Annotated in this window: 49 protein-coding genes, 1 tRNA gene, 1 pseudogene and 1 riboswitch; of the genes and pseudogenes, 36 read left to right on the top strand and 15 right to left on the bottom strand. The window is 64.5% G+C overall.

What is annotated here, in order from left to right:
* Positions 1-111 (top strand): annotated as a pseudogene (locus EH199_RS17645) (IS630 family transposase); the annotation flags it as partial.
* Positions 112-154: 43 nt separating this feature from the next.
* Here EH199_RS17645 and EH199_RS17640 read toward each other — a convergent pair.
* The 4 genes from EH199_RS17640 to EH199_RS17625 all read right to left on the bottom strand — a co-directional run bounded on the left by EH199_RS17640 (position 155) and on the right by EH199_RS17625 (position 3,091).
* A complete protein-coding gene (locus EH199_RS17640) occupies positions 155-1,282 on the bottom strand; it encodes a HigA family addiction module antitoxin (RefSeq protein ID WP_190287329.1) in 1,128 nt (375 codons plus the stop codon).
* Positions 1,279-1,584, bottom strand: a complete 306-nt coding sequence (locus tag EH199_RS17635; protein ID WP_124810525.1) for a hypothetical protein — start codon at positions 1,582-1,584, stop codon at positions 1,279-1,281. The genes EH199_RS17640 and EH199_RS17635 overlap by 4 nt, the downstream gene beginning before the upstream one ends.
* A 716-nt stretch (positions 1,585-2,300) precedes the next feature.
* Entirely contained in the window at positions 2,301-2,780 is a 480-nt protein-coding gene (gene bfr, locus EH199_RS17630) for a bacterioferritin (RefSeq protein ID WP_124810524.1), read from the bottom strand.
* A gap of 134 nt (positions 2,781-2,914) precedes the next feature.
* The gene (locus EH199_RS17625) at positions 2,915-3,091 is read right to left on the bottom strand and encodes a bacterioferritin-associated ferredoxin (RefSeq protein WP_124810523.1); all 177 of its coding nucleotides are present in this window, start codon (positions 3,089-3,091) and stop codon (positions 2,915-2,917) included.
* A gap of 142 nt (positions 3,092-3,233) precedes the next feature.
* Positions 3,234-3,341: riboswitch (SAM-I-IV-variant riboswitch) on the top strand.
* Between the two features lie 49 nt (positions 3,342-3,390).
* Here EH199_RS17625 and metA point away from each other — a divergent pair.
* The 17 genes from metA to EH199_RS17545 all read left to right on the top strand — a co-directional run bounded on the left by metA (position 3,391) and on the right by EH199_RS17545 (position 20,873).
* A complete protein-coding gene (gene metA, locus EH199_RS17620; protein WP_190287328.1) occupies positions 3,391-4,299 on the top strand; it encodes a homoserine O-succinyltransferase in 909 nt (302 codons plus the stop codon).
* Between the two features lie 180 nt (positions 4,300-4,479).
* Positions 4,480-4,683, top strand: coding sequence for a 50S ribosomal protein L35 (gene rpmI / locus EH199_RS17615; RefSeq protein WP_124810521.1), 204 nt, complete (start codon positions 4,480-4,482; stop codon positions 4,681-4,683).
* A 13-nt stretch (positions 4,684-4,696) separates the two neighbouring features.
* Positions 4,697-5,059: a 50S ribosomal protein L20 gene (gene rplT, locus EH199_RS17610; protein WP_124810520.1), complete on the top strand. Its 363-nt coding sequence runs from the start codon at positions 4,697-4,699 to the stop codon at positions 5,057-5,059.
* 203 nt (positions 5,060-5,262) lie between these two features.
* Positions 5,263-5,700, top strand: a complete 438-nt coding sequence (locus tag EH199_RS24750; protein WP_223806745.1) for a hypothetical protein — start codon at positions 5,263-5,265, stop codon at positions 5,698-5,700.
* Positions 5,684-6,097 (top strand): helix-turn-helix domain-containing protein, encoded by a 414-nt coding sequence (locus EH199_RS24745; RefSeq protein ID WP_223806744.1) that lies wholly within the window; start codon positions 5,684-5,686, stop codon positions 6,095-6,097. Before EH199_RS24750 ends, EH199_RS24745 begins: the two co-directional genes overlap by 17 nt.
* Positions 6,098-6,161: 64 nt before the next feature.
* Positions 6,162-7,262 (top strand): phenylalanine--tRNA ligase subunit alpha, encoded by a 1,101-nt coding sequence (pheS, locus tag EH199_RS17600; protein ID WP_124810519.1) that lies wholly within the window; start codon positions 6,162-6,164, stop codon positions 7,260-7,262.
* Positions 7,259-9,664, top strand: a complete 2,406-nt coding sequence (pheT, locus tag EH199_RS17595) for a phenylalanine--tRNA ligase subunit beta (RefSeq protein ID WP_124810518.1) — start codon at positions 7,259-7,261, stop codon at positions 9,662-9,664. The genes pheS and pheT overlap by 4 nt, the downstream gene beginning before the upstream one ends.
* 66 nt (positions 9,665-9,730) lie before the next feature.
* A complete protein-coding gene (locus EH199_RS17590) occupies positions 9,731-10,630 on the top strand; it encodes an aldose 1-epimerase family protein (protein WP_124810517.1) in 900 nt (299 codons plus the stop codon).
* Positions 10,627-11,013 carry a hypothetical protein gene (locus tag EH199_RS17585; protein WP_124810516.1) on the top strand — a complete coding sequence of 129 codons (387 nt, stop codon included), beginning with the start codon at positions 10,627-10,629 and terminating at the stop codon, positions 11,011-11,013. The genes EH199_RS17590 and EH199_RS17585 overlap by 4 nt, the downstream gene beginning before the upstream one ends.
* A gap of 37 nt (positions 11,014-11,050) precedes the next feature.
* Entirely contained in the window at positions 11,051-12,571 is a 1,521-nt protein-coding gene (locus tag EH199_RS17580; protein WP_124810515.1) for a peptide chain release factor 3, read from the top strand.
* An 80-nt stretch (positions 12,572-12,651) separates the two neighbouring features.
* On the top strand, positions 12,652-13,521 hold the full coding sequence (locus EH199_RS17575; protein ID WP_124810514.1) for an alpha/beta fold hydrolase: 870 nt from the start codon (positions 12,652-12,654) through the stop codon (positions 13,519-13,521).
* A 55-nt stretch (positions 13,522-13,576) separates the two neighbouring features.
* Positions 13,577-14,308 (top strand): endonuclease/exonuclease/phosphatase family protein, encoded by a 732-nt coding sequence (locus EH199_RS17570; protein WP_124810513.1) that lies wholly within the window; start codon positions 13,577-13,579, stop codon positions 14,306-14,308.
* A gap of 174 nt (positions 14,309-14,482) precedes the next feature.
* Positions 14,483-14,821 carry a P-II family nitrogen regulator gene (locus EH199_RS17565; RefSeq protein WP_124810512.1) on the top strand — a complete coding sequence of 113 codons (339 nt, stop codon included), beginning with the start codon at positions 14,483-14,485 and terminating at the stop codon, positions 14,819-14,821.
* 23 nt (positions 14,822-14,844) lie between these two features.
* Positions 14,845-16,257, top strand: a complete 1,413-nt coding sequence (locus EH199_RS17560) for an ammonium transporter (RefSeq protein WP_124810511.1) — start codon at positions 14,845-14,847, stop codon at positions 16,255-16,257.
* Positions 16,258-16,596: 339 nt separating this feature from the next.
* Positions 16,597-18,729 (top strand): bifunctional diguanylate cyclase/phosphodiesterase, encoded by a 2,133-nt coding sequence (locus EH199_RS17555; protein WP_124810510.1) that lies wholly within the window; start codon positions 16,597-16,599, stop codon positions 18,727-18,729.
* Positions 18,730-18,789: 60 nt separating this feature from the next.
* Positions 18,790-19,920, top strand: coding sequence for a histidinol-phosphate transaminase (locus EH199_RS17550; protein WP_124810509.1), 1,131 nt, complete (start codon positions 18,790-18,792; stop codon positions 19,918-19,920).
* Complete coding sequence (locus tag EH199_RS17545) at positions 19,917-20,873, top strand: prephenate/arogenate dehydrogenase family protein (RefSeq protein ID WP_124810508.1); 957 nt, start codon at positions 19,917-19,919, stop codon at positions 20,871-20,873. Before EH199_RS17550 ends, EH199_RS17545 begins: the two co-directional genes overlap by 4 nt.
* Here EH199_RS17545 and EH199_RS17540 read toward each other — a convergent pair.
* From EH199_RS17540 to ftsE, 5 genes are read right to left on the bottom strand one after another with little or no spacing between them, the layout of a single operon-like run.
* Positions 20,856-22,145 carry an NRAMP family divalent metal transporter gene (locus EH199_RS17540; RefSeq protein ID WP_124810507.1) on the bottom strand — a complete coding sequence of 430 codons (1,290 nt, stop codon included), beginning with the start codon at positions 22,143-22,145 and terminating at the stop codon, positions 20,856-20,858. The genes EH199_RS17545 and EH199_RS17540 overlap by 18 nt on opposite strands.
* Positions 22,138-22,860 (bottom strand): 1-acyl-sn-glycerol-3-phosphate acyltransferase, encoded by a 723-nt coding sequence (locus tag EH199_RS17535; RefSeq protein WP_223806743.1) that lies wholly within the window; start codon positions 22,858-22,860, stop codon positions 22,138-22,140. Before EH199_RS17535 ends, EH199_RS17540 begins: the two co-directional genes overlap by 8 nt.
* A 17-nt stretch (positions 22,861-22,877) precedes the next feature.
* The gene (locus EH199_RS17530) at positions 22,878-23,381 is read right to left on the bottom strand and encodes a YdcF family protein (protein ID WP_124810529.1); all 504 of its coding nucleotides are present in this window, start codon (positions 23,379-23,381) and stop codon (positions 22,878-22,880) included.
* A 50-nt stretch (positions 23,382-23,431) separates the two neighbouring features.
* Positions 23,432-24,370: an ABC transporter permease gene (locus EH199_RS17525; protein WP_223806742.1), complete on the bottom strand. Its 939-nt coding sequence runs from the start codon at positions 24,368-24,370 to the stop codon at positions 23,432-23,434.
* Positions 24,367-25,161: a cell division ATP-binding protein FtsE gene (ftsE, locus tag EH199_RS17520; protein ID WP_124810506.1), complete on the bottom strand. Its 795-nt coding sequence runs from the start codon at positions 25,159-25,161 to the stop codon at positions 24,367-24,369. The genes EH199_RS17525 and ftsE overlap by 4 nt, the downstream gene beginning before the upstream one ends.
* A gap of 153 nt (positions 25,162-25,314) precedes the next feature.
* Between ftsE and EH199_RS17515 the strand changes: the two genes are divergently transcribed.
* The 10 genes from EH199_RS17515 (at position 25,315) to EH199_RS17470 (ending at position 33,110) form a co-directional block, all read left to right on the top strand.
* Entirely contained in the window at positions 25,315-26,187 is an 873-nt protein-coding gene (locus EH199_RS17515) for a zinc-ribbon domain-containing protein (RefSeq protein ID WP_124810505.1), read from the top strand.
* A gap of 161 nt (positions 26,188-26,348) precedes the next feature.
* Positions 26,349-26,435: transfer RNA gene (locus tag EH199_RS17510), tRNA-Leu, on the top strand.
* A 334-nt stretch (positions 26,436-26,769) separates the two neighbouring features.
* Positions 26,770-27,207 carry an ArsI/CadI family heavy metal resistance metalloenzyme gene (locus EH199_RS17505; protein ID WP_124810527.1) on the top strand — a complete coding sequence of 146 codons (438 nt, stop codon included), beginning with the start codon at positions 26,770-26,772 and terminating at the stop codon, positions 27,205-27,207.
* Positions 27,207-27,545, top strand: a complete 339-nt coding sequence (locus EH199_RS17500; protein WP_124810504.1) for a helix-turn-helix transcriptional regulator — start codon at positions 27,207-27,209, stop codon at positions 27,543-27,545. The genes EH199_RS17505 and EH199_RS17500 overlap by 1 nt, the downstream gene beginning before the upstream one ends.
* Entirely contained in the window at positions 27,542-28,207 is a 666-nt protein-coding gene (locus tag EH199_RS17495) for an MIP/aquaporin family protein (RefSeq protein WP_190287327.1), read from the top strand. Before EH199_RS17500 ends, EH199_RS17495 begins: the two co-directional genes overlap by 4 nt.
* Entirely contained in the window at positions 28,204-28,608 is a 405-nt protein-coding gene (gene arsC, locus EH199_RS17490; RefSeq protein ID WP_124810502.1) for an arsenate reductase (glutaredoxin), read from the top strand. Before EH199_RS17495 ends, arsC begins: the two co-directional genes overlap by 4 nt.
* A gap of 337 nt (positions 28,609-28,945) precedes the next feature.
* Positions 28,946-30,205, top strand: coding sequence for a site-specific integrase (locus EH199_RS17485; protein ID WP_124810501.1), 1,260 nt, complete (start codon positions 28,946-28,948; stop codon positions 30,203-30,205).
* 95 nt (positions 30,206-30,300) lie between these two features.
* Positions 30,301-30,756 carry a hypothetical protein gene (locus EH199_RS17480; RefSeq protein WP_223806741.1) on the top strand — a complete coding sequence of 152 codons (456 nt, stop codon included), beginning with the start codon at positions 30,301-30,303 and terminating at the stop codon, positions 30,754-30,756.
* Positions 30,753-32,018: an XRE family transcriptional regulator gene (locus tag EH199_RS17475; protein ID WP_124810499.1), complete on the top strand. Its 1,266-nt coding sequence runs from the start codon at positions 30,753-30,755 to the stop codon at positions 32,016-32,018. The genes EH199_RS17480 and EH199_RS17475 overlap by 4 nt, the downstream gene beginning before the upstream one ends.
* A 9-nt stretch (positions 32,019-32,027) precedes the next feature.
* Complete coding sequence (locus EH199_RS17470) at positions 32,028-33,110, top strand: beta family protein (RefSeq protein WP_124810498.1); 1,083 nt, start codon at positions 32,028-32,030, stop codon at positions 33,108-33,110.
* Here EH199_RS17470 and EH199_RS17465 read toward each other — a convergent pair.
* From EH199_RS17465 to EH199_RS17445, 6 genes are all read right to left on the bottom strand, one after another.
* Positions 33,067-33,663, bottom strand: coding sequence for a sce7726 family protein (locus EH199_RS17465; RefSeq protein WP_148092162.1), 597 nt, complete (start codon positions 33,661-33,663; stop codon positions 33,067-33,069). The two genes, EH199_RS17470 and EH199_RS17465, sit on opposite strands and share 44 nt — an antisense overlap.
* Before the next feature lie 66 nt (positions 33,664-33,729).
* Positions 33,730-34,530, bottom strand: coding sequence for a TIGR02391 family protein (locus EH199_RS17460; protein WP_124810496.1), 801 nt, complete (start codon positions 34,528-34,530; stop codon positions 33,730-33,732).
* Complete coding sequence (locus tag EH199_RS17455; RefSeq protein ID WP_124810495.1) at positions 34,527-35,957, bottom strand: hypothetical protein; 1,431 nt, start codon at positions 35,955-35,957, stop codon at positions 34,527-34,529. The genes EH199_RS17460 and EH199_RS17455 overlap by 4 nt, the downstream gene beginning before the upstream one ends.
* 7 nt (positions 35,958-35,964) lie before the next feature.
* Positions 35,965-36,120, bottom strand: a complete 156-nt coding sequence (locus EH199_RS24460) for a hypothetical protein (protein ID WP_190287326.1) — start codon at positions 36,118-36,120, stop codon at positions 35,965-35,967.
* Positions 36,121-36,471: 351 nt separating this feature from the next.
* On the bottom strand, positions 36,472-37,893 hold the full coding sequence (locus tag EH199_RS17450) for an IS1182 family transposase (protein ID WP_124810494.1): 1,422 nt from the start codon (positions 37,891-37,893) through the stop codon (positions 36,472-36,474).
* A 166-nt stretch (positions 37,894-38,059) separates the two neighbouring features.
* Complete coding sequence (locus EH199_RS17445) at positions 38,060-38,509, bottom strand: Rrf2 family transcriptional regulator (protein WP_107396134.1); 450 nt, start codon at positions 38,507-38,509, stop codon at positions 38,060-38,062.
* A gap of 87 nt (positions 38,510-38,596) precedes the next feature.
* On the opposite strand from EH199_RS17445, the gene EH199_RS17440 reads away from it, so the two are divergent.
* From EH199_RS17440 to EH199_RS17405, 8 genes are all read left to right on the top strand, one after another.
* Entirely contained in the window at positions 38,597-39,049 is a 453-nt protein-coding gene (locus EH199_RS17440) for a group III truncated hemoglobin (protein ID WP_107396135.1), read from the top strand.
* On the top strand, positions 39,046-39,339 hold the full coding sequence (locus EH199_RS17435; RefSeq protein WP_012115018.1) for a DUF1971 domain-containing protein: 294 nt from the start codon (positions 39,046-39,048) through the stop codon (positions 39,337-39,339). Before EH199_RS17440 ends, EH199_RS17435 begins: the two co-directional genes overlap by 4 nt.
* Entirely contained in the window at positions 39,332-39,796 is a 465-nt protein-coding gene (locus EH199_RS17430; RefSeq protein WP_107396190.1) for a hypothetical protein, read from the top strand. Before EH199_RS17435 ends, EH199_RS17430 begins: the two co-directional genes overlap by 8 nt.
* Before the next feature lie 18 nt (positions 39,797-39,814).
* Positions 39,815-42,118, top strand: a complete 2,304-nt coding sequence (locus EH199_RS17425; protein ID WP_124810493.1) for a nitric-oxide reductase large subunit — start codon at positions 39,815-39,817, stop codon at positions 42,116-42,118.
* Between the two features lie 508 nt (positions 42,119-42,626).
* Positions 42,627-43,820, top strand: coding sequence for a DUF932 domain-containing protein (locus EH199_RS17420; protein ID WP_124810492.1), 1,194 nt, complete (start codon positions 42,627-42,629; stop codon positions 43,818-43,820).
* A gap of 125 nt (positions 43,821-43,945) precedes the next feature.
* Positions 43,946-46,015 (top strand): ParB/RepB/Spo0J family partition protein, encoded by a 2,070-nt coding sequence (locus tag EH199_RS17415; RefSeq protein ID WP_124810491.1) that lies wholly within the window; start codon positions 43,946-43,948, stop codon positions 46,013-46,015.
* A 66-nt stretch (positions 46,016-46,081) separates the two neighbouring features.
* A complete protein-coding gene (locus EH199_RS17410) occupies positions 46,082-46,297 on the top strand; it encodes a DUF6117 family protein (RefSeq protein WP_124810490.1) in 216 nt (71 codons plus the stop codon).
* Between the two features lie 43 nt (positions 46,298-46,340).
* The coding region (locus EH199_RS17405; RefSeq protein ID WP_190287325.1) for a strawberry notch-like NTP hydrolase domain-containing protein at positions 46,341-48,731 on the top strand (2,391 nt) is incomplete at its 3' end.

Below are 48,731 nucleotides of genomic sequence, written 5' to 3'. Positions count from 1 at the left end.
GGCGAGCGAACCGTCAATGGGCTGTGGGACCTGATCGGCAAGCTCGTCGATATCTTCCAGCCTGCCGAATGTGCCAATTACTTCAAATCTTGCGGATATGAGCCGGAATGAATGGAAACCGCTCTAAACGTTGCCACCAACACGCCCCCTTTTCTTAGAGCTGAGCCTCAGCCGCATTACCCCAACCATCGCTGACCGCTTCCTTAAGAAGATAGCGGCGAACTGGGACTTGATATTTTCTTAGGTAATCATATCTTTTCATTCTCTTTTGTAATTGCCCGATGACAAGAGCCGGATGAACCGACAAGATAGCAGCAAAGCCAACAACATCCCGCTCTGAAAAATACGGATGTTTGCGCGCATAGAATGACGCCATTTTTGCCGAGGGCACGCAGAAATCAGCGGCTGCTTCGTTTGCAATCCATTCTTCGTCACCTTCTACATACGGATAGCTTGAGTTTTCGTCGCTTAGATTATCGATCATTCCGATGGATGACTTCCCATGACCTCGGAGAATATGTTCGATCTCATGGCGTAGAACGAACCAGAAGTTGTCGATCCGGTCATAGAGCGTTGACATGCCGATAACCGGAGATGAATCATCGAGCCACGTGCAAACGCCGTCGATCTTAGCGTTTGGTAAAACTTCAACTAAGACAAAGCGTACGCCGCAGCTTGCCAGAAGACCTGGCACCGAAGCTACCGCTTCCGGATCGACCATTAGCCCACGCAACTTGGAAAGAATCGCTTCCAATTTATCCGTAGAGAAAGGTTCGACTTTCATCTGTCTTGCAAGTTGACGCACTCTGAATACCCAAGCGCGCTGATGTGGTGGGGTGACATCATAATGTGTGCGCTTGGCTGCGAAACCGACTTCCCCTATGCCATCATCATTGGCTACCTCGAAAAAACGATCCATCTGAAGCTTGAGGAGTGACGCCTCACTGTCCTGAATCCAGCCTCGGCGGATCATATCGCGCACGGGAAAACGAGCTTGAAGTTCAGCTCGGGTCTTCACAGCCGGATCTGGATCTTTGGCGTTCTGCAGATCGTAGCTTGCCTGAAGATTGAGGAAAAACTGCGGCGATGTGCCGAACGCGTCGCCGAGTAGCCGCGCCATATCCGGGGTGACACCACGCTTCCCTGACAGGAGAGGATTAAGTTGCTGCTCGGTCTGGCCCATAATGAACGCAAGATCGCGTTGAGACCAACCCCGAACCTCGAGTTCCATCTTTATGAAGACGCCGGGCGGATCAATCGTCACCTGTTTGCCCCTGCTCATGCCACCGCCCCTCGCAGCTGCTGTTCTATTGCTGTAACAACCACCGTCATGACATTGTTCTTTTCTATAATGCGGACAGCCATGGCCCATTGCGTCGGTAACACCACGAGATGATCTGCCGATTCAGGTTGCGGCTGCAAACCTAGACTTTTCCAATTATGCAGCGTGCGCACATCCGGCGCCGCCCTTATGATATGAAGGCGCTGACGCGCCGCCTGAATCACCGCAACCGGAAGGGAGGTCTCGGCCGCACCTTCCGTCTCGATCAAGGCTATGCGCTCGTCCGCGAACTCAATATCCATGAGTTCTGAGTATCGTGAAACGCGACTTAACGCAAGTCGTTAAGTCGCGTTTTGAAAGCGCGTCCGCCTTCACGTTGACGGGCAAGCCATTTCCTTTGCCCCAAAACATCTCTCGCGCCTGCCACTGAATCGGAATGGTGCGCACGAGTCGCAGGGTTTCGGGCAAGATTCGCGTGCGCGCGAGAATGCACCGAAACGGATATAGTCCGGGCATTCCGGCGACGTCAGGCGCGTTCCCGCGCCGATTGGCGCGCTTGGCCGGTGTCTCGCGCAATCGCCGCCCGCACCGGCAAGTTCCGGTTATCGTTCGACGCCGACAGTTAATATTCGGTTGACCGTCCTTCCGGTCCGTCGGCGCCTGCTAACAAGGCTCGGCCACCCGGCCCCAATCGCCCCACCGCCCCAAAACCGGCTGTTTTCCGGGCCAATTTGTGGTATGCTCCTAATTGGTGTTGTCCGGTCGACCTGTTCGGCACGGGGCATGTTCCGGGGCTGGCGGTGCGTCCGCCTTTCGCGGGCATGAGCCGGTCAGGAGCAACCGCAGGACTGAAAAGCTCCGGCCAGATGCCTCGGCGTCTGGCCGGGCGGTCCTTCCGCACCGCCCTTCCTTGCTGGCAGTTGTCTTGCTTCGTCGTTGCGAGCGCCGCGAAGCAATCCAGAGCGTCACGCGGAACCCTGGATTGCTTCGCGGCGCTCGCAATGACGCGGGTGCGGGCTCAGTCCTCGGGCGCTTCGCTGTTGAGCTGGATGTAGTTTGGCAGGCCCATGCGCGCGATCATGTCGAACTGCTTTTCCAGCGTGTCGACATGCTCCTCCTCGCTTTCGAGGATGTGCTGGAACAGATCGCGGCTGACGTAATCGCGCACGCTTTCGCAATGGGCGATCGCGTCCTTGAGCAGCGGGATCGCCTCCATTTCCAGCGCCAGATCGGCCTTGAGGATTTCCTCCACGGATTCGCCCACGCGCAGCCGGCCCAGCGCCTGGAAATTGGGCAGGCCATCGAGGAACAGGATACGGTCGGCCAGCTGGTCGGCGTGCTTCATCTCGTCGATGGATTCGTGCCGTTCGAACTGGGCGAGCTTCTTGATGCCCCAGTTGTCGAGCAGGCGGAAATGCAGCCAGTACTGGTTGATGGCGGTCAGTTCGTTGAACAGCGCCTTGTTGAGAAATTCGATGACCTTGGCGTCGCCCTTCATGGCGCGGCTCCTTCAAACGTCCGGTGTGGGCCGCAGCCTATGCGGCCCGCGCCCATCGGCCAAGCGCGAACGATTCGCGCGAGGGGCGGCGGTAAGGACAGGCGGTTGCAGGAAGCGCGATCGGGCGCCAGTGATCAGGCAAGCGCGCAGGCGCGTTCGTCGGCCACCACGTCCTCGGCATCGTCCAGGCACTGGCGGCACTGGGGCTGGCAGCCCAGCCGGGCGTAGAGCGCTTCGGCATCGCCCGAATGGCTCCGCGCGGCGCCCCGCAGGTCCTTTTCGCGAATGGCATTGCAGATGCAGACGTACATCAGGACACCCGATTCTCTCGACCGAATGATCATCTTTTAATGCGAGGTAGTCTCAATAGCAAGGGCTGCGCGTGAACATCGTCCTGGCATCGCCCTCCGGGACAGTCCCGATTGCCAAGCGCCGCGTTCCGCGATAGAGCGACTCTCGCATCAAGAGTTGGGGTGGACGCCCCGACGCCAACCTGCCGATCCGGGCAAGGTGGCGCTCCGCAAGGAGGATGTGGCCGATCCGGCAACCAAACGGACACGGACACGCGCGGCGTCTTTCCCCACGGGACGAGAAGAAAGACGCCAGGACAGTGCCGATCCGGATTGCCGACAACCTGCCCGCCCGCCGCACGCTCGAATCCGAAGGCGTGATCGTGATGGGCGAAACCGAAGCCGCGCGGCAGGATATCCGCCCGCTGCGCATCGCGCTGCTGAACCTGATGCCCGACAAGATCACCACCGAAACCCAGATCGCGCGGGTGCTGGGCGCCACGCCGCTGCAGGTGGAACTGGAACTGCTGCGCATTTCCGACCACGTCAGCAAGAACACCTCGGCCGGGCACATCGCCGAATTCTACCGCCCCTGGGCGGACGCGCGCGGGGAGCGCTTCGACGGGCTGATCGTGACCGGCGCGCCGGTGGAGCAGATCCCGTTCGAGGAAGTGACCTACTGGGACGAATTGCGGCGCATCTTCGACTGGTCGCAGGTCAACGTCCACCGCACGCTCAACGTCTGCTGGGGGGCGATGGCGGCGCTGCACCATTTCCACGGCGTGCCCAAGCACGGGCTGGCGTCCAAGGCCTCGGGCGTGTTCCGGCATGACAACCGCGCGCCGGCCAGCCCGTGGATGCGCGGGCTGCCCGATGTGTTCGACGTGCCCGTCTCGCGCTGGAGCGAAGTGCGCGCCACAGACCTGCCCGAAGGGCGCGGGCTGCGCGTGCTGGCCGATAGCGCCGAGACCGGGCTGTGCCTGATCGACGATCCGGCCCACCGCGCGCTGCACATGTTCAACCACCTAGAATACGATACGCTGACGCTGGCGGGCGAATACGCGCGCGACGAGGGCGGCTATATGCCGCAGCACTATTTCCCCGGCGACGATCCGCAGGCCGCGCCTGCCAACACCTGGCGCGGCCACGGGCACCTGCTCTACGGCAACTGGATCAACGAGACCTACCAGACCACGCCGTTCGATCTGGCCGACGTGGGCGGGCGCTGAGCAGGGGCGCCAGGAAGGGGCGCCAGGAAGGGGTAGGTGCGGCATCAAAGCCAGCGCCCGCTTGCCTTTCCGGGCGGACCTGACTATGGGCGCCTCCTTCAACCGACACACCATTCGGGATTCGCCTGGCTGAAAGGGCTGCCACGGCGAATCTGGCGCGTCGAATCCTAGGAGACGAAAATGCCCAAGCTCAAGACCAAGAGCGGCGTGAAGAAGCGGTTCAAGATCACCGCTTCCGGCAAGGTGAAGCACGGCGTTGCCGGCAAGCGCCACCGCCTGATCAGCCACAACGCCAAGTACATCCGCCAGAACCGCGGCACGGAAGTGATCTCCGACGCCGACGCGAAGGTGATCAAGAAGTGGGCGCCCTACGGGCTGAACTGAGGAGCGCTGACTTATGAGCCGTATCAAGCGTGGTGTTACCACCCGTGCCAAGCACAAGCGGATTCTGGACCAGGCCAAGGGTTACCGCGGCCGTCGCAAGAACACGATCCGCGTCGCCCGTCAGGCCGTCGAAAAGGCCGGCCAGTACGCCTATCGCGACCGCAAGGTTAAGAAGCGCACCTTCCGCGCCCTGTGGATCCAGCGCATCAACGCCGCGGTCCGCGCCGAAGGCCTCACCTATTCGCAGTTCATCCACGGCGTGAAGCTCGCCGGGATCGAACTCGATCGCAAGGCGATGGCCGATCTGGCGATGAACGAAGGCGGCGTGTTCAACGCCGTGATCGCGCAGGCCAAGGCAGCGCTTCCCGCCGCCTGAGCCGTTCGCACCGCGAACCGCATCAAAGGGCATTGGTCCGTTCTGGACCAATGCCCTTTTTGCTGGAAAATCAGAAACTACCCCCGATTCTGCTAACCTGCGTGACAATATCGCCGATCTGGAGGCTTTTGCAGCGCGCAACAAACGATTATGGCGATTTGTAACGGATTGCTACTTAGCAACGATTCCGAAGGGTCGCGCGATTGCCAGCGGATTGCCGCGTAAAGGTTCGTTTCCATCAGCCGCCCCTGGCGCTGCGCCCCTATTTCACGACGTTTTACCTCACCGAGATCGACATTCCCGAGGGGCAGCGGGTGCAGGATCACCTGCATCCCGAATGGGCCAACCTGCGGCTGTTCCAGGGTGTGACGCCCGAAGCGGAGATCGCGGGGATCAAGGGGCCGCCCGGCATTGCCGCGATCGGCACCGGGCCGACGAGCACGACCATCCGCTTCACCGCGGGCCGCTGCCGCATATGGGGCATCGGCCTGTTGCCGCTGGGCTGGGCGAAATTCGCGCGGGCGCCGGCGCATCTCTGGGCCGATCGCATCTTCGATCCCTGCGCGGAGCCTGACTTCGCCCAGTTCGGTCCGCTGATCGACGGCGTATTCGGCGCGCGCGGACATGCCGGCGCCCGATGAAGACCGGATCGTGGCCATCCATGGCGCGATCGTCGATCCGGAAACGGGCTCCGTGGCGGACGTGGCCGAAGCGACGGGCCTGGCTTCGTACACCATCGAGCGCATCTGCCGCCGCTATTTCGGCTTCGCCCCGCGCCTGCTGCTGCGGCGGCAGCGCTTCATGCGCAGTCTGTCGCAGTACATGCTCGACCCCGAACTCAAGTGGATCGGCGCAATCGACGGGCACTATCACGATCAGGCGCAGTTCGTTCGCGATTTCCGGCGGTTCATGGGGATGACGCCGCGCGCCTATGTGGCGCATCCGCGTCCGGTGCTGTCGGCCGTGATGCGCGCGCGCTTCGAGGCGGCCGGCGCGGCCGTGCAGGCGCTGCACCTGCCGGCGCGGACCGGGGACTGATGCAACGGGGGGCGCTGCGTTTCGCCCTTTGATTCCGCACCGTTTGGCGCTAGCGGCACCGGCGATGGAACAGCTTGAACAACAGCAGGCCGAAACGCTGGGCGCGATCGCGGACGCCGCAACGCCCGAAGCGGTCGAGGCGATCCGCGTAGCCGCGCTCGGCAAGCAGGGCTGGGTCAGCGCCCTGCTCAAGACGCTGGGCGGCATGTCCCCGGAACAGCGCCAGAGCGAAGGCCCGAAGATCCACGCCGCGCGCGAGGCGGTGACCGCCGCGCTGGCCGCGCGCAAGGGCGCACTTGAGGCGGCGGCGCTCGATGCGCGGCTGGCGGCCGAGACGGTGGACCTTTCGCTCCCCGCGCCCGAAGCGCCGAGGGGATCGGTCCATCCGGTCAGCCAGGTGATGGACGAGCTGGCGGAAATCTTCGCCGACATGGGCTTCGCGGTGGCGTCCGGTCCAGAGATCGAGGACGACTGGCACAACTTCACCGCGCTCAACATGCCCGAAACGCACCCGGCGCGGGCGATGCACGATACCTTCTATTTCCCCGACAAGGATGCGGAAGGGCGCGCCATGCTGCTGCGCACGCATACCTCGCCGGTGCAGATCCGCGCGATGCTGAAACAGGGCGCGCCGCTGCGCGTGATCGCGCCCGGCCGCGTCTATCGCAGCGACAGCGATGCCACGCACACGCCGATGTTTCACCAGATCGAAGGCCTGGTGATCGACAAGGGCATCCACCTTGGTCACCTGAAGTGGACGCTGGAAACCTTTCTCAAGGCGTTCTTCGAGCGCGACGACATCGTGCTGCGCCTGCGCCCGAGCTATTTCCCGTTCACCGAACCGTCGGTGGAAGTCGACGTGGGCTACACCGTGATCAACGGCAAGCGCGTGGTCGGCGGCGGCGGTGACGTCGCAAACGGCGGCTGGATGGAAGTGCTGGGCTCGGGCATGGTCAACCGCCGCGTCATCGAATTCGGCGGGCTCGATCCCGATCAATGGCAGGGCTTCGCCTTCGGCACCGGCGTCGACCGGCTGGCCATGCTGAAATACGGCATGGACGATCTGCGGGCGTTCTTCGATGGCGATGTGCGCTGGCTGCGGCACTACGGTTTCGGCGCGCTCGATGTGCCGACGCTTTCCGGCGGCGTGGGGGTGAAGGCATGAAGTTCTCGCTCTCGTGGTTGAAGGACCACCTCGATACTGGGTCCGACGCCGATGCCATCGCGCGCAAGCTGACCGCGCTGGGCCTTGAAATCGAAGGCGTGGAGGATGCCTCCGCCGCGCTGGGCGCGTTCCGCATCGCGCGCGTGCTGACGGCGGAAAAGCATCCGCAGGCGGACAAGCTGCAAGTGCTGTCGGTCGATCTGGGAGATGGCGCGCCACTCCAGGTGGTCTGCGGCGCGCCCAATGCGCGCGCGGGGCTGGTCGGTGTGCTCGGCCTGCCTGGCGCGGTCGTGCCCGCGAATGGCATGGAACTGCGCAAGTCGGCCATTCGCGGCGTCGAATCCAACGGCATGATGTGTTCCACGCGCGAGCTGGGCCTTGGCGAGGAACACGATGGCATCATCGAACTGCCGGCCGACGCGCCGGTGGGCGCGACCTTTGCCGACTACCTGGGGTCGGACCCGGTGTTTGACGTGGCGATCACGCCCAACCGGCCCGATTGCATGGGCGTTTATGGCATAGCGCGCGATCTGGCCGCGGCGGGGCTGGGCACGCTGAAGCCGGTGGATGCCGCGCCTTTCGCGGGCGCGTTCGCGTGCCCGGTGGACATCCGCATCGAGGACGCCGAAGGCTGCCCCGCGTTCTATGGCCGCGTGATCCGGGGCGTGAAGAACGGCCCTTCGCCGCAGTGGCTGCAGGACCGGCTCAAGAGCGCCGGCCAGCGCCCGATCTCGGCGCTGGTGGACGTGACCAACTACGTCATGCTCGCCTATGGCCGCCCGGCGCACGCCTATGATCTGGCGAAGCTGAACGGTGCGGTCGTGGCGCGCCGGGCCACCGATGGCGAGAAGGTCGTCGCGCTCAACGGCAAGGAATACACGCTCGATTCGACGATGACGGTGATCGCCGACGCGGCGGGCGTGCACGACGTGGCCGGCATCATGGGCGGCGAGCATTCGGGCTGCGCCGACGATACCACCGATGTCCTGCTCGAAGTCGCCTATTTCGATCCGGCGCGCATCGCCCGCACCGGGCAGGCGCTGGCGCTAACCAGTGATGCGCGCGGCCGGTTCGAACGCGGGGTGGACCCGGCGTTCCTCGATGCCGGGATCGAGCTGCTGACGCGGCTGATCCTCGACATCTGTGGTGGCGAAGCGTCCGAGGTGCTGCGCGTGGGCGCGCCGCCGCTGGCGCGCAAGACCGTGGCCTACGATCCTGCGCTGGCTGGCCGGCTGGGCGGCGTGGCGGTTGCCGAGGACGAACAGCGCCGCATTCTTGCCGCGCTGGGCTTCGAGGCGGCGGCGGGAGAAAGGTCCGGCTGGACCGTGACCGTGCCCACCTGGCGCCCCGACGTGGATGGCGCGGCCGACATCGTGGAGGAAGTGATCCGCGTGCACGGGCTGGACGCGGTGCCTTCCACGCCGCTGCCGCGCGCGGACGGCGTGGCGAAGCCCACCGCCACGCCGGCGCAGATCGTGGAACGGCGCATGCGCCGCGCCGCCGCGGCGCGCGGGCTGAACGAGGCGGTCACCTGGTCGTTCCTGCCCGAAGGCGAGGCGGAGCATTTCACCGAAGGCGATGGCGGGCTGTGGGTGCTGGCCAATCCGATTTCGGAAGACCTCAAGGCGATGCGCCCGTCGCTGCTGCCGGGCCTGCTTTCGGCGACCCGGCGCAACCTCGATCGCGGTGCGGCGTCGGTCCGCCTGTTCGAGATCGGCCGCCGCTATCTGCGCGGTGAGGCCGGGGCGAGCGACGAGAAGCTGAGCCTCGTGGTGGTGCTGGCAGGGGAAAAGACTCCGCGCGGCTGGAAGAGCGGCAAGGCGCAGGCCTTCGATGCCTTCGACGCCAAGGCCGAGGCGCTGGCGCTGCTGGCCGAAGCCGGCGCGCCGGTCGACAATCTGCAGGTGATGGGCGAGGCCGGGCCTCAGTTCCATCCGGGCCAGTCGGCCACGCTGCGATTGGGGCCGAAGACGGTGCTGGCACGCTTTGGCATGCTGCACCCGGCGACCGCCAAGGCCTTCGATCTCGACGGGCCAGTGGCCGCCGTGGAGCTGTTCCTCGATCGTATTCCCCCGAAGAAGGCCGCGCCCGGCTTCGCCCGTCCGCACTATGCGCCGCCCGCGCTGCAGGCAGTGACGCGCGATTTCGCCTTCCTGGTCGATGCCGGGGTGCCGGCGGGCGACCTCGTCCGCGCGGTGAAGGGGGCCGACAAGGCCAATATCGTCGCGGCGCGGCTGTTCGACGATTTCCGGGGCCAGGGCGTGCCCGAGGGGCAGAAGTCTCTGGCGGTGGAAGTCACGCTCCAGCCGGGCGAGAAGAGCTACGACGATGCCGCGCTCAAGGCGATTGCCGACAAGGTGGTTGCGGCGGCGGGCAAACTGGGCGGCGTGCTGCGCGGATAGGTCGACAGATCACGCGCAAGCCGCCATGCTGCACCTGCGCAGGAGGACGGCTTGCCGTGAGGGACCATGCCTGAAAATCCCGTACCCGAAGACCTCGTCACCATCGCGTCCGGCGCGCTGACCGCGCGGGTCCATCCGCTGGGCGCGGAACTGTGGTCGCTGCGCGATGCCCAGGGCCGCGAGTTCATGACCGATGCCGATCCGGCGTTCTGGACCGGTCACGCGCCGCTGCTGTTCCCGATCGTGGGGGCGCTGGCGGAGGACCGCTATCGCATCGATGGGGATACCTTCACGCTGCCGCGCCACGGCTTCGCGCGGCGGATGCCGTTCGAGCTGGCGGCGCGGGACGACGATCGCGTCACCTTTCGCCTGACCGACAGCGCGGCGACTTGCGCGGTCTATCCCTTCGCCTTCGTGCTGGAGATGGCCTTCGTGGTGGACGGCGCGACACTGCGCATGACCGCCACCGTGTCCAACCCCGGCGCCCGGCCGCTGCCGTTCGCGTTCGGGTATCACCCCGCCTTCGCCTGGCCGCTGCCCGGCGGCGCGGCGAAGGCGGCGCACCGCGTGGTGTTCGAACGGGACGAGCCGGCCGCCCTGCGCGTACTCGACGCGGCCAGCGGACTGGTCGCCCCCGAACCGCGCGCCACCCCGGTGAAGGGCCGGGAGCTGGCGCTCTCGCCCGATCTTTTCGCTGATGACGCGCTGATCTGGGACGATCTCGCCAGCCGGGCGCTGTGCTATGGCGCGGACGGTGGGTCGTGGCTGGACATCGCGTTTCCGGACACGCCGATGCTGGGGCTGTGGCAGAAGCCGGGGGCGAACTACCTGTGCATCGAACCGTGGCAGGGCCATGCCGATGCGGTGGGCTTCGCCGGCGATTTCCGCGAGCGGCCGGGCGTGGTGCTGCTGCCGCCGGGCGAGCGGCGCCATTTTCGCATGGACGTGACGGTGCGGGCGAAATGAAGGCCGCTGCCCCGCCGCGAAGCGCGATTATCGTCTGGGTTCTGCTGCTGGGCGTGCTGGCGGCGCTGCTGGTCTTTGCAGGCACCTATGGAGAGGCGAAGCGGAAGAGCGAACTACGCCACCTGCTTTTCGCCAATTCCCGGCTGACCGCTGAACAGCTTTCCCGATGCCTGATGAACCGGATGCCGCTGACGGGTAAGAGCTGGAAAGCGGTTGAAGGCATGACCGACACGATCGAGGCGTGGAATGGTGCGCGTGGGCTGCGCGTGCGGATCGTCGATGCTGCCATGCGCGGTCGCCGCGTCGAGATTTCGACCCCCGGCGGTCGTCCGTTGCGCGATCAGGAAGCCGAAGCGCTGCGCACCTGCCTTTCAGGCGGATGATGGACGCGGCCGCCTCGGGAGGCTAGGGGCGCATCCCATGTCCAATCGCCGCACCTTCGCCATCATTTCGCACCCTGACGCGGGCAAGACCACGCTGACTGAAAAGCTGCTGCTGCAAGGCGGCGCGATCCATCTCGCGGGCGAGGTCAAGGCGCGCGGGCAGGCGCGGCGCGCGCGGTCGGACTGGATGAAGATCGAGCAGCAGCGCGGCATCTCGGTCACGTCCTCGGTGATGACGTTCCAGAAAGACGGCATCGTCTTCAACCTGCTTGATACGCCGGGCCACGAGGACTTCTCCGAAGACACCTACCGCACGCTGACCGCGGTCGATTCGGCGATCATGGTGATCGACGCGGCCAAGGGCATCGAGCCGCAGACGCGCAAGCTGTTCGAAGTGTGCCGGATGCGTTCGGTGCCGATCATCACCTTCGTCAACAAGGTCGATCGCGAAGGCCGCTCGGTGTTCGAGACGCTGGATGAAGTGGCCGATGCGCTGGCGCTCGATGTGGTGCCGATGGCGTGGCCGATCGGCATGGGCGGCCTGTTCCAGGGCGTGCTGAACCTCGCCACCAACCAGATCAGCCGGCCCGAGGGCGACAGCCGCGAATTCCTGGGCAAGGTGGAGCCGGCGGCCGATATTCCCGATGACATCGCCGAGGAGATCGAGCTGGCGCAGGCGGGCTATCCCGAATTCGATCTCGAAGCCTATCGCCATGGCGACCTGACCCCGGTGTTCTTCGGATCGGCGCTCAAGAACTTCGGCGTGGCCGAACTGATCGACGCGATCGCGAAATACGCGCCGCCGCCGCGCCCGCAATCGTCGGAGCAGGGCACGATCACGCCGGAGCGGCCCGACGTGACCGGTTTCGTGTTCAAGGTCCAGGCCAACATGGACCCGCAGCACCGCGATCGCATCGCGTTCATGCGCATGGTTTCGGGCACGTTCCGGCGGGGCATGAAGCTGACCCCGTCGGGGCTGGGCAAGCCGATCGCGGTCCATTCCCCGATCCTGTTCTTCGCGCAGGACCGCGAGATTGCCGACACCGCCGAGGCGGGCGACATCATCGGTATTCCCAACCACGGCACATTGCGCGTGGGCGATACCCTGTCCGAACGCAACGACGTGCGCTTTACCGGCCTGCCCAACTTCGCACCCGAAATCCTGCGGCGCGTGGCCCTGAAGGACCCGACCAAGACCAAGCAGCTGCGCAAGGCGCTGGACGATCTTTCCGAAGAAGGCGTGATCCAGGTGTTCTACCCGGAAATCGGCGCGCAGTGGATCGTCGGCGTGGTCGGCCAGCTGCAGCTCGACGTGCTGATTTCGCGGCTGGAGGCGGAATACAAGGTGGAAGCGGTGCTGGAACCATCGCCGTTCGACACCGCGCGCTGGCTGAAAGGCTCGCCCGAGGCGCTGAAGGCCTTTGCCGATTTCAACCTGTCGAATCTCGCCAAGGATCGCGATGGCGATCCGGTGTTCCTGGCGCGCTCGGCCTGGGACGTGGGCTACCAGCAGGAGCGCAACCCCGAGCTGGCCTTTTCCGCGACCAAGGAAAGATAGCCGCCGGCAGCCGCCCATAAGGGTGGACTTCCGGCGCGTCTCCTGTTGCACTGCACCCAACGAAAAGGCAGGAGGGAAGGATGGACTTGCTGGGACCCACTTCGCAGAGCTTCGTCTCGCAGCGGCTGCGGCTGCACTATGTCGACTGGGGCAACACGGAAAAGCCGCCGCTGCTGCTGATCCACGGCGGGCGCGACCATTGCCGCAGCTGGGACTGGACGGCCGAGGCCCTGCGCGAGGACTGGCACGTCATCGCCATGGACCACCGCGGCCACGGCGACAGCGAATGGGTTTCCGACGGCAACTACCGCACCATGGACATGGTCTATGACGTGGCGCAGCTCGTCCACCAGCTCAACCTCGCGCCGGTGACGATCGTCTCGCATTCGTGGGGCGCCAACGTCTCGCTGCGCTATGCCGGTCTGTTTCCCGAAGACGTGCGCAAGCTGGTGGCGATCGAGGGCATCTTCCCCACGCCCGAATGGGAAATGCGGATGAAGGACGTGCCCTTCGCGCGGCGCATCCGCGAATACATCGCCGAAAAGCGCAAGGCCGCCGGCCGCCTGCCGCGCCGCTATCCCACGCTGGAAGACGCCTATGCGCGCATGAAGGCGGAAAACCCCTATCTGACCGACGAGCAGGCGCGGCACCTGACCAAGCACGGGATCAACCGCAACGAGGACGGGACGTTCACCTGGAAGTTCGATCCCTACGTCCATCTCGACCATCCGTTCGACATCAGCAACGAGCGCAAGCACGAGCTGTGGGAAGCGATCACCTGTCCCACGCTGCTGCTGAATGGTGCGGATTCGTGGGCGGGCAACCCCGAGCGTGACGGGCGCATCCGGCATTTCCGCGACGCCACGGTGATCGAGTTCGAGAACGCCGGGCACTGGCTGCACCACGACCAGTTCGGCCGCTTCATGAAGACGCTGAAGGACTTCCTGTGATCGCCGGTCCGATCGTGCCGGCGCTCAACGCCTTGCGCTGACTGCGGCCCCGGCGGTGCGGCTTACGTTCGCCAGCTACAACATCCACAAGGGCGTAGGGCTGGACCGGCGCCGCGATCCCGATCGCATCCTGGGCATCCTGCGCGAGATCGACGCGGACGTGATCGCGCTGCAGGAAGCCGATCGCCGGTTCGGCACGCGCGAGGCGGTGCTTTCGCGCCAGGCAATCCTCGAGCACAGCCCCTGGCGCCCGATCGCCCCGAACGGGGCGATGACGGGACGCGGCGGTGGCGCCCGCCCGGCGAGCATCGGCTGGCACGGCAACGTCCTGCTGGTGCGCCGCGAGATCGCGGTGGACGCGGTGGGCGCGGTGCCGCTGCCGACGCTGGAACCGCGCGGTGCGATCTGCGCGGACCTGCGCGTGGGGCAGGCCCGCCTGCGGGTGGTGGGGATGCATCTGGATCTGTCGGGCTTGCGCCGGCGGCACCAGTTGCAGGCGATTTGCGATCATGTGGAGCGCTGCGCCGGCGCGGCGCCCACCGTGCTGATGGGCGACATGAACGAATGGTCGGCGGCGCGCGGCGCCTTTCGCGGGCTGGAGGAAGGCTGGCGCCTGCTGGCACCGGGACGCAGCTTTCCGGCGCGGCGGCCGGTGGCCCAGCTCGACCGGATCGTGGTGAGCGGCGAATGGCAGGTGGAAGACCTGGGCGTGCACCACAGCGCGCTGTCGGCGGTCGGTTCCGATCATCTGCCCGTTTGGGCGCGCCTGGCGCTGCGATCTGCCTAAAAATTAGGCAAAAGGTCCGTTTTGCACAAGATTCGGGCTGATCGTGGCCGGCGTGGGCGAATTTGCGTCCAAAAATCCTCGGATTCCTGAACTTTCGGTAAATGGCACGCCCTTTGCTTTGAGAAATCTCGCCGGCGGGTCGCCCGGCGTAGAGGCCTGGAAAGGGGGGCGTGAATGAAGTTCATCATCGCCATCATCAAGCCGTTCAAGCTGGACGAAGTGCGTGAAGCACTGTCGGCTCTGGGCGTGGCAGGGATGACGGTGTCGGAAGTGAAAGGTTTCGGTCGGCAGAAGGGGCAAACCGAAATCTATCGCGGCGCCGAGTACTCCACCAACATGCTGCCCAAGGTGAAGATCGAGATTGCGGCCAGCGATGACCTCGCTCCGCAGATCGTCGAGACGATCCAGCAGACCGCCAGCACCGAAGCGATTGGCGACGGCAAGATCTTCGTTCTGGATCTCGCTTCCGCCACGCGCATCCGCACCGGTGAATCCGGGGACACCGCGCTTTGATTTCCGACACGAGGGGAACCCATATGATCCGTAAGATGATCAGTGGCGTTGCGGGCGTGGGCGTATCGCTCTTCGCTTCTACCGCCGCTTTCGCACAGGCCGGCCCGATCAAGGCGCCGACCGCCGAGCAGATGGCCACGATGGTCAACAAGGGTGACACCACCTGGATGCTGCTTTCGGCCACGCTCGTCCTCCTGATGAGCATTCCCGCACTCGCGCTGTTCTATGGCGGTCTCGTCCGCACCAAGAACATGCTCAGCGTGCTGATGCAGGTTTTCATGATCGTGTCGGTCGCCGCCCTGTGCTGGGTGAGCTGGGGCTATTCGATGGCCTTCACCGGCGGTTCGCCGTACTTCGGCGGCCTTTCCAAGATGTTCCTGGCCGGCGTTTCGGCCTCGACCTACGCCGCGACGTTCTCGAACAACGTCTACATTCCCGAATATGCCTACGTCATCTTCCAGATGACCTTCGCCTGCATCACGCCGGCGCTGATCGTCGGCGCGTTCGCGGAACGCGTGAAGTTCACGCCGCTGATGATCTTCACGGTGCTGTGGCTGACGCTGGTCTATTTCCCGATGGCCCACATGGTGTGGTACTTCGCCGGTCCTGACTTCCTGGCCGATGCGCCGACCGATGCCGGTCTGCTCTATGGCTGGGGCGCGCTGGACTTCGCGGGCGGCACCGTCGTTCACATCAACGCGGGCATCGCCGGCCTCGTCGGCTGCCTCGTGATCGGCAAGCGCGTGGGTTATGGCAAGGAAGCCACCCCGCCGCACTCGCTGACCATGACCATGATCGGCGCCTCGCTGCTGTGGGTGGGCTGGTTCGGCTTCAACGCCGGTTCGAACCTCGAAGCCAATGGCCTGGCCGCACTCGCCTTCATCAACACCTTCGTCGCCACTGCCGCCGCCGCCGTTTCCTGGGCGATCGTCGAGCAGATCAAGCACGGCAAGCCCTCGATGCTGGGTGCCGCCTCGGGTGCCGTCGCCGGCCTCGTCGCGATCACTCCGGCCGCCGGCTTCGCGGCGCCGATGACCTCGATCATCCTGGGTCTCGTCGTCTCGCCGATCTGCTTCCTGTTCGTCTCGACCGTGAAGAACGCGCTCAAGTACGACGATACGCTCGACGTCTTCGGCGTGCACTGCATCGGCGGGATCGTCGGCGCGATCGGCACCGGCATCGTCGCCAACCCGGCGTTCGGCGGCCAGGGCTGGGTGAACTACACCGTGTTCCCCGCCGTTGCCGGCAAGTACGACATGGCGGCCCAGGTCTTCACCCAGATCAAGGCCGTGCTGCTGACGCTGGTCCTCTCGGGCGGTGTCTCCGCGATCCTCTTCTTCGCCCTCGACAAGACCATCGGTCTGCGTCCCAGCGAAGAAGCCGAACGCGAAGGCCTCGACATCACCGAGCACGGCGAACGCGCCTACAACTACTGAGTTACCGAGCTTGGCGGGGCGGGGGGTGTGATCCTCTCCCTCTCTCCCCCGACCCCGCCAGACGATGTTCCTCCTGCGAACAGACTAAGGCCGGAGTGCTAGCCCACTCCGGCCTCTTTTATTGTCTGGCGCAAAAGGAGGGCGCGACAGGCGCCCGGAAAGGTCCGCTGTCGGAAAAATGCGCGGCGCTTAAGAGCTTTGCAACCGCTGGTTGATACTGAGGTCACTTCGGCTCAACACCCAGAGCATACGAAAGACTACGTAGTGGGCAGCAACAAGCTAAGAAGTCTGTTGGGGCGTCGGTCCGGTGCGGGGGAAGGAAACTCCCGGGCGCGGCGCATGTCGCAAGGGGATGCGGCGGCTCTCTGTTTCGCTTACGAGGATCTGGGCCTCGGCAGTTTCTGGACGACCGATGGCGAGGGGCGGCTGACTTACATGTCGTCCGCCGCGCAGGCCCTGCTCGGCGGCGGCGAGGACGGCCTCATTGGCCGGCCCTTCCTGGAGCTGTTCCTGCCGCCCGATCGCGAAGCCGAAGGAGACAGCCAGCGGGCGCTGTCCTTCGCGCTGGCCCGCCGGGGCCGCTTCGAGCGCGTGATCGCCCGGAGCGAGGCCGGGGGACGGGGCTGCTGGTGGTCGATCTCGGGCGAACCGCAGAGCGATGGCAATACCTTCACGGGTTTTCGCGGGCACTGCGCCGACATTACCGGCGAGCGCGAATCCGCCGAGGAAAGCTCGCGGCTGGCCATGCACGATCCGCTGACCGGGCTGCTCAACCGCCGGCGCATGACGCAAGTGCTCGAACGCACGCTGACCGCCTACGCGCTGCAGCGGCGCTCTTGTGCGATCATGCTGATCGACCTCGACCGCTTCAAGCAGGTCAACGATACGCTGGGCCACGCCGCCGGTGACGCGCTGCTCAAGCAGGTGGCCGATCGTCTGGTGAAGATCGTGGGCGACAAGGAAAAGGTCTGCCGCCTGGGCGGCGACGAGTTCCAGGTCATCCTGCCCGATCAGGAAGATCGCGGCGTGCTGGGAGACATGGCCACCTCGATCATCAGCAGCATCTCGCAGCCGTATTCGATCGAAGGCAGCCGTTGCACCATCGGCGCGTCGGTGGGCGTGGCGGTCGCGCCGTTCGACGGGCAGGCCAGCGAGGAACTGGTGCGCAACGCCGATCTCGCGCTCTATGCCGCCAAGGGCAGCGGGCGCGGCCGGTTCCGCTTCTTTTCGAACGATCTGCTGAAGGCGGCCGAAGATCGCCGCGTGCTGGAGGAAGACCTCATCGACGCGCTGCCGAAAGGCCAGCTCGAACTGCACTACCAGCCGATCGTGAAAGCCACGTCAAACCAGATCGTCGGGATGGAGGCGCTGTTGCGCTGGAATCATCCCGAGCAGGGCTGGATTTCGCCCGCGCGGTTCATCCCGATCGCCGAAGAATCACACCTGATCTGCCGCATCGGCGAATGGGTGCTGCGCAAGGCGTGTGAAGACGCGGCCTCATGGCCGGGCGACGCGCGCGTGGCGGTCAATGTCTCCCCCATCCAGTTCGCGGATTCGTCGCTGCCCGCGCTGGTGGCGAGTGCGCTGGCGTCGTCGGGGCTGGAGCCCGACCGGCTGGAGCTGGAAATCACCGAAGGCGTGTTCCTGCAGGAAGGCGGGACCACCGACGCGATGTTCCGGGCGCTGAAGGATCTGGGCGTTCGCCTGGCGCTCGACGATTTCGGCACCGGCTATTCCTCGCTCGCCTATCTGAAGACCGCGCCGTTCGACAAGATCAAGATCGACCAGAGCTTCGTGCGCGGCGCGACGGGGTCGGGATCGCGCAACCGCGCGATCATCGCCGCGATCGTGGCGCTGGCCAAGGCGCTGGACATGGAAACGACGGCGGAAGGCGTCGAATCGTTCGACCAGTTCGATCTGATGAAAAGCCTGGAAGTCAGCCATGTGCAGGGCTTCATCTACAGCCCCGCGATCACCAACGAGGATTTCCTGGCCCGGCTGGATGGCGATGGATGGATCATCGCCCCGTCCGGACCCGCGCGGCAGCGGCATGACCGGCAGGCGATGTTCCGCCGGATCGGCGCGATCCACGAAGATCACTACTATCCGATCGTGCTGCGCAACCTGTCGGTATCCGGCGCGCTGATCGAGGGCATGGTGGACGTGCCACTGGGCACGAAATTCGTGCTCGATCTGGGTGACGGCCAGCTGGTCATCGCCACGGTGCGCCGTTCGCGCAAGCACCAGCAGGGTGTTGAGTTCGAACAGGAAATGGTGGCGGATGGCAATGGCGGGCTGTGTACGCGCCATCGCGTTTCGCCCTATGCGCTGACGGCGGCGGGCCTGACCCAGACGCCGGGCCATGCCGGGCCCATGCTGATCACCCGCAGCGACGACGGCCGCGTCATGCTGCCCGCGTTCAGCCTGGCGAGCGAATGGAACGGAGCCGCCCTGCGCACCGAGGCGGCCTGAACGGCAGGCGCGGGCTACCCGTTGCGGAATTTGTCCACGCCGCCTAATGCCCGGCGCATCATGGCAGACGCGCAGACATCCCCGGACCGGCCGCAACCCAAGGAATGGATCAAGGCGATCCACGCCTATGTTCCCGGCAAGTCCACCGGGGCCGACGGGCGTCCGCTGATCAAGCTTTCGGCGAACGAGAACCCGCTGGGCACCAGCGCGGCCGTGCTCGCGGCGCGTGGTGGTGCAGGGCACGGCGCGGGGGAACCTTCGCGCTATCCCGATCCCGACAGCAAGGATCTGCGCGCCGCGCTGGGCGCGCTGCACGGCATTTCCGCCGATCGCATCGTCATGGGCACCGGTTCGGACGAACTGCTGCACATCGCGGCGCAGGCCTACGCCGGGCCGGGGGACGAGATCGTCTACGTCCGCTATGGCTTCTCGGTCTATGACATCGCCGCGCGCCGGTGCGGCGCGGTGCCGGTGGTGGCGCCGGACGCGGACTATGGCACCGACGTCGACGCGCTACTGGCCTGCGTGACCGAGCGGACGCGGGTGGTGTTCCTCGCCAATCCCAACAATCCCACGGGCAGCTTCCTGCCGCGCGAAGGGATCGCCCGGCTCCACGCCGCGCTGCGCCCGGACGTGCTGCTGGTGATCGACCAGGCCTATGCCGAATATGTCGCGCCGGACGATGACGATGGCGCGCTTGCCCTGGCGGCCAGCGCGGCGAATGTGCTGGTCACGCGCACGTTCTCCAAGATATATGGCCTGGCCGGCGAACGCATCGGCTGGGCGACGGGCGACGCCGCGATCGTCGACATGCTCAACCGCATTCGCGGCCCGTTCAACCTGTCGCTGACGGCGCAGGCTACCGGGCTGGCAGCGGTGGCGGACCAAAGCTTCGTGGAGGAATCGCGCCGGCACAATGCCGTGCAGCGCGCGAAGTTCGTGGCGGCGCTCAACGCGCTGGGCAACCACGGCATCCGTCCGTTGCCGAGCGAGGCGAACTTCGTACTGATCCTGTTTGAAGGCGCGCTGAGCGCCGAGGCGGCCTATCTGGGGCTGATGGAGCACGGCTACATCACCCGCTGGCTGCCGGGGCAGGGGCTGCCGCAGGCGCTGCGCATCACCATCGGCACCGAAGCGCAGATGAACGAGATCGCGGCCGCGCTGCGGCAGATGTGCGAGACGGCGAAGTGACGACGTCCGCGCCCGCGCCGTTCCGCCACGTTGCGGTGATCGGGCTGGGCCTGCTGGGCGGATCGGTCGCCCGCGCGGTCAAGACCTACGCGCCCGATGCTACGGTAAGCGGCTTCGACGCCGATGCCGCCGTGCGCCGGCGGGCGCGGGAGATCGCGCTGTGCGATACGATCGCCGAAAGCGCGGGCGAGGCGGTGCGCGAAGCGGACCTTGTCGTACTGTGCGTGCCGGTGGGCGCGATGGGTGCTGCCGCACGGGCACTCGCGGCGGACCTGCCGCACGGCGCCCTGGTGACCGACGTGGGGTCGAGCAAGGCCAGCGTGGCGCGCGCGCTGGCGGACGCGCTGCCGGGCCATGCGGTGATCCCCGCGCACCCGGTTGCCGGGACCGAACAGAGCGGGCCGGACGCCGGCTTCGCCACGCTGTTCCGCAACCGCTGGTGCATCCTGACGCCACCCGCCGATGCCGATCCGGCGCTGCTGGCGCGGCTGGCCGCATTCTGGGAAACGCTGGGCGCGCGCGTCGATATCATGGATGCCGAACACCACGATCTGGTGCTTGCCGTGACCAGCCACCTGCCGCACCTGATCGCCTATACGATCGTCGGCACCGCGTCGGATCTCGAGGCGGTGACGCAGAGCGAGGTCATCAAGTATTCGGCCGGCGGCTTCCGCGATTTCACCCGCATCGCCGCGTCGGACCCGACGATGTGGCGCGACGTGTTCCTGAACAACCGCGATGCGGTGCTCGACATGCTCCAGCGCTTCACCGAGGATCTGATGGGGCTGCAGAAAGCGATCCGGGTCGGCGATGGCGCGGCGCTGTTCGACCACTTCACCCACACCCGCGCGATCCGCCGCTCGATCATCGAGCAGGGCCAGGACGATGCGCGCCCCGATTTCGGCCGCGTTCACGACGAGGGCACGGACCGACGGTCAGGCCAGCAGGAATAGCAGGGCCACGGCCGCCATCACGGCGGTGGAAAGCCAGCCGCCGAGCGCCAGCGCCGGCGAGATGACGAAGGCGCCCATTACGCGCGGATTGCGCGCGATAAGCATGGTCACCACCATCAGCGGCGGCGCCAGCAGCCCGTTGACCACCGCGGCCCAGTACAGTGCGTGCATCGGATCGATCGCCAGAAGGTTGAGCGCGATGCCCGCCGCCGTGGCCAGCGCGATCACGGCATAGAACGCCTTGGCTTCGCGCAGGCGCCGATCCAGCCCCTCGCTCCAGTCGAAGGTTTCGGCGACGGCATAGGCCGCCGAGCCGGCCAGCACCGGAATGGCGAGCAGGCCGGTGCTGACAATGCCCAGCGCGAATAGCACGAAGGCGAAGTCTCCGGCCAGCGGCCGTAGCGCGGAGGCGGCCTGCACCGCGCTGTCGATTTCGGTGATGCCTGCCCGGTGCAGCGTTGCCGCCGTGGCGATGACGATAAAGATCGCGGTCAGGTTGGAAAAGACCATGCCCACCAGCGTGTCGATGCGGATGCGGCGCAGCTCCGCGCCGGCGGTGCGCGGCGCCACGCAGAGCGGCTTGGTGTGGCGGCGGCGCTGTTCTTCCACTTCCTGCCCGGCCTGCCAGAAGAACAGGTAAGGGCTGATCGTGGTGCCCAGCACCGCCACCAATGCCATCACGCTGGCCTTGTCGAAGGCCAGGTGCGGGATCAGCACGCCCCGGGCCGCATCGTCCCAGGATACGTGCGCCACGGCCGCCACCGCGAAATACGACAGCAGCGACAGGGTGGTCCATTTGAGGATGCTCGCATAGCGGGCATAGCTGACGAACACTTCCAGCGCGATGCTGAGCAGCCCGAAGCCGATGATGAACGGCATGTCGGGGCCGGGCAGGATCAGGGTGAGCGCCGAGCCCATCGCGCCCAGGTCTGCACCCAGGTTGATGACGTTGGCGATCAGCAGGAGCATGACCACGCCGCGCAGCAGCGGCCGGGGGTAATGGTCGCGCAGGTTGTGGGCTATGCCCCGCCCCGATACCGCGCCGATCCTGCCGCAAATCTCCTGGATCGCGGTCATCAGTGGCAGGCTGAACAGCAACGTCCACGCCATGCCATAGCCGAACTGCGCGCCGACCTGGCTGTAAGTGCCGATGCCGCTGGGATCGTCGTCGGCCGCGCCGGTGACGAGACCCGGCCCCAGCACCGCGAGAGGGGAGCGGCGGGGCGGCGCTTCTTCGCCGGCTTCTTCGGACGGCTCGGGGGCGTCAGTCATGCAGCACGTTGAGCGCCGCCAGAACCCGGGCCTCCACCTCTTCGCGGGGAAGGCCGGCGGGAATCTCCTCGCCGAAGTGATAGCGGACGGCGCCCGGCCGCTTCCACAGGCGATGGTAGAGCGGGCCGCTGTTCACCGCGACCGGGATCACCGGCAGGTTCAGCAGCTTGTAAAGCCCGGCGAAGCCCGATTGCAGCGGCGCGGCGGACCCGTGCGGCACGCGCGTTCCTTCGGGAAAGATCACCAGCGGACGGCCGTTGGCGATCAGCCGGCGCGCCTCCGTCAGCATCGTGCGCAGGGCCTTTGCGCCGGCATCGCGCTCCACTCCGATCAGGCCATAGCGGATCCCCGCCTTGCCCCACAGCGGCAGGCGCATCAATTCCATCTTGGCGAAGACGACCGGCGTATCGAACGTGGCGGGCAGCTCGATCGCCTCGTAGAACGATTCGTGCCGGATCGCGTACAGCACGCCGCCGCGCGGGTGGGCGACGTTGCTTTCGCGCCGGATGCCCAGCAGATAGCGGCAGCAGGCGCGGTGATACTTGCCCCAGCTGCGGATGGCCGAGCGGAAACGATGTTCGGAGACGGACATCATCAGCGCCACCCAGATCACCAGGAACACCGTGCCCGTGTAGAACACCAGGTAGAACGCCAGGCTGCGCGGGATATCGAGGATGCTGCCGCGCGGCTGCGGCGGTGCCATCGGAGACGTCATGGTGGCGCTTGTCCTTGTTACCAGCCGGCGGCCCATGCGCCGATGCGGGCAAGCAGTTTGTTGTATTCTAGGAACAGGATGCGCAGCGAAGGACGCGACGGCACGGCATCGCGCACGATCACGATATCGTCGGGCAATGCGGCGGCGAGGTCGAACGCGGCGCGGCGCATGTGCCAGTCGGTGGTGATGAGGCGGATCGAATGCAGGCGCTGCGCCGCCACCCAGCGCGCCGCTTCCAGCCCGTTGGAGCGGGTATCGACCGAATCGTAGCCCAGCGTGATGCAGCATTGCAGCAGGCGCGGTTCCACCCCGTATTCGGCCGCGAATTCGCCCGGCTTCACTTCGCGGTCCACCCCGGCGATCAGCAGTTTGCGTGCGTGGCCGGCGCGCAGTTCCGTCAGCGCGCGCGGGATGCGACCGCCGCCGCCGGTCACCACGACGATGCCGTCGGTGGTGCGGTCGTCGGCCGGCTGGGGCAGCAGCAGCGCGAACCACAGGAAGCCCAGCACCCAGGCGAGCATCGTCAGCGACGCAATGCGCCGGAACAGGCCGGGAGGCTTGCGCAGCCGCCTCACAGCATGCGCCTCAGGTTGCGCAGCACCGAAACACGCGCCGTCACCACCGCCAGCGCCACGCCCGCCAGCGGAATCGCGGCGATCACGATCCAGTCGCTCCACAGCAGCCCGGCGGACGTGGTCATGCCCGAGCCGAGCGCCGCGAACTGGCGGCCCAGCAGCACCACCACGATCAGGCCCACCAGCAGGCCGACAATGCCGCCCGCCGCCGCGTCCATCGCCATGCTGCGCTGGAAGATCCGCGCGATCTGGTTGTCGGTGCCGCCCAGCATGTGCACGATCTCTATCGTATCGCGATGATTGCCAAGCGCATTGCGCGAGGCCAGCAGAACGGCGGCCACGGTGGCCAGCGCCAGCAGCGCGATCAAGCCGCCCGCCAGCCATTGCAGCGCGTGGATCGCGGAAAAGACCGGGGTCAGCCAGCCCGCCTGCGCATCGACGCGCGCGGCCGGGGCGTTGCGCGCCACCCGCGCGCGCAGCGCGGCGATCCGGTCGGGCGTGGCATGGCCGGAAAGGCGCACGTCGAGCAGCGCGGGGATGGGCAGGGCTTCCACGTCGTCGCCGGGGCGGGTGCCCAGCCACGGTTCGACCAGCGCGTTCAGTTCCTCCTGCGGCACGACCCGCGCCGATACCACGCCCGGCGCGCCGCGCAGCGTGGCCAGCGCGGCCAGCGCCTGCCGGTTGCGCTCGGCCGGCGCGGCGGACACGACCTGGACCGTGACGCCGCCTTCGACGTCCGCGCTCGCGGTCTGCGCGGCGTTGCGCAGGGCCAGGCCGCTGGCCGCCGCCACCACCGTCAGCGCGATCATGATGGCGATCACCCAGGGCATCGGGCCGGACAGGCGCGCTTCGGGCAGCAGGCGCGCCTCGTTGTTGCCCGCACGATCGCGCCGGCCATCGGCCATCGCCGCGCCAAGCCAGGAAAAGACGTTCATGGTGCGACGCTTTCAGGCCCGGGCTGGCCCGCCGCTGCCGCCACCCCCGCTGCCGCCACCCCCGCTGCCGCCGCCGGCGCGGACCGGCGGGGGGGATAGCGCAGCGCGCCCGTCGGATCGAGGAGCTTGCCCTTGTCGAGCCGCATGATCAGCGAATCCGGCACCTGACGGATCAGTTGCGGATCGTGGGTGGCGACCACCACGGTCGTTCCCAGCCCGTTCAGCGACTGGAACAGGCCGATCAGCTTGAACGCCATGTCCGCATCGACGTTGCCGGTCGGTTCGTCGGCGATGAGCAGTTCGGGCCGACCGATCACCGCGCGGGCAATCGCCACGCGCTGCTGCTCCCCGCCGGAAAGCGCGGCGGGCTGGGCGTGGCGCCGGTCGGCCAGGCCCACCCAGTCCAGCATGTCGTTCACCGGGCGGACGATGTCCTTCTCCACCATGCCCGCCACGCGCAGCGGCAGCGCCACGTTGTCGAAGGCGGAAAGGTGCGGCACCAGCCGGAAATCCTGGAACACCACCCCCAGCCGGCGGCGGAAGCCGGGCAGCCGGTCGCGCGGCAGGGTGATCGCATCGGTGCCGAACATGCGGATCAGCCCGCGCGAGGGGCGCTGGGCCAGATAGAGCAGGCGCAGCAGGCTGGTCTTGCCCGCGCCGCTGGCGCCCGTGAGGAAATAGAAATTGCCGGAAAAAAGCGTGAAGCTGACATCGGTCAGCACTTCCTTGCCGGTGCCGTAGCGCAGCCCGACATTGTCGAACTGAACGATCTCGGCGTCTGGCTGGGTCATGATGAAACAGGCGTCCCCGGATTGCTGTAATGCGCTCTTTTCGCAGCGTGAGCGGCTATACGCGTCAATCGATGTGGAAAAAAGGCTGTGGACGCCCTTCTCTAGGGTGCGCGCCTATTGTTTCAATCCGCTTCGCCATGCTTAACCGCAATTATGATCATCGCCTGTCCAGCCTGTTCGACGCGCTATGTCGTTCCCGACAGCGCGATCGGTGCGGAAGGTCGCACCGTGCGGTGCGCGCGCTGCCGCCATAGCTGGTTCCAGGAGGGGCCGGAGCTGCCCCCGCGCGACGATGGAATGCTGCGGCCCCCTGCTGCCCCAGCAGCGCCCGCCGCTCAACCGGCCGCCCCTCAGGCAGCCGCTGCCCAGCCGCCCGTGGTGGAGGAGCCCCGGCCCGAACCGGCGGTGGCATCGCCCGCCAGCGATGGCGATCCGCAGGGCGACCAAAGCATCGCAGCGGAAGCCGAGGGCGACGGGCTCGACGAAAGCGACGCGTCCGCGCCGCCGCCGGCCTTCGCCGCCCTGCGTGCCGAGCCGGAAGTCGAGGAATTCGTGTCGATGCTCTCGAGCTTCGAACACGAACCGCCGTTCCGCCCGCGCCGCAACCCCGCGCGGCTGTGGACGGCCGCTGCGGTCACGTTCGCGCTGGCGGTGGCCGCGCTGATCGGGGCGGTGAGCTATTTCGGCATGCCGGACTGGCTGCCCGTGGCGCACCCCACCTTCGGCGCCGCGCCATCGGACCTGGCGCTGTCGTTCCCGCCGGAACGGCAGGACCGGCGCACCCTGCCCAACGGCACCGAATATTTCGGCGCGAGCGGAACGGTGACGAACGTGGGCAAGGAAGTGCGCACGGTGCCGCCGATCCTGATCGTGCTGCGCGATGGCAAGGACCGCATCGTCTATACCTGGAACGTCACCCCGCCCAAGGAAACGCTCGCGCCCGGGGAGAGCGTGACGATCAACGAAGCGGTGACCGACGTGCCCAGGGACGCCAAGATCGCGGAAATCGGCTGGAAACCCGATTGACCCGCCGCATGGGCGCGGATGGGCGTGGATCGGAAGGCGATGGCCCGGAAGCTTCGGGAAAAAACCGCATCATGGCGGTTGCGCCCCGCAAACCCCTTTGCTAAGGGCCCGCTCCTACCCCCCACGGGACCCCCTTGCAGAGGACCGGTTCCGTTGATTTTGCGGTCGTGGCGGAATTGGTAGACGCGCAACGTTGAGGTCGTTGTGGGTGAAAACCCGTGGAAGTTCGAGTCTTCTCGACCGCACCAGTCATCCTGAAAATCGTGAGTGAAGGCGGTTCCCCTTTGGGGAGGCTGTTGGCGTCTGTCTTGCCGGTCTGCGCAGCACCGCTTGTTACCTGCCTACGGCGTCGGCGCTCAAATACCCTGGCCGCTCCCTGTCAAAGCCCATGCCGCAACGCGTCGAAGGTGATGGCCTGGCCGTAGAACGTCGGAATTAGCGACGTATTTTCAATTAGATATTTTGTCACGCCGTTTGCCGCAGGGATAGAGGAAAGGACCGGCACAGGACCGGAGCGAAATCCGCTTGCCCAATCGATATTTCGGCGATAGTCGAAATATCGAACGAAGCGGAGAGGTTGGCATGAAGCGTTTGCACATGCACGTTAGCGTGCCCAACATCGAACAGGCCGTCGCATTCTATACGACGCTGTTCGACGCATCGCCGGTCGTCGTGAAGGACGACTATGCGAAATGGATGCTGGACGACCCGCGCGTCAATTTCGCCGTATCGTCGCGCGCCCGCGGAACCGGCATAGATCATGTGGGCATTCAGGTTGACGCCCCCGACGAATTGGCCGCGATCGCTACGCGCTTGAAGGCGGCGGGCAATACGACGTTCGATCAAGAGGCGACGACGTGTTGCTACGCCAATTCGGATAAGTCTTGGGTGACGGATACGGCGGGCGTTCGCTGGGAAACGTTCTTCACGCACGGCGAAGCTACGTCCTACGGCGAAGACGAAGTGTTGCCCGATCTGGCGGATAGCGCCTGCTGCGCGCCCAAGGCGGCTTGCTGCTGATGCTGCTGCCCGAAGCTGTCGATGCCCTGTCCGCGCTCGCGCACGGGCACCGCTTGGGCGTTTTCCGGCTGTTGGTGCGGGCGGGGGCGGACGGCCTGCCAGCCGGCGAAATCGCGCGCGAAGTTGGCGTGTTGCCCAACACGCTGTCCACGCATTTGACCATCCTTGGCCACGCCGGATTGATCCAATCGCGCCGCGAAGGTCGTTCCGTCATCTACTCCGCCGATTACGACGGAATGCGCGGCCTGCTAGGCTTTCTTGTGTCCGACTGCTGCGCCGGGCGACCGGAGATATGCGCGCCCCTCGCTGAAGTGGCGCAAAGCTGCTGCGACAAGTGAACCACGCCCGACGCTTCGCCGCTGAATGCGTCGGCACGGCCCTGTTGCTGTCCGTCGTCGTCGGGTCCGGCATCATGGGCGAAAGCCTCGCTGGCGGAAATGTCGCCATTGCGCTGCTGGGCAACACCATTGCGACCGGCGCGGCCTTGGTCGTGTTGATCCACATATTCAACCAAGTGTCCGGCGCGCACTTCAACCCCGCCGTCACGATAATGGCCGTTCTTCGCCGCGAACTGCCTTTGCCGACGGCGGCGGTCCACATTGCGGCGCAATTCGTCGGCTCGATCATCGGCGTTTGGGTTGCCCACATGATGTTCGCCGAACCGCTCTTGCAGATTTCGACCAAGTTTCGCGACGGACCTTCGCAGGGCTTTTCAGAGTTCATCGCGACCTTCGGCCTGATCGGGACCATACTTGGCACCGAACGTTCGCGGCCTGCCTTCACGCCGGTTGCGGTCGGCCTCTACATCACCGCCGCCTATTGGTTCACCGCGTCCACGGCGTTCGCCAACCCGGCGGTCACGGTCGCGCGCGCCCTATCCAACACCTTCGCCGGGATCGCGCCCGCATCGGCCCCGCGGTTCATCGTATCGCAGCTTGTGGGCACGGTCGCAGCGGTCGCGTTCTTCGGCTGGCTGTTCAAAGAGGAAACATCGCAATGATCGATGCATTCCCCGTCACGATCTACCACAACCCCGATTGCGGCACGTCGCGTAATGCGCTGGCGATGATCGAAGCCGCCGGATACGCCCCGACGGTCGTCGAATATCGCGTCGTCGGCTGGACTCATTCGCAGCTTCAAGGGCTGTTCGCAGCGATGGACGCAACGCCCCGCGACGTCATGCGCGAGAAGGGAACGCCAGCCGCCGAACTGGGCTTGCTGGACGGCGCATCCGACGAATCAATCATCGAAGCGATGGTCGCGCATCCCATCCTTGTGAACCGGCCAATTGTCGTCACGCCGAAAGGCACGAAGTTATGCCGCCCGTCCGAAGTCGTGTTGGAATTGCTGGAAAGCAGACCCGCCAGCTTCACCAAGGAAGACGGGGAAGTCGTCCGCTGAACGTCCTTTGCCGGTCCTTGCTTTGGAACCGGGTCGCACGACAACGGAGCCGCATAATGCGGTTAAGATATCGATTTCGTGTCGGAAAACTGGAGCGGGCGAAGGGATTCGAACCCTCGACCCCAACCTTGGCAAAATGCCTGATTGCATCTGCCGAGAGCACCCCAGAGCCCGCTATTAAACTCTATCCTTCTGAATATAAGCGCAAACATCGAAACTGCGCTACGCCAGGACTACCCAATTTCAACCGGTCGTTTCTTCCCGCTCGCTTACATTGTGCGTACATTGCCAAGGACTCCGGCTTGTGTAAGCAAAATGTCCGAAAGGACAAGCTGGCATGGGCAAGCTCACCAAGACAGCTATCGACGCGCTCGCGATCCCTGCGAAGGGACAGGCCTTCCTGTGGGATTCTGAGCTGCGTGGATTTGGCGTCCGCGTCATCCCGTCGGGTCTCAAGGCCTTCGTCCTTCAATACCGGAACGAGGAAGGGCGCAGTCGCAGGATCGTTATCGGTCGCTATGGCGTCCTCACTGTCGAGCAGGCGCGCAAGCAGGCGATCCTGAAACTGGCGGCGGTTGTCGGCGGTGCAGATCCGGCTGAAGAGCGAGCGCAGTCCAGGGCGGCCATCACGATCCGGGAAGTCTGCAATTGGTATCTTGAGAACGCCGAAGCCGGGACGATCCTCGGTCGCAAGCACAGGCCGATCAAGGCTTCGACCCTGGCCATGGATCGCAGCCGGATTGAGACGCATATCGTGCCTTTGATCGGTACTCGGCAGGTCCGTGCCTTGCGCATCGCAGACATCGAGAAGATGCAGATGGACATCGTTGCTGGGAAGACAGCCAAGCCACGAAAGGAAGGCGGACGTGGTGGCAAGGCGGCCGGTGGGCCGGGCGTTGCCGGTCGTGCGGTTTCAACGCTGCAAAGCCTCCTGTCCCATGCGCTTCGCTATGACATCGTAGAGAACAACCCGGCTGCGGGCGTCCGCAAGATCGCCGGCAAGCCCCGAACGCGTCGGCTCAGTGCTACTGAAATCCGAGCGCTGGGCGAAGCAATGGAAGTCGCGGAACGGAACGAGGAAAATCCGACCGGCCTCGCCGCAGTCCGAGCCCTGCTGCTGACCGGCTACCGCATTTCCGAGGTCATCGGAATGGAACGGAGCTGGCTCCACGCTGACCGCGGATATGTCCACTTCCCCGACACCAAGACCGATGGGCAAGTGCGCCCGATCGGCCAGGCAGCGATCCAGTTGCTGAAAACCCTGCCAGAAAAGCGTAGCCTGTCGCTGTTTTTCCCGTCGGACTTTGTTGATCGGCCCTACTCGGGCGTTCCTGAAACCCTGCGCGCCTTGTGCGCAATCGCAGGGATCAAGGGCGTCACGCCGCATGTGCTCCGCCATACCTTCGGCAGTGTCGCGGGCGACATGGGATTTTCGGAACTGACCATCAAGGCGCTCCTCGGGCATGGCGCGCGGGGTTCGACCCAGAACTACGTCCACATCGACGAGGCCTTGCGACTCGCTGTCGAACGCGTCTCGACTAAGATCGCAAACCTCCTCAACGGGCGCGAGTCCACCATTCTCCGCTTCGCCGCGTAGCCAGAACCCCGCAGTTTTCTCCGCATTAGGCGAGAACAAAATCAGACTCGACAAGCGCGCAACACAATTATATTGTTGTGTTCATGATACCGGACTTGATCGAGCTGGGCTCGCCTTGCCCTTGGGCCGTGCTGCCGCCAGGCATTCACGAGACGACCCTTGCTGAGGTCGAGGCGCGCTTCGCGACGACACCGCACCGCAAGTGGCTGTTCGATGGCTTTGTCCGCATGGCCCAGGCTCTTGCCTCCGCCGGTTGTAGCTACGTCTATCTGGACGGGAGCTTCGTAACCGCGAAACCCCACCCCGGCGACTATGACGGCTGCTGGGAGCATGTCGGGGTGGATCCGGCCAAGCTCGATCCGGTCCTTCTCGATTTCGACAACAAACGCGCAGCGCAAAAAGCAAAATACCTCGGCGAGATGTTTATTGCCGGGATGCCCAATGGTCCGAGCGGCCCATTCCTCGACTTCTTCCAGGTCGAGAAATCGTCAGGCCAGCCCAAGGGTATTCTCCGCATCCCGCTCGCGCCGCTGAAAGGAGCGACGCCATGATCACCAATGAAAAGCAGTACAGGTCTACCAAGGCTTCGATTGAGAAGCTGGAAGGCTCCGTTGCCGCCCTGGAAGCCCCCACTGACAATTTCCCGGAAGTGTTCGCCAAGGCGCAACGCTCGGCCCTTCGCAGCCAGATCGACGAACTGGCGGAAGAGGTCCGGTTCTATGAGGACCTGCGCGCCGGCAAGATCTCCGCCTTCTCGGCCGAGAGCCTCCATGACCTTCCGGACATCCTCATCCAGGCGCGCATCGCGCGAGGTATGAGCCAGAAGGACCTGGGGGATTTCCTTGGCGTGGCCGAGCAGCAGATCCAGCGCTATGAGTCCGACCGCTACCGCATGGCGAGCCTCGACCGCCTGACCGAAGTTGCCGATGCCCTCAACGTGCGCATCGTCGAACGCGCTCAACTGGTCGGCAGTCCGAAGCTCGATAGTGTCGATCCTGCGGTCTGGCAGGCCTTCCCGCTCGCCGAAATGTACAAGCGAGGATGGTTCGACGACTTTTCGGGCACACTTGCCCAAGCCAAGAAGGCCGCTGGCGATCTGATCCCGGCATTCCTGCATGGTGCCCATTCGCAATTTCAGCCAATGGCCTTGCACCGCAAGTCGGTTCGGTCGAACGGACAGGTGCATGAAGCTGCTATCGCGGCATGGGAAGCGCGCGTTCGGACGCTTGCCGATCGCAATCCCCCCGCACAATCCTTTGATCGGGATCGCATCACGGCAGACTGGGTCCGGGGCCTTGTCGCTCTGAGCTTAGACGACCGTGGTCCGCGCCTCGCAGTCGATTACCTACGCGATGCTGGGATATCGCTGGTTATCGAACGTCACCTGCCTGGCACATTGCTTGATGGAGCCGCACTGGCGTCGGCCGACCACCATGCAATTGTCGCGATGACGCTTCGCCATGACCGGCTCGACAACTTCTGGTTCACGCTCCTTCACGAGATCGGACACCTCAAGCTGCACATCCGTTTGGGTGAATACGCTGCAATCTTTGACGACAACGATTCACCGGCAACCGACAAGGTCGAGAAGGACGCTGACTATTTCGCGCAGGAGGCGCTGATCCCGGAAGCGAACTGGAACCTTGCGGTGTCGCGCTTCACCCAAACCGAAAAAGCTGTGCAGACCGATGCCAAGCGTTTCGGCGTGGCACCCGCGGTGATCGCCGGTCGCGTGCGGCGAGATGCAGGCGACTATACCTTGCTTCGAACAATGGTGGGCTCGGGCGAGGTCCGGCGGCAATTCGGATTGTAAGGGGGTACAATGGCCATTCCCAACTACTACGTTCCGCTTCTTCGCTGGCGCGCGGGCGAATACAGGGCGCTGAAGCGGCTGAGCGACGCCTGCCGCCAAAGGACTGTGCCGCTGATCGAAGTGCTTCCTCCCGATTACGACTTCGCGCTGCGTCAGCCCAAGAAGCACATCGACGAGCAGTTAAAGCCGTTCGCCAAGCAGATCGAAGATCATTGGCCCGGTCGCCCGGCACTGGTCGATGGCGTACAGATCGATCCGCCGACGCGGATGGGCGACGGGCGGCACCCGCTCGCCTTCATCTTCGATGAGGCCCGTGCGAAGGGACTGAACCTGGTTCCCGTGACAGCACTGGATCGCGATGCCAGCTATCAGCAGAGCGTTCAGGGAATCATCGCTGCAGACGGCCGTGGCGTTGGATTGCGGTGCGGGCTCGAAGAAGCACTCGATCCCGATTTCGAGGCGAATGTTCGCGGATTGTTGGCTCAGCTGGGATGCCCGGCGGACGCAGTCGACATTCTGCTCGATCTCGGGAATCCGAAATTCGATCCTCAAGACCCGCTGATCGCGATCATCACCTCGGTGTTGGCGAGTGGCGGAATTTTTGCCTCGGCAAAGTCCGTGACCATGCTGGCGACCTCGTTCCCGGACAGCCTGACCACCCTCCAATACGGACTGGACTTCCTGCCGCGGCGCGAGTGGCTGCTCTATAAAGCGCTCATGGCGGCACTTCCTGATCCTGTCCGCCGGCCGGGCTTCGGCGACTATGCTGTGGCCGCCGTCGAGTTTCCAAAGGGCGACATGCGCTTCATGCGCGGCTCGCCGAACGTCCGGTATGCCGTCGACGACGCTTGGCTGGTGGCAAAAGCAAAACGCCAGAAGTCCAACAACCACCACGCCTATCCAGGCCTGTGCGGTGCGCTCGTCGCTTCAGGCCGCTTTGCAGGCAGCGCGTTCTCGGAGGGGTCCAAGTATATCGATGGATGTCGGCTTGGAACCGAGAAGATGGGCAATCCAACGACCTGGAAGTGGGTCGCGACCAATCACCACATCACGAAAGTGGTTGCTGATCTCGCCAGGTTGTCCGGGACTTGAGCGCGGCGCGCACGGCACCGGACAGCTTTCGCAAAGGCATCAAGCACACAAGCCGCTGGTATAGCTCTTCCCGGGGTGCGCGCAAATCACGTTCAGGAACGCCAAGGCTTCGAAGGATGTCTTGGGCCTCTGGGCGCCAAAGCAGGCGGGCCAGGACAAGCGGATCAATGCCCTTGTTCGCTCGCTCGGCCCGAACACGGCGAAACTTCACTCCCTGGGTCGTGCCTCGCTCGGCGACCATCACACCCCACCAGTCGGGCACCAAAGTCATGGCTGCCGCGAGATGTTTGGGATCAACGATCAGCAGGGCCTTGTCGACGACCTCGCCGTAGGCTGCCACCTGTCGGGGCAGGCGGTCCAGTGTATCGGCCTCCGCCTTGATTTCGACGCCTCGGATGTGGCCGTTGATCACCGCGATATCGATCCGGCAACTGCCATGATCGAGGCCGAGTTCGTCGATAACCAAGGTGTCTGGACACGCTTGGGCGTGCGTGAGCAGCCGCCGATAGGCGGCTTGCCTGACATCACTGTCCCGAAGCGGTCTCGAAGCCATGAGGAATCGATAGCCGCGGCTATAGGCTCCGCGCAACGACCAATGTTACGCCGGGCTTGCCGTGGCCTATCCGCGCGCGGGCATGTGGCTCGCATCGAGGCGACGATGGATCAGGGAAACCAGCGTCAGAAGATCCTGCGCGTCGCCCTTGGACATCGGCCAATGAATGCGGGGCTCATGCGCCGTCGGGTTGCGGAACATGCCGAAAGTTCCCTTCACGAGATTGGCAAAGCCGCGCTGTTCGCCCCGTTCGCTTTCGCTCGAAAGCGGGTTGATGGCGATCATTGGAGGAGCCCCGCCCAAGGCGCGATCCACGAGCGTCGCGCCATCATCGGTCAAGCCCGTCTTCGCCCGCATTTTCGCCGCGACGCTCTTCACGGCCTCCTGGACCGCATGGAAATAGTCGTCCGCTACCAGCTCGGCGCGGCAGAAAACGAGCACATCCGCATGGACACCTCTCGTTTCAAGGTCGCACCGCAATTCGTTTGCCCGGCGCTGGGCTTCGGTCAGTGTCGTTGCGACAGGGACGGATTCGAGTGCGCCGGCCTCGGTTACGACCAGCCCGGCAAACGCCAGTGCGAAGTTCAATTTTGTCCGCATCGGCTCGAGGCGCTCGGGTTCGCGAATATAGCGCGCCGGCTTCATGGCATGCCGAATGAAGCCGAGAATCCGTGTGCGATCCCGCCTCTGGTTCTGGCTGTCCGCGAATGCGTTGTAGATTCTCGTGCGCTTGGTGATCGGTCCAGGATCGGTCATGCCGCACGTGGCAATGAGCAGTTCGATCTCCGCGCCCTTCAAACCGATGTCGGTATCGCCGAGGGCACCGGCGATCGCTTCGAGTTCCGCCTGCGAGAACAGCGGCTTCATTTCGCGGCCGCCAGGTCGGCGATCGGTTCTTTGGGGTTTGGAGATGCCCAACATGGCAACTGCCCCAGATCGTCAAGCTCCGCCCTGACCAGGCCATCCAGCACTTCCGGGAACAGGCGTGCCATGGCTCGCCACAGCGGATGGTCCTCCTTGACCTGAGCGTCCGTCGCCTGGGCTTCCGCAATTATCCGCCTGAGCGAGGGCTTTTCGAGCAAATCCGACAAGGCCGTTGCTCGAACGAAGGTCTCGATCAGGTTGGCGCAGTGTTTGAAATCTGCTCCGCTGAGCTTGCTGTTCAGCATCGACAAAACGGCGCTGTCGCCGGAGAACTTGGTGACATGAAGTATAGGTCGCCCGGCCTCCGCGCTGTGCGCAATCGAACACAAGATCGCGTAGAGCACTGCGGTATGTGCTCGGGCACGGTGGGACCGCTCTGTCCAAAAATCCCGCTCCCACTGCCACAGTCCGGGAACAGCGGCCTTCATGTCAGCCCAGCCATCTTCATGGTGTTCGCTGTATTCCGGCGAGTTCGGCCGTTCCTTGCCAGCCTTTTTCATGGCATCCCACCAACGCAACCGATGCTGCTTGCAGCGCAGTTTCAAGGCCTCTGACCGACAGTCCTCCACAAAGGCTGACCGTCCTGCGCCCGTCTGCAACTCATCCAGTCCGATCATTCTAGGCTCACGCCAGCCGCCAAGACCATCTTCCAGGAAGCATTTCAGGACCAGCGTCCCACGCTCGATCGATGCCGCCTCTGCCTCGTCATCGAAAACGAAAGCATTGCCGCGCTGCATGGCGACGACATCATGGAACCCCTGAGGCATAGGGTCTTCAAGTGAATTGAAGATCCATACCAGGGCGACCCCTTCGGCATCATAATGAACATGCCGGGCCGCGATTTCCGGTGCGAACGGCTTCGACAGCTGCACTTCAAGCGCAAAGCGCCCGAGGTCGCTCAGGTCAGCATAGACATCCGGCCAGCGACCACGTTTGTGGATTTCGGGCCGCAAGTAGGTGTTCACGGCAGTGTGCGTGCAACGCGGATCGGCCTTGACCAGCTGCTCGATTGTTGAACAGAGTCGGCGGTGCAGCGCGGATTCCTGATGTCCCTGGTATTGAGCCGCTCGAGCGTCATCGGGGCGCAGATTGTTGCCTTCGTACCAGGGGCACTGCCTGTCCGCTTCCGGGTAGTGCGCGTACATAGGGATGTGTCCGTCCCTGGTCGCTTGCACCCTGATGAAAACGCCACCTTCGCAGATCCTGCACCGAGCGAGTGGTTTGGACCGATCCTCGCGTCGCCGCACGTTGATCTGTGATCGCAGGTGATCCCATCCGGCGCGGGGCATGTCCATCAACTGCTCGATCGGGACCGCACCTCGAGGAAGTTCGAAATCGGCGATCAGGATGGTGCGCTGATGACGGCTCACGATTACGTCACTCTGGAAGTTCGGGCTTGGCAATCCAGTCCAAAGTCTCGAAACCGGATGCGACTTCGCCTCCAAATCGCCGAATCCGGACCACGCGGTAAGTGTCCACCTGCTCCAGTCGAACCAGCCCGTCCTTTTCAAGGCGATCCAGTAGATCGGCCATGGTGCGGCTCGATGCCGTGAGGCCAATCGTAGCGAGCCATGTCTCCAGAAACCTGCTGTTCGTTCCGCCTTCTTTGGCAAGCACATCCAGAATTGCCCTGGCCTGAAGACTCGTGCGTATCGTTTCGAGCGATGAGGGAAGGTTAGGTCGACTTGTCATTAGGTAACCATAATTGAATGTCTCAAGAAGGCAAACATAACAGGAACGAAATCCCGCAAACGGAAGGGGAATGCCTTCCCCTGAGCCGGAGCCGCTACGCTGTCTCCGCCTACCCCTTCATGCGGGGACACCCCCAGGCTGTGCAAAAACTCATTCGTCTAATCCGCCGCCGCCAGCACCGCGACGCGCGCCTCACCCCGCTGGCGTCAGTCGCTCGGCACCGAAGGCATTTACTGCATGGAGGATGTTGAAGGCGACAATCGAGAGAGCCGCTTCGGCCTTTACCGCTCTGAGACCTCGCGTGAGGAACCTTCCGCCGCCGGACATCCGTTTAATCGTGCCGAAGGGGTGCTCTACAGTACATCGGCGGGTCACCATCAAGCTCGGATCCGCGTAGATTCTGGCCTCCATACGATCCAGCGCCGCCTGGTCGAACAACCGATGGATGGTCCGTTGGGCGCCGGACGTGCATCGGCTCTTCAGCCGACAGTCTTTGCATGCAGACGTTCTATATCGGATCGCACGGTTGCGGGTATGTTTGCCGGATGGTCTCAACGTCTTGCCGGCGGGGCACCGGATTGTGTCGGTCTCCTCATCATACACGAACTGCGCTGGCCGGAAAAAATCGGTGCTCATGGCACCGCGTTTGATCGGCGCCGCGACCTCAATATGGTCGCGCTCGCATTGCGCGACCGCCTGGGCGTTGGAGTAACCGCCGTCGGCCAGGACTTTGAGCTCGTCAACCTCAAGCACCTCCATCGTCGCCATCGACATTGGATGCAGGAGCTGGCTGTCGTTTGCCTCGTTGGTCACGTCGTGATGTATGATCAGGCCGCTATCTACATCGACCACGCTTTGCATGTTGTAGCAGGGTGTCTTGGGAGAACGTCCATAGCCCATCGGCCGCGCGTCGGACTCGCCAAAGACCAAAGCCGTCTCGTCGCGATCCTTCAGGATGTCCTGCCGGCGCACGAGCCTGTCCTTGCGGCGCCCGAGGGTCTCGATCGCAGTGGTGAACGCCTCCCGATGTTTGGGCTGATCGTCGAACCCCTGGTCCACTGCCTCATCTATGATGTCGAGCCGCTCAAGGTAGTAGGCGATCTCCTTTTCGGTGTGCGCAACGTCACGGGCAAGCCGGTCGGCGCCAGCGATGTTCTTTGAGCTCGCGACCGCGCGCATCTTCGTCCCGTCCAGCGCGACCAATCGACCGCTGATCAAGCCGGTTTCGCGGCAGAACTGGATGAATGCAGCGCTGGCGCCGACAATGGCTTCCGGATTGTCATGACGAAAGGAGGCGATCGTTCGGTAATCGGGGGCAAGCCGGCGCATTAGCCAAAGCGCTTCGAGGTCGCGGACACACGCTCGTTCCAATTGGCGTGAGGACCGAACCTGGTTGAGATAGCCCCAGATGTACAGCCGGAGCATATCGCCTGGATGGTATCCAGGGCGGCCGGTGACCGCAGCGATAGCGCGACCGAAGCCAAGCTCAGCCAAGTTCAAGCTGGTAACAAAAGCATCGACGACTCGGACCAATGCGTCCGGGGAAACATAGTCATCAACACAAGGAGGAAGCAGGCTGACCTGATCTCGCGCGAGTCCCTCAATAAAACTCATGCACACCCCGGCGCGGAAGATGGGAAGATAATTGGATTCTACACTGACAGGTTCATGAGTAAAAGCTTGTTATTGGCTTTGAACATCTGCGCCAGGTGGCGTAATAACTCATTACAGATGTTGCGGGCTTCCGAGAAGGATCAGGTCAGAAGCGCCGGGTTCTCCGTTACGTCGAAGCAGTGGCCGCTTGCGCGTCGAGCTGCCACCCGTAGCTTTTGGAATCCGGTACGAGATCGGCGATGGTGAACTGATCGAGGTGTCGCGCGAAAGCTTCCAGCGCGCCTGCCAAGGCATGGCGCAAGCCGCATGCGGGCGTCACGACGCAGCTGTTGGTCGCCGCGTCGAAGCATTCGACGAATGTCCCGGTGTCTTCCATGATGCGCATGATCGAACCGACGTTCAGGGCATTGGCGGGCCGCGTGAGCTTGAGGCCCCCGCTCCGGCCCCGCACACCCTCGACAAATCCCTCCGCGGCCAGTCGCTGCGCCACTTTCATCAGATGGTTCTTCGAGATGCCATATGCGTGTGCGATCTCGGCGATCGAATGGTGGCCGTCCTTCACGGCCAGGAACATCAATGTGCGAAGGGCATAGTCGGTCTGGACGGACAATCTCATAAAAGATGCATATCATATATTGGTTTTATCCGCCAAGGCGCGTAAACCATGCATAGGAAATTCATCTTAATCGAGTCGAGGCAGGCAATGACGTCGAACCATGCCGAGCAGGCGCGGGCGCGCAAGATGGCGGATGCGCTCGCCTGCGGGATCGATGATGCTTTCATCTCGCGGCTCGTGGAGAGGTTCTACGACACCGTCCGGCAGGACGACATGCTCGGTCCGATCTTTGCTGAACGCATCGGCGACTGGCCGCATCATTTGACGCGGATGAAGGATTTCTGGGCCTCGATCATGCTCGAATCCGGTCGGTTCAGCGGCAATCCGATGCGCAAGCATATCGCGATCGGCGAGCTTGATGAGGCGCATTTCGCGCGCTGGCAGTCGCTTTGGGACCAGACGCTTGACCGGATCGCGCCGAACGCAGCGGTCGCGGACCGGTTTGGCGAAGCGGCGCAACGCATTGGCGAGAGCTTGCTGACCGGCATCAAGATCGACCGGGGCGGTCTGGCCGCCATTTCCGCGAGGGCCGCGTCGTGACACCGGTCCCCTACGGCGCATCGCCGATCTTCGATGAGCAAAGCCTACCCGACGCGCTGCGCAACGATCATCGCACCAAAGCAGGCACCTGGGGCCTCCTGCGGATGCTGGAGGGCGAAGTGCGGCTCGTTTTCGTCGATCCGCCGAGCGAGCAGCTCGTGACGCCCGACAGGCCCGCGATCATCCCGCCGCAAGCAACCCATCATGTCGTTCCGCTCGGCCCCATGACGATGCAGGTCGAGTTCTACCGGGAACGCCCAGAGCTTGTCGAAGACGCGGACCGTGGATGACTTCGCCCTTGCTCGCACGGTGCATGTCATCGCGGTCCTGTTCTGGATAGGCGGCGTCGGTTTCGTCACCTGGGTGCTGATGCCGACGCTTAAGGCAACGGAACTGCCGCAGGATCGCTTGCGCCGTTTTCAGCAGATGGAGGCGCGCTTTGCCTGGCAGGCACGCGTGTGGGTTCTACTTGCCGGCGCAAGTGGCCTGTGGCTGGTGGCGCGCGCCGATCTGTGGAGCCGCTTCCTCGACGGCCGGTTCTGGTGGATGCACCTGATGGTCGCGCTCTGGACCGTGTTTGCGCTGATGTTGTTCGTCATCGAGCCGCTGCATCTCCATCGCCGCCTCGGCAATACACAGTCACCAGAGGCGGATTTCGCTCGAATGATCCGGCTGCATCAGTTATTACTTGCAGTCAGCATCATAACAATTTTGGGCGCGGTAGGCGGTAGTCACGGACTATTCTGAACAGAGGGGGTTTGGGGCATGAAGAGCTATCAAACGACATTCAGCATCAAAAGGCTGTGGATCATCCTGTCGGTCGGCATGGTGGTCATGTTCGGAATCCTACTGTTGCTCGGGCAGCAGATCTACCAGCAGGCGCCGCCCATTCCCGAAGCAGTGAAGTCCCAAAGCGGCGAGACATTGTTCACGCGCGCGGACATCGAGACCGGCCAGAATATCTGGCAGTCGATCGGCGGCATGGAGCAGGGCTCGATCTGGGGCCATGGCAGCTATCTGGCGCCCGACTGGAGCGCCGACTGGCTGCACCGCGAGGCGGAGGCACTGCTCGCCCTATCGGCCACTCCGCTCCCCGCGGGCGTGTCCCCCACGCAGGCGGAAGCGATGCGAAAGGCCGCGCTGCAAGAGGAAATGCGCAGGAACAGCTATGACCCCGCGTCCGGCGCTATCACGGTCAGCGACACCCGCGCGCGCGCAATTCGGCAGGTGCAGCAGCATTTCGTCAGCCTGTACGATGGCGGCGATCCTGCCTCGCTTAAGCTCCGCCGCGACTATGCCTTCCCGGTCTATGGCGAGCTGTCGGCCGCGGAAGCCCGGCAGCTTACCGCCTTCTATTTCTGGACGGCCTGGGGGGCGACCACCGATCGTCCGGGCCAGAACATCACTTATACCAGCAACTGGCCGCACGAACCCCTGGTGGGCAATAGCCCAACCACCGGCACTCTGTTGTGGAGCCTTGCTTCGGTCATCCTGCTGCTTGCAGCGGCAGGCGCACTCATCGCCTATTACGCCAAGCAGTTCGACGTCTGGCGCGGCGACATCCTGCCCGAGGGCGGCATGGCGACCTCTGATCTTCTGGGACAGGCCGTAATCACACCGTCGATGCGGGCTACCGCGAAATATTTCTGGGTCGTCTGCGCGTTGTTCGTGGGGCAGGTGCTGCTGGGCATTGTCACCGCTCATTATGCGGTCGAGGGACAAGGGCTCTATGGCCTGCCTTTTGCAGAATATCTTCCCTACACGATCACCCGCACATGGCACACGCAACTCGCGGTGCTGTGGATCGCCACGGCATGGCTGGCGACCGGGCTCTATGTCGCGCCGATGCTCGGGGGACGCGACCCCAAGTTCCAGCGGCTCGGCGTCAATTTCCTGTTCGTTAGCCTGCTGGTCATCGTCATCGGCTCCTTTGCCGGGCAATGGGCGGCCGTCCACCGCTTCTTCACCAGTCTGACGGCGAATTTCTGGTTCGGGCATCAGGGCTATGAATATGTCGATCTCGGCCGCTTCTGGCAGATCTACCTCCTGATTGGCCTGTTCCTCTGGGTGGCGCTGGTAGTGCGCGCGCTCTGGCCCGTGCTGCGACGGGAGGGCGGAAAGTCCCTCATCTATCTCGTGCTGGTGTCAGCGCTCGCCATCGGGCTGCTCTACGGCGCGGGGCTGATGTGGGGCCAGCATACGAACATCGCCATCATGGAATATTGGCGCTGGTGGGTGGTGCATTTGTGGGTCGAGGGCATTTTCGAAGTCTTCGCCACGGCCATCATCTCGCTGCTGTTCGTCCAGATGGGCATCCTGCGAACCTCCACCGCCACCGTGATGGTGTTGTTCGCAACGATCATCTTCCTGTTCGGCGGGGTGCTCGGGACCTTCCATCACCTGTATTTCAGCGGGACGCCGACGTCGGTGATCGCGGTCGGCGCGATGATTTCGGCGTTGGAAGTGGTGCCGCTGCTGGTGGTCGGCTTCGAAGCCTATACGCGGCACAAGGTCGAGCATGAAGCCGAGTGGGAACGGATTTACCACTGGCCGTTCATGTTTTTCGCCGCCGTCCTGTTCTGGAATCTGGTCGGCGCCGGCCTGTTCGGCTTCCTCATCAACCCACCGATCGCGCTCTATTACATGCAGGGGTTGAACACGACGGCGAACCATGGCCACGCCGCGCTGTTCGGCGTCTATGGCATGCTCGGCCTGGGGCTCACGCTCTATTGCATGCGTGGATTGACCGACGTCACGCGATGGAACCTGAAATGGATCAGGATCTCCTTCTGGTCGCTCAATATCGGCCTTGGAATGATGACCTTCCTGTCGCTGCTCCCGCAGGGCATCCTGCAAACTTATGCCAGCATCGAGCACGGCTATGCCTATGCGCGCTCAGCGGAGTTCATCCATAGCCCGATCATGCAGGCGCTGGTCTGGGCAAGGGTGCCCGGCGATGTCGTGTTCGCATTCGGCGTCTTCGCGTTCGCATGGTTCATGGTCCAGGCGTTCATGCACGGCAGGAAGCCGACTCCAGAAACGGTGGCCATTCCAAAGCCGGCGCTTTAGATTCGCCACTCCGCTTCCCGGCTGCACCCCGGTTTTCAACAGACGGCCGGCTAATTTCGGGCGTTGGTCGCTCTCGGCCAACGCCATTTGCCCGTGAAACGGCTTCAGGATCGCCGGACAGGCTTGCCCGCTCCGTGGGTTTTAGCACAGCCTGCCCCGCAACGCCCCGAGAATCAGAGCGGGGCTAGTGACGCGCTCTGTCCCGCAGTCCTCGCGGCCTGCTCCTGAGGGCGCGATGCCCATTGAAGAAGGCCCCGCACGCACTATGAACCGGCAGTCATGGTTTCATGAGCAGGCTTGGAAAGCCGACAGGCCCCGCCTTTCCGCCTGCACGAGCAAGGTAGCAACCACCGCCTCCCTTCAGGGTGCGGTCTCCTGTCATGGCAATCTCGCTGGCTGCTTGCGCGACGCCCAGCATCAGCAGGTAGAGTGAGAGGATGGCGGGCTTCGCCGTGACGGGATGAGGGTCGAGAGAAAGGCTCCCGGCCGCCCGTCATGGAGATTTCCAATGAACATGCAGGTTCTAGATGCGCGCCGCGACATGAGCGGCGGCTACAAGGTCGATGTGTCCCGCGGCGAGCGCGTCGGTCGGGTGTCGTCGGAATGGTTCTCGCGGCCCGACGATGAGCGGTTTCTCTCGCTCAATGGTCTGGCGCGATCGGTGCGCGGGCGTTCCGAGCGCAGCCGGACCCGCGTCGTCGAAAGCGCGCTCATCCATGTCGAGGCGAGCCGCAACGATCCCGAGCGCCTGGCGCTGGTCCTGCCCGGCGCGGATGCACCGGTCACGCCGACCCACTGGAGCTTCGGCCAGCTCGCAAGCCAAGTCGGCGCTCCCGCTTCCTACCTCCGTCAGCTTCCAGCGCCGCTGGCGGCGATCAATCTGCAGTACGGACTGACCTCGAACCGGACCGAGCAGATCAAGACACTGGAAACCGACAACGGCAGACTGGAACTGCGCGCTGTCACCGGCCCCGACTATGGACGCATCTATGACCACGAACTGGTCGAAGCAGTCCAGAAGATCGCAGGTAACGGCACGGGCGACACCCGCTGGAAGGTCCCGGGCGTCCTCGACTGGTCGACCGGCGTGTACAATCCGCGCGTCGACATCACGCGTGACACGACCACGCTCTACGCCTCGGATCGCGACGTTTTCCTGTTCCTGGTCGACGATCTCAACCCGATCGAATCCGGGCGCCTGCCCGACGGATCGCCCGATCTCTACTTCCGCGGATTTTACTGCTGGAACTCCGAGGTGGGAGCCAAGACGCTGGGCATGGCGAGCTTCTACCTCCGCGCCGTTTGCCAGAACCGTAACCTGTGGGGCGTAGAGGATTTCGAGGAAATCTCGATCCGGCACAGCAAATATGCGGCGAACCGCTTCGCCCATGAAGCCGCCCCGGCGCTGGAAGGCTTCGCCAACTCCTCGCCGCTGCCCTTCGTCAACGGCATCAAGGCGGCGCGCGAACGCATCGTTGCCCGGACCGACGAGGATCGCAGCGATTTCCTGCGGGCGCGCGGGTTCTCCAAGGCCGAGACTGGCAAGATCATCGAACGGGTGCTCGCCGAAGAAGGCCGCCCACCGGAATCGATCTTCGACTTCGTGCAGGGGATCACCGCGCTGGCCCGCGACAAGGCGCACCAGGACGCCCGGCTCGACATGGAAGGCAAGGCGAAGAAGCTGCTCGACCGGGTCCACTGAGCCTGGCTGATCCCGGTGTTTCTCCAGCGTGGCGCTGCTTTCTCCAGAGTGAGAGGGCGGCGCTTCGCTTCGTGACGGGTCGAGGCCGAGAGAAAGGCTCCCGGCGCCCGTCATGGAGAATTGCCATGACCAAGTCTGTTCCCAAGCTCGTGCTCAGTTCCTCGCGCGACATCCCGTTCTCGCAACTGGTGCTTAGCCAGAAGAACGTCCGGCGCGTGAAGGCGGGCCTCTCGATCGAGGACCTTGCCGAAGACATCTACCGCCGCACCCTGCTCCAGAGCCTCAACGTCCGCGCCATGCTGGACGATGATGGACATGAGACCGGTCAGTTCGAGGTGCCGGCCGGTGGTCGCCGCTTCCGCGCGCTCGAGCTTCTGGTGAAGTCGAAGCGGATGGCAAAGGACCAGCCGGTCCCCTGCGTGGTGCGCGAGGGCGGCATCGCCGAGGAAGACTCGCTCGCCGAGAACGTCATGCGCGAGGGGCTTCACCCGCTCGACCAGTTCCGCGCGTTCAGCGCGCTCGTCGAGGCGGGCCTCAGCGAAGAGGACATTGCGGCGCGGTTCTTCGTCTCGGTCTCGACCGTGCGCCAGCGTCTGCGGCTTGCCTCGGTCGCGACGAGCCTGCTCGACATCTACGGCGAGGACGGCATGACGCTCGAACAGCTCATGGCCTTCTCGGTCACCGACAACCATGCCCGCCAGGAGCAGGTCTGGGAACAAGTGAGCGGAAGCCAGTACATCTCCGCGCACCAGATCCGCCGCCTGCTGACCGAACAGGCGATTGCCGCCAGTGACCGCCGCGTGCGGTTCATTGGCATCGACGCCTATACCGAGGCCGGCGGCTACGTGATGCGCGACCTGTTCTCAGAGGGCGACGATGGCTGGTTGCAGGATCCGGCCTTGGTCGAACTGCTGGTCAACGAAAAGCTCAATGAAGCAGCGCAGGAAATCGGCGCCGAGGGCTGGAAATGGGTCGAGGCTGCCATCGACCTGCCTTATGGCTGCGAGCGCGGCAAGCGCCGGATCATCGGCACCACCGTTCCCCTGACCGACGAGGAACAGGCGCGGCTCGATGCACTGGTCGAGGAATACGATGCCATCGACGAAGAATATCGCGACGGCTGCGACCTGCCCGACGAGGTCGATGCCCGGCTGACCGAGATCGACGCCGAACTGACGCCGCTTACCTCTCGCCCGGTGGTCTATGAGCCCGAAGAGATGGCGCGCGCAGGCGTATTCGTCTCACTGGCCCACGACGGCCGGCTGCGGATCGATCGCGGCTATGTTCGGCCTGAGGACGAACCAATTGCCGAGAACCAGGTCACATCGGTCGATGTCGAAGCAGGCCAGCAGGGGACCGGCCCGGCGATCAGCGTTGGCGGTCAGGTCCAGGAAGAGCACCAGGGTGAAGACGAGGACGACACGATCCGTCCGTTGCCCGACCGGCTCGTCTCCGAACTGACCGCCGTGCGCACGGTGGCGCTGCGCAATGCTCTCGCTCAGGATTCGCAGGTGGCGTTCATTGCCGTGCTCCACGCACTAACCCTGTCGGTGTTCCGTTCGCATGGGACCCATGGCTGCGTGCAGATCGGCGTCACCCAGGCCTGGCTCGGCAACGTTGCCCCGGACCTGCGCAAATCCCCGTGGAGCTTGGCAATCCAGGATCGGCACGAGCAGTGGGCGGCGCGCCTGCCCGACGAGCCGGGTGCGTTGTGGGATATGCTAACCGCGCTCGCCCATGACGAGCAGATGGCACTGCTCGCCCACTGCGTCTCGCTCGGGGTCAATGCGCTGTTCGAGCCCGTCAAGGGCTACGGTGGCCAGGTCTCGGCGCACGGCATCGCCCAACGGATCGCCGCCGCCGATGCGCTCGCCACGGTGGTCGGGCTCGACATGGCCGAAGCGGGCTGGACCCCCACGGTCGACAACTACCTCGGCCGCGTCACCAAGCCCCGGATCATCGAAGCTGTGCGCGAGGCAAAGGGCGATGCGACCGCTGTGCTGATCGAACATCTCAAGAAGGGCGACATGGCCCGCGAGGCCGAACGGCTGCTCGACGGCACCGGCTGGCTGCCAGAACCGCTGCGGCTGCCAGTCGCCGAAGTTGCCGAGCAGGAAGCGCCTGACACTGACCTGCCCGACTTCCTGGGTGATGAGGATGGCGAGTTCGATCCGTTGGCGATCGCCGCCGAGTGAACCGGTGCGCGGGGCGGCTCCGGTCGCCCCGCCATCTCCCGATATTCCCAAAACCAGGAGCCACCGATGGCTATCCCCGAATATGCCCGCGCCAACTTCCAAACGCTGCTGAGGGCAGCTCGGGAAGACAACCTCGCGCTGATGGAATGCACCGAGTTCGGCAGCGGCGAGACCCGCTATGTCCTATGTGCAGTCGGCCGCGATGGCGACGCCTATGTGATGACTCCGTTTGGTCATCTCGCACCCGGCAACCCTTACGAGGCCTACATTCCGCCCGCTTGAGCGCGGCCAGGCATCACCACACCTCCAATCGAAGGATCATGACATGACCAACTCGCCACTGGCGGGTGCCGCCGTGCGCCCGCTTGCTTCCGCTCGTCCGGACCAGACTGCCCGCTTCATCATTACAGCCGCCCAGGACTTACTCGGGCATCTTGCCGCCGGTCGCCGGATCGAGGCTCCCGCCATTCGCACCGCCATGCAATCGGCCTTTGGTGCAAGCGATGCCAGCGGGGCCTGGGACTGGAAGACCGCCTACGAAGCGGTCGAGGTCGCCCAGTTGCTGTTCCTGCGCCGCTATGGCCCCGCAATCCACGCCAAGACCGCCGACCCGTTCGAGCGGCTGAAGCTCATTCAACGTATTGCCCGGCTCGCCCCCACCCACACCCGGCGCAGCGAGGATATGGTACAATACCAGCAGTTCTCGACGCCGCTTGGCCTCGCCTGGGTCGCAGGGTTCGCCGCAAAATTTCAACAGGGCGAATTGGTACTGGAACCGTCGGCGGGCACCGGGTTGCTGGCGATACAGGCCGAACTTGCCGGCGCAGGCCTCGCGCTCAACGAGGTCGCCGACACGCGGCTTGAACTGCTGCGGCATCTGTTCGAGCGCGCAAGCGTGACCGCGCACGATGCCGCGCAGATCCACGATCGGCTCGATGCTGGCGTGGTGCCGACGTGCATCGTCATGAACCCACCGTTCTCGGCCTCGCTCGGCGTCGAGACCCGCGTCGCCGATGCCGCTTTCCGGCATATTTCATCGGCGCTGGCCCGAATTGCCGAAGGCGGGCGGCTCGTTGCGATCACGGGGAGCAGTTGTACGCCGGATCATGCGGCCTGGCACGACTGCTTCGTTCGCTTGCAGGAAAAAGCGCGCATTGTGTTCAGCGCGCCGATCGCGGGCAGCATCTACGCCAGCCACGGCACCACCTTCGAGACCCGGCTGACCGTGATCGACAAGCTGCCTGCGGACGATCCCGGCAGCTTTCCGCCATCGCACGGGATGGCCGCCGATCTGCCAAGCCTGCTGCGAATGCTGGTCGATGCACTGCCAACGCGGGCGCCGGTTGCGGTCTTGCCTGCGATCCCGTCGCCGGGAAAGATCGCTAGCGCTAGCCGCCGCGCCGCCGCTCCCAAACCTTGCCTTGTTGCCGTGCCGCCGGTTGAACCGGCCGGAGCCGTGCTCGACTATGACACCGTCGATTGGGCAGCGACCAGTGGAGGCCGCCTGACCGACGCGCTCTACGAGCCCTATGTGCTGCAATCGATCCGGATCGCGGGCGCGCAACCGCATCCGACCCGCCTCGTCCAGTCCGCCGCCATGGCATCGGTCGCGCCGCCCAAGCCCAGCTACCGTCCACACTTGCCTGAAGGCCTGGTCGAACAGGGTCTCCTCTCCGACGCCCAGCTCGAATCCGTGATCTACGCGGGCGAAGCGCATAGCGGACATCTCGCCGGGAGTTGGATCGTCGATGCCACCTACGACAAGGTCGAGGCCGCGCCCGACGATTGCGGCACCGCTGTCCAGTTCCGCAAGGGCTGGTTCCTCGGCGACGGCACCGGCGCGGGCAAGGGACGCCAGGTCGCAGGGGTGCTGCTCGACAACTGGCTCAAGGGCCGCCGCCGCGCCGTTTGGATTTCGAAGTCGGACAAGCTGCTCGAAGACGCCCAGCGCGACTGGCGCGCGCTGGGGCAGGAGCCCTTGCTGATCCAGCCGCTCGCTCGCTTCCGGCAGGGAACGCCCATTCGCCTCGAGCAGGGCATCCTTTTTACGACCTATGCCACGCTACGCTCCGACGCGCGCGAAGGCAGGGTTTCGCGCGTTGCACAGATCGTCGATTGGCTCGGAACCGACTTCAACGGGGTTATTGTCTTCGACGAGAGCCATGCGATGCAGAACGCCGGTGGCGGCAAATCCGACCGGGGCGACAGCGCTCCCTCACAGCAGGGCCGCGCCGGGCTGCGCCTGCAGCACGCATTGCCTGATGCCCGTGTGCTCTACGTCTCGGCGACCGGGGCGACTACGGTCGAGAACCTAGCCTATGCCCAGCGCCTTGGCCTGTGGGGCGGCGCCGATTTCCCGTTCGACAAGCGCACCGATTTCGTCGCGGCCATTGAAGCAGGCGGGGTCGCGGCGATGGAAGTGCTGGCGCGCGACCTCAAGGCGCTTGGACTCTATTCAGCCCGTTCGCTCTCCTATGAAGGCGTCGAGTACGAACTCGTCGAACACAAGCTTACCCCCGACCAGGTGCGGATTTACGACGCCTATGCCGGGGCCTTCGCGATCTTATGCGCAGCTGCGCATAAGATCGTTTATCGCGAGGTCGCGGTAATGCGCAGGAACGCGGCGAACGCCCGTAATACCGGGGAACATTTCGCCACGTCCTTCACATTATTTCATAGGGTGTCGAGCCACTCTATCAGACTGGCATCCCGTTTC

The sequence above is a fragment of the Novosphingobium sp. LASN5T genome (assembly GCF_003856955.1).
Classification (GTDB): Bacteria; Pseudomonadota; Alphaproteobacteria; order Sphingomonadales; family Sphingomonadaceae; genus Novosphingobium.
Note: the sequence above shows the minus strand (reverse complement) of the source record. Positions and strands in the feature narration are given on the sequence as shown.

What these genes read in the sequence shown, in the direction of transcription:
- EH199_RS17640 (WP_190287329.1), bottom strand. Translation starts at nt 1,282, where the DNA reads ATGAGCAGGGGCAAACAGGTGACGATTGATCCGCCCGGCGTCTTCATA.
- EH199_RS17635 (WP_124810525.1), bottom strand. Translation starts at nt 1,584, where the DNA reads ATGGATATTGAGTTCGCGGACGAGCGCATAGCCTTGATCGAGACGGAA.
- bfr (WP_124810524.1), bottom strand. Translation starts at nt 2,780, where the DNA reads ATGAAGGGCGACGCCAAGGTCATCGAATTTCTCAACAAGGCGCTGTTC.
- EH199_RS17625 (WP_124810523.1), bottom strand. Translation starts at nt 3,091, where the DNA reads ATGTACGTCTGCATCTGCAATGCCATTCGCGAAAAGGACCTGCGGGGC.
- rpmI (WP_124810521.1), top strand. Translation starts at nt 4,480, where the DNA reads ATGCCCAAGCTCAAGACCAAGAGCGGCGTGAAGAAGCGGTTCAAGATC.
- rplT (WP_124810520.1), top strand. Translation starts at nt 4,697, where the DNA reads ATGAGCCGTATCAAGCGTGGTGTTACCACCCGTGCCAAGCACAAGCGG.
- EH199_RS24745 (WP_223806744.1), top strand. Translation starts at nt 5,684, where the DNA reads ATGCCGGCGCCCGATGAAGACCGGATCGTGGCCATCCATGGCGCGATC.
- pheS (WP_124810519.1), top strand. Translation starts at nt 6,162, where the DNA reads ATGGAACAGCTTGAACAACAGCAGGCCGAAACGCTGGGCGCGATCGCG.
- pheT (WP_124810518.1), top strand. Translation starts at nt 7,259, where the DNA reads ATGAAGTTCTCGCTCTCGTGGTTGAAGGACCACCTCGATACTGGGTCC.
- EH199_RS17590 (WP_124810517.1), top strand. Translation starts at nt 9,731, where the DNA reads ATGCCTGAAAATCCCGTACCCGAAGACCTCGTCACCATCGCGTCCGGC.
- EH199_RS17585 (WP_124810516.1), top strand. Translation starts at nt 10,627, where the DNA reads ATGAAGGCCGCTGCCCCGCCGCGAAGCGCGATTATCGTCTGGGTTCTG.
- EH199_RS17580 (WP_124810515.1), top strand. Translation starts at nt 11,051, where the DNA reads ATGTCCAATCGCCGCACCTTCGCCATCATTTCGCACCCTGACGCGGGC.
- EH199_RS17575 (WP_124810514.1), top strand. Translation starts at nt 12,652, where the DNA reads ATGGACTTGCTGGGACCCACTTCGCAGAGCTTCGTCTCGCAGCGGCTG.
- EH199_RS17565 (WP_124810512.1), top strand. Translation starts at nt 14,483, where the DNA reads ATGAAGTTCATCATCGCCATCATCAAGCCGTTCAAGCTGGACGAAGTG.
- EH199_RS17560 (WP_124810511.1), top strand. Translation starts at nt 14,845, where the DNA reads ATGATCCGTAAGATGATCAGTGGCGTTGCGGGCGTGGGCGTATCGCTC.
- EH199_RS17555 (WP_124810510.1), top strand. Translation starts at nt 16,597, where the DNA reads ATGTCGCAAGGGGATGCGGCGGCTCTCTGTTTCGCTTACGAGGATCTG.
- EH199_RS17550 (WP_124810509.1), top strand. Translation starts at nt 18,790, where the DNA reads ATGGCAGACGCGCAGACATCCCCGGACCGGCCGCAACCCAAGGAATGG.
- EH199_RS17540 (WP_124810507.1), bottom strand. Translation starts at nt 22,145, where the DNA reads ATGACTGACGCCCCCGAGCCGTCCGAAGAAGCCGGCGAAGAAGCGCCG.
- EH199_RS17535 (WP_223806743.1), bottom strand. Translation starts at nt 22,860, where the DNA reads ATGACGTCTCCGATGGCACCGCCGCAGCCGCGCGGCAGCATCCTCGAT.
- EH199_RS17530 (WP_124810529.1), bottom strand. Translation starts at nt 23,381, where the DNA reads ATGCTCGCCTGGGTGCTGGGCTTCCTGTGGTTCGCGCTGCTGCTGCCC.
- EH199_RS17525 (WP_223806742.1), bottom strand. Translation starts at nt 24,370, where the DNA reads ATGAACGTCTTTTCCTGGCTTGGCGCGGCGATGGCCGATGGCCGGCGC.
- ftsE (WP_124810506.1), bottom strand. Translation starts at nt 25,161, where the DNA reads ATGACCCAGCCAGACGCCGAGATCGTTCAGTTCGACAATGTCGGGCTG.
- EH199_RS17515 (WP_124810505.1), top strand. Translation starts at nt 25,315, where the DNA reads ATGATCATCGCCTGTCCAGCCTGTTCGACGCGCTATGTCGTTCCCGAC.
- EH199_RS17505 (WP_124810527.1), top strand. Translation starts at nt 26,770, where the DNA reads ATGAAGCGTTTGCACATGCACGTTAGCGTGCCCAACATCGAACAGGCC.
- EH199_RS17500 (WP_124810504.1), top strand. Translation starts at nt 27,207, where the DNA reads ATGCTGCTGCCCGAAGCTGTCGATGCCCTGTCCGCGCTCGCGCACGGG.
- arsC (WP_124810502.1), top strand. Translation starts at nt 28,204, where the DNA reads ATGATCGATGCATTCCCCGTCACGATCTACCACAACCCCGATTGCGGC.
- EH199_RS17485 (WP_124810501.1), top strand. Translation starts at nt 28,946, where the DNA reads ATGGGCAAGCTCACCAAGACAGCTATCGACGCGCTCGCGATCCCTGCG.
- EH199_RS17475 (WP_124810499.1), top strand. Translation starts at nt 30,753, where the DNA reads ATGATCACCAATGAAAAGCAGTACAGGTCTACCAAGGCTTCGATTGAG.
- EH199_RS17470 (WP_124810498.1), top strand. Translation starts at nt 32,028, where the DNA reads ATGGCCATTCCCAACTACTACGTTCCGCTTCTTCGCTGGCGCGCGGGC.
- EH199_RS17465 (WP_148092162.1), bottom strand. Translation starts at nt 33,663, where the DNA reads ATGGCTTCGAGACCGCTTCGGGACAGTGATGTCAGGCAAGCCGCCTAT.
- EH199_RS17460 (WP_124810496.1), bottom strand. Translation starts at nt 34,530, where the DNA reads ATGAAGCCGCTGTTCTCGCAGGCGGAACTCGAAGCGATCGCCGGTGCC.
- EH199_RS24460 (WP_190287326.1), bottom strand. Translation starts at nt 36,120, where the DNA reads ATGGCCGATCTACTGGATCGCCTTGAAAAGGACGGGCTGGTTCGACTG.
- EH199_RS17450 (WP_124810494.1), bottom strand. Translation starts at nt 37,893, where the DNA reads ATGAGTTTTATTGAGGGACTCGCGCGAGATCAGGTCAGCCTGCTTCCT.
- EH199_RS17445 (WP_107396134.1), bottom strand. Translation starts at nt 38,509, where the DNA reads ATGAGATTGTCCGTCCAGACCGACTATGCCCTTCGCACATTGATGTTC.
- EH199_RS17440 (WP_107396135.1), top strand. Translation starts at nt 38,597, where the DNA reads ATGACGTCGAACCATGCCGAGCAGGCGCGGGCGCGCAAGATGGCGGAT.
- EH199_RS17425 (WP_124810493.1), top strand. Translation starts at nt 39,815, where the DNA reads ATGAAGAGCTATCAAACGACATTCAGCATCAAAAGGCTGTGGATCATC.
- EH199_RS17420 (WP_124810492.1), top strand. Translation starts at nt 42,627, where the DNA reads ATGAACATGCAGGTTCTAGATGCGCGCCGCGACATGAGCGGCGGCTAC.
- EH199_RS17415 (WP_124810491.1), top strand. Translation starts at nt 43,946, where the DNA reads ATGACCAAGTCTGTTCCCAAGCTCGTGCTCAGTTCCTCGCGCGACATC.
- EH199_RS17410 (WP_124810490.1), top strand. Translation starts at nt 46,082, where the DNA reads ATGGCTATCCCCGAATATGCCCGCGCCAACTTCCAAACGCTGCTGAGG.